Source organism: Corynebacterium sp. NPDC104732 (genome assembly GCF_055583565.1).
In genome coordinates this window covers 1-57671 of sequence record NZ_JBVJNS010000013.1, presented here as the reverse complement: position 1 = coordinate 57671, position 57671 = coordinate 1, and the positions used below count along the sequence as shown (strand labels likewise).

46 protein-coding genes and 1 riboswitch (1 of these 47 running past the window's edge) are annotated in these 57671 nt (G+C 59.3%); of the genes, 10 read left to right on the top strand and 36 right to left on the bottom strand.

Annotated features, from left to right (window positions below; translation table 11 throughout):
- Together ACZ6ZO_RS09825 and ACZ6ZO_RS09820 are read right to left on the bottom strand one after the other, a co-directional pair.
- On the bottom strand, positions 1 to 682 hold the 5' portion of the coding sequence (locus ACZ6ZO_RS09825; protein WP_465292283.1) for a hypothetical protein. The gene continues 104 nt to the left of window position 1, outside the view; 682 of the gene's 786 nt are visible here — the first part of the coding sequence; it begins with the start codon at positions 680 to 682; its stop codon lies off the left edge, out of view.
- 86 nt (positions 683 to 768) lie between these two features.
- Positions 769 to 1491 (bottom strand): (2Fe-2S)-binding protein, encoded by a 723-nt coding sequence (locus tag ACZ6ZO_RS09820; protein WP_208767707.1) that lies wholly within the window; start codon positions 1489 to 1491, stop codon positions 769 to 771.
- 43 nt (positions 1492 to 1534) lie between these two features.
- Here ACZ6ZO_RS09820 and ACZ6ZO_RS09815 point away from each other — a divergent pair, with 43 nt between their 5' ends.
- The 5 genes from ACZ6ZO_RS09815 to ACZ6ZO_RS09795 all read left to right on the top strand — a co-directional run bounded on the left by ACZ6ZO_RS09815 (position 1535) and on the right by ACZ6ZO_RS09795 (position 11611).
- Positions 1535 to 2347, top strand: a complete 813-nt coding sequence (locus ACZ6ZO_RS09815) for a shikimate 5-dehydrogenase (protein ID WP_465292280.1) — start codon at positions 1535 to 1537, stop codon at positions 2345 to 2347.
- Positions 2348 to 2403: 56 nt separating this feature from the next.
- Entirely contained in the window at positions 2404 to 3186 is a 783-nt protein-coding gene (locus ACZ6ZO_RS09810) for a hypothetical protein (protein WP_182385843.1), read from the top strand.
- Positions 3187 to 3189: 3 nt separating this feature from the next.
- Positions 3190 to 6936 (top strand): ABC transporter ATP-binding protein, encoded by a 3747-nt coding sequence (locus ACZ6ZO_RS09805; protein ID WP_465292278.1) that lies wholly within the window; start codon positions 3190 to 3192, stop codon positions 6934 to 6936.
- 197 nt (positions 6937 to 7133) lie between these two features.
- Positions 7134 to 10859: a multifunctional oxoglutarate decarboxylase/oxoglutarate dehydrogenase thiamine pyrophosphate-binding subunit/dihydrolipoyllysine-residue succinyltransferase subunit gene (locus tag ACZ6ZO_RS09800; RefSeq protein WP_182385842.1), complete on the top strand. Its 3726-nt coding sequence runs from the start codon at positions 7134 to 7136 to the stop codon at positions 10857 to 10859.
- A 161-nt stretch (positions 10860 to 11020) separates the two neighbouring features.
- Positions 11021 to 11611: a hypothetical protein gene (locus ACZ6ZO_RS09795; protein ID WP_465292275.1), complete on the top strand. Its 591-nt coding sequence runs from the start codon at positions 11021 to 11023 to the stop codon at positions 11609 to 11611.
- On the opposite strand, the gene ACZ6ZO_RS09790 is transcribed toward ACZ6ZO_RS09795, so the two are convergent.
- The 24 genes from ACZ6ZO_RS09790 to ACZ6ZO_RS09675 all read right to left on the bottom strand — a co-directional run bounded on the left by ACZ6ZO_RS09790 (position 11514) and on the right by ACZ6ZO_RS09675 (position 41108).
- Positions 11514 to 12365 (bottom strand): EamA family transporter, encoded by an 852-nt coding sequence (locus ACZ6ZO_RS09790; protein ID WP_465292273.1) that lies wholly within the window; start codon positions 12363 to 12365, stop codon positions 11514 to 11516. The two genes, ACZ6ZO_RS09795 and ACZ6ZO_RS09790, sit on opposite strands and share 98 nt — an antisense overlap.
- A gap of 1119 nt (positions 12366 to 13484) precedes the next feature.
- Positions 13485 to 16613 (bottom strand): isoleucine--tRNA ligase, encoded by a 3129-nt coding sequence (ileS, locus tag ACZ6ZO_RS09785; protein ID WP_465292271.1) that lies wholly within the window; start codon positions 16611 to 16613, stop codon positions 13485 to 13487.
- 257 nt (positions 16614 to 16870) lie between these two features.
- Complete coding sequence (locus tag ACZ6ZO_RS09780; RefSeq protein ID WP_182385837.1) at positions 16871 to 17023, bottom strand: hypothetical protein; 153 nt, start codon at positions 17021 to 17023, stop codon at positions 16871 to 16873.
- Between the two features lie 73 nt (positions 17024 to 17096).
- Complete coding sequence (locus ACZ6ZO_RS09775) at positions 17097 to 18107, bottom strand: DivIVA domain-containing protein (RefSeq protein ID WP_465292269.1); 1011 nt, start codon at positions 18105 to 18107, stop codon at positions 17097 to 17099.
- Positions 18108 to 18319: 212 nt separating this feature from the next.
- The gene (locus ACZ6ZO_RS09770) at positions 18320 to 18604 is read right to left on the bottom strand and encodes a YggT family protein (RefSeq protein WP_182385835.1); all 285 of its coding nucleotides are present in this window, start codon (positions 18602 to 18604) and stop codon (positions 18320 to 18322) included.
- Positions 18605 to 18614: 10 nt separating this feature from the next.
- A complete protein-coding gene (locus ACZ6ZO_RS09765) occupies positions 18615 to 20753 on the bottom strand; it encodes an alpha/beta fold hydrolase (protein WP_465292266.1) in 2139 nt (712 codons plus the stop codon).
- Positions 20754 to 21077: 324 nt separating this feature from the next.
- Positions 21078 to 21497 carry a cell division protein SepF gene (locus ACZ6ZO_RS09760; protein ID WP_182385833.1) on the bottom strand — a complete coding sequence of 140 codons (420 nt, stop codon included), beginning with the start codon at positions 21495 to 21497 and terminating at the stop codon, positions 21078 to 21080.
- Between the two features lie 50 nt (positions 21498 to 21547).
- Positions 21548 to 22252 (bottom strand): YggS family pyridoxal phosphate-dependent enzyme, encoded by a 705-nt coding sequence (locus ACZ6ZO_RS09755; protein ID WP_465292264.1) that lies wholly within the window; start codon positions 22250 to 22252, stop codon positions 21548 to 21550.
- A complete protein-coding gene (pgeF, locus tag ACZ6ZO_RS09750) occupies positions 22249 to 22971 on the bottom strand; it encodes a peptidoglycan editing factor PgeF (protein ID WP_465292262.1) in 723 nt (240 codons plus the stop codon). Before pgeF ends, ACZ6ZO_RS09755 begins: the two co-directional genes overlap by 4 nt.
- Positions 22972 to 22982: 11 nt before the next feature.
- Complete coding sequence (ftsZ, locus tag ACZ6ZO_RS09745; RefSeq protein WP_465292260.1) at positions 22983 to 24260, bottom strand: cell division protein FtsZ; 1278 nt, start codon at positions 24258 to 24260, stop codon at positions 22983 to 22985.
- Between the two features lie 209 nt (positions 24261 to 24469).
- A complete protein-coding gene (locus ACZ6ZO_RS09740) occupies positions 24470 to 25144 on the bottom strand; it encodes a cell division protein FtsQ/DivIB (protein WP_465292258.1) in 675 nt (224 codons plus the stop codon).
- On the bottom strand, positions 25145 to 26521 hold the full coding sequence (gene murC, locus ACZ6ZO_RS09735; protein WP_465292290.1) for a UDP-N-acetylmuramate--L-alanine ligase: 1377 nt from the start codon (positions 26519 to 26521) through the stop codon (positions 25145 to 25147).
- 79 nt (positions 26522 to 26600) lie between these two features.
- Entirely contained in the window at positions 26601 to 27677 is a 1077-nt protein-coding gene (gene murG, locus ACZ6ZO_RS09730; RefSeq protein WP_465292256.1) for an undecaprenyldiphospho-muramoylpentapeptide beta-N-acetylglucosaminyltransferase, read from the bottom strand.
- Between the two features lie 2 nt (positions 27678 to 27679).
- Positions 27680 to 29155, bottom strand: a complete 1476-nt coding sequence (locus ACZ6ZO_RS09725; protein WP_465292254.1) for an FtsW/RodA/SpoVE family cell cycle protein — start codon at positions 29153 to 29155, stop codon at positions 27680 to 27682.
- 23 nt (positions 29156 to 29178) lie between these two features.
- Entirely contained in the window at positions 29179 to 30591 is a 1413-nt protein-coding gene (murD, locus tag ACZ6ZO_RS09720; RefSeq protein WP_465292252.1) for a UDP-N-acetylmuramoyl-L-alanine--D-glutamate ligase, read from the bottom strand.
- Positions 30588 to 31688, bottom strand: coding sequence for a phospho-N-acetylmuramoyl-pentapeptide-transferase (gene mraY, locus ACZ6ZO_RS09715; protein WP_465292250.1), 1101 nt, complete (start codon positions 31686 to 31688; stop codon positions 30588 to 30590). The genes murD and mraY overlap by 4 nt, the downstream gene beginning before the upstream one ends.
- A gap of 66 nt (positions 31689 to 31754) precedes the next feature.
- Positions 31755 to 33236, bottom strand: a complete 1482-nt coding sequence (locus tag ACZ6ZO_RS09710; RefSeq protein ID WP_465292248.1) for a UDP-N-acetylmuramoyl-tripeptide--D-alanyl-D-alanine ligase — start codon at positions 33234 to 33236, stop codon at positions 31755 to 31757.
- Between the two features lie 3 nt (positions 33237 to 33239).
- Positions 33240 to 34751 (bottom strand): UDP-N-acetylmuramoyl-L-alanyl-D-glutamate--2,6-diaminopimelate ligase, encoded by a 1512-nt coding sequence (locus ACZ6ZO_RS09705; RefSeq protein WP_465292246.1) that lies wholly within the window; start codon positions 34749 to 34751, stop codon positions 33240 to 33242.
- A gap of 31 nt (positions 34752 to 34782) precedes the next feature.
- Positions 34783 to 36846: a peptidoglycan D,D-transpeptidase FtsI family protein gene (locus ACZ6ZO_RS09700; protein WP_465292244.1), complete on the bottom strand. Its 2064-nt coding sequence runs from the start codon at positions 36844 to 36846 to the stop codon at positions 34783 to 34785.
- Positions 36847 to 36867: 21 nt separating this feature from the next.
- Entirely contained in the window at positions 36868 to 37509 is a 642-nt protein-coding gene (gene ftsL / locus ACZ6ZO_RS09695) for a cell division protein FtsL (RefSeq protein WP_182385821.1), read from the bottom strand.
- The gene (gene rsmH / locus ACZ6ZO_RS09690; protein WP_465292241.1) at positions 37510 to 38523 is read right to left on the bottom strand and encodes a 16S rRNA (cytosine(1402)-N(4))-methyltransferase RsmH; all 1014 of its coding nucleotides are present in this window, start codon (positions 38521 to 38523) and stop codon (positions 37510 to 37512) included. It abuts the gene before it with no gap.
- A gap of 145 nt (positions 38524 to 38668) precedes the next feature.
- Positions 38669 to 39100, bottom strand: a complete 432-nt coding sequence (gene mraZ / locus ACZ6ZO_RS09685; RefSeq protein WP_465292239.1) for a division/cell wall cluster transcriptional repressor MraZ — start codon at positions 39098 to 39100, stop codon at positions 38669 to 38671.
- A 1071-nt stretch (positions 39101 to 40171) separates the two neighbouring features.
- Positions 40172 to 40564, bottom strand: coding sequence for a DUF3040 domain-containing protein (locus tag ACZ6ZO_RS09680; protein WP_182385818.1), 393 nt, complete (start codon positions 40562 to 40564; stop codon positions 40172 to 40174).
- 115 nt (positions 40565 to 40679) lie between these two features.
- On the bottom strand, positions 40680 to 41108 hold the full coding sequence (locus ACZ6ZO_RS09675) for an SAV_6107 family HEPN domain-containing protein (protein WP_208767733.1): 429 nt from the start codon (positions 41106 to 41108) through the stop codon (positions 40680 to 40682).
- 199 nt (positions 41109 to 41307) lie between these two features.
- On the opposite strand from ACZ6ZO_RS09675, the gene ACZ6ZO_RS09670 reads away from it, so the two are divergent.
- Positions 41308 to 41847: a GNAT family N-acetyltransferase gene (locus tag ACZ6ZO_RS09670; protein WP_465292236.1), complete on the top strand. Its 540-nt coding sequence runs from the start codon at positions 41308 to 41310 to the stop codon at positions 41845 to 41847.
- Here ACZ6ZO_RS09670 and ACZ6ZO_RS09665 read toward each other — a convergent pair.
- Positions 41844 to 42770 carry a methylenetetrahydrofolate reductase gene (locus tag ACZ6ZO_RS09665; protein WP_465292234.1) on the bottom strand — a complete coding sequence of 309 codons (927 nt, stop codon included), beginning with the start codon at positions 42768 to 42770 and terminating at the stop codon, positions 41844 to 41846. The two genes, ACZ6ZO_RS09670 and ACZ6ZO_RS09665, sit on opposite strands and share 4 nt — an antisense overlap.
- Before the next feature lie 90 nt (positions 42771 to 42860).
- Here ACZ6ZO_RS09665 and ACZ6ZO_RS09660 point away from each other — a divergent pair, with 90 nt between their 5' ends.
- Positions 42861 to 43955: a polyprenyl synthetase family protein gene (locus ACZ6ZO_RS09660; protein ID WP_465292232.1), complete on the top strand. Its 1095-nt coding sequence runs from the start codon at positions 42861 to 42863 to the stop codon at positions 43953 to 43955.
- A 1-nt stretch (position 43956) separates the two neighbouring features.
- Complete coding sequence (locus ACZ6ZO_RS09655; RefSeq protein WP_465292230.1) at positions 43957 to 45417, top strand: alpha-(1->6)-mannopyranosyltransferase A; 1461 nt, start codon at positions 43957 to 43959, stop codon at positions 45415 to 45417.
- Here the strand turns inward: ACZ6ZO_RS09655 and ACZ6ZO_RS09650 are convergent.
- Complete coding sequence (locus ACZ6ZO_RS09650) at positions 45414 to 45788, bottom strand: Rv2175c family DNA-binding protein (RefSeq protein ID WP_182385812.1); 375 nt, start codon at positions 45786 to 45788, stop codon at positions 45414 to 45416. The two genes, ACZ6ZO_RS09655 and ACZ6ZO_RS09650, sit on opposite strands and share 4 nt — an antisense overlap.
- Positions 45789 to 45844: 56 nt before the next feature.
- On the opposite strand from ACZ6ZO_RS09650, the gene pknB reads away from it, so the two are divergent.
- Entirely contained in the window at positions 45845 to 48061 is a 2217-nt protein-coding gene (pknB, locus tag ACZ6ZO_RS09645; protein ID WP_465292227.1) for a Stk1 family PASTA domain-containing Ser/Thr kinase, read from the top strand.
- Positions 48061 to 49131, top strand: coding sequence for a glycosyltransferase 87 family protein (locus ACZ6ZO_RS09640; RefSeq protein ID WP_465292225.1), 1071 nt, complete (start codon positions 48061 to 48063; stop codon positions 49129 to 49131). Before pknB ends, ACZ6ZO_RS09640 begins: the two co-directional genes overlap by 1 nt.
- On the opposite strand, the gene ACZ6ZO_RS09635 is transcribed toward ACZ6ZO_RS09640, so the two are convergent.
- From ACZ6ZO_RS09635 to ACZ6ZO_RS09600, 8 genes are all read right to left on the bottom strand, one after another.
- Positions 49064 to 50452: a class II 3-deoxy-7-phosphoheptulonate synthase gene (locus ACZ6ZO_RS09635; protein ID WP_465292223.1), complete on the bottom strand. Its 1389-nt coding sequence runs from the start codon at positions 50450 to 50452 to the stop codon at positions 49064 to 49066. The two genes, ACZ6ZO_RS09640 and ACZ6ZO_RS09635, sit on opposite strands and share 68 nt — an antisense overlap.
- Positions 50453 to 50478: 26 nt before the next feature.
- On the bottom strand, positions 50479 to 50985 hold the full coding sequence (locus ACZ6ZO_RS09630) for a polyadenylate-specific 3'-exoribonuclease AS (RefSeq protein WP_182385808.1): 507 nt from the start codon (positions 50983 to 50985) through the stop codon (positions 50479 to 50481).
- Positions 50986 to 51017: 32 nt separating this feature from the next.
- Positions 51018 to 52151, bottom strand: coding sequence for an acyltransferase family protein (locus ACZ6ZO_RS09625; protein ID WP_465292220.1), 1134 nt, complete (start codon positions 52149 to 52151; stop codon positions 51018 to 51020).
- Positions 52152 to 52261: 110 nt separating this feature from the next.
- Positions 52262 to 52996, bottom strand: coding sequence for a lysophospholipid acyltransferase family protein (locus tag ACZ6ZO_RS09620; RefSeq protein WP_465292218.1), 735 nt, complete (start codon positions 52994 to 52996; stop codon positions 52262 to 52264).
- 73 nt (positions 52997 to 53069) lie between these two features.
- On the bottom strand, positions 53070 to 54005 hold the full coding sequence (locus ACZ6ZO_RS09615; protein WP_465292216.1) for an ROK family protein: 936 nt from the start codon (positions 54003 to 54005) through the stop codon (positions 53070 to 53072).
- A 43-nt stretch (positions 54006 to 54048) separates the two neighbouring features.
- Positions 54049 to 55149 (bottom strand): glycosyltransferase family 4 protein, encoded by a 1101-nt coding sequence (locus ACZ6ZO_RS09610; RefSeq protein WP_465292214.1) that lies wholly within the window; start codon positions 55147 to 55149, stop codon positions 54049 to 54051.
- Positions 55150 to 55164: 15 nt separating this feature from the next.
- On the bottom strand, positions 55165 to 56220 hold the full coding sequence (locus ACZ6ZO_RS09605) for a C40 family peptidase (RefSeq protein ID WP_465292212.1): 1056 nt from the start codon (positions 56218 to 56220) through the stop codon (positions 55165 to 55167).
- Positions 56221 to 56390: 170 nt separating this feature from the next.
- The gene (locus ACZ6ZO_RS09600; RefSeq protein ID WP_465292210.1) at positions 56391 to 57017 is read right to left on the bottom strand and encodes a C40 family peptidase; all 627 of its coding nucleotides are present in this window, start codon (positions 57015 to 57017) and stop codon (positions 56391 to 56393) included.
- 11 nt (positions 57018 to 57028) lie between these two features.
- Positions 57029 to 57189, bottom strand: a riboswitch (cyclic di-AMP (ydaO/yuaA leader).
- Positions 57190 to 57671 lie beyond the last annotated feature (482 nt).

The following is a 57671-nucleotide window of genomic DNA, read 5'->3' as shown; positions in this document are numbered from 1 at the left end:
TGAGCTGGGATTCCCAATCTTCTGCTTGGTCTGCGGCAAGCGAGAGGACATCGAAAAGCCGGTCAAAGTCCGTGAAGCTTCCCAAATCAAGGATCTCACTCACCTGGCTTGCCACATCCTCTTGGATGTTTTCGAACAGGCGCGCACGGTCTTCGTCGCTCAGTTCCTCGGCATCCTCCGCGTCCCATACTTCCGCGATCGCCTCATCAACGAGGTCCTCATAGCCCGCATCCACCGAAACGAAAGCAACAAACGCCGTCGGCACGTCTTCGTGGACATCAACCAGGACGCGCAGCTCAGAAGTCTCAGCAACATCGGCGATCACCAGATTCGGATCATCGGTCGACTGGTAGAACTCCAGGTCTGCAATACGTTCATCGGTGCCGAGCAACAAGTCAGACAGCAAGGTCACAACCTGGTCGGTGGCCACGTGGCGTCCAACCGTAGTCAGCGCATCCTCCACAGAGAACACCACCGACACCAGGACCGCCTCGAAATCCTCGTCATCCTCCGTGACGTCAGCTGCCGCAACATAGACATTGGCAGCGGGCAGGATCGGGTCGATCTCGACGAACTGGATTTCCAGTTCCGACGTGATCGGTACGAACATGGTGTCGTCGTTAACCCTAGATTCGATACCTTCCGCATCAAGTGCGGCGGCAATGTCTTCGAAAAAGCTCATAACGTGACACGTTCCTTCCGGAAAACTACAGGAGAGACTCCGACTCGTCTCAGCCTAGTCGGAACTTCCCCACCGCGCCGTGAAAATCACCACGCAAACGAATCAGCCAGCGCAATCATATCCTGCACCCGCTTCTCAGCAGGGCGTTTCGGACACGACGTGCACAGTCCCGACCCCGGTGAACGGTACACCATGCAGCACGACTGGCGGGGCGCGAAAACAAACATATCATCTGTTGCTTCCGCATCTGCGAGGGACACCACCTCACCATCCAGCACACCGAAATACGATCCCGCAGGCCCAGCGAACCCCGCCACCAAGTCCCGAGCGACCGACACCCCCAATGCCGGAGAGAAATGCTCGTTCCCCGCCTCCAACGCGGACTGCCGCAATGCATCCACCATCAAAGACACTAACGGCGCCGGCCGCAATGAGAACTCACTGCACAAGACGTCGATAAGCGGTGCAGTCGACTCAGCAAGGCAGGCCCCGGCCTCCGCCACAGACGGCGCAGACACAGACGTGGAAAAGCCCGTCCAAAACCCAGAACAACGCAGTTCCCCCGCATCGAATGACAGCGAAGGAACCGCATCGAACCCCACCATCAGATGCACCGACGGTGCAACCACACCACCGCCGAAGCTGTACCACCACAACTGCGCCAACTGCTTAGGAGGCAACTGGAACTGCTCCGCGCCCGCAGCAACAGAGTCCGCGATCCAGTCGGTACCGGAAACCACCGCCCCGCCAGACACAAACTGCTCAAACCGGGGACTTTCAGCCACCAAGGACCCCCAAGGCAATGACACGATGTTTCTCCTCAGCATCGAAAAACGCATTACCCTTGTCATTATGGTTAATTTCGTCGACCGAGACACCACTTTGTGTATTTCTTTAGCTGCGCGCCCCTCCAATCACGGGGTACGGTTCCACAATTGGCTCTACGCCGAATTAGGGCTGAACTACCTGTATAAAGCAGTGGCCCCCACTGACATCGTGGCAGCTGTTGCAGGAATACGTGGCCTGGCTATCCGTGGTGCGGGCGTATCCATGCCCTACAAGGCTGACGTGATCCCACTGATCGACGAGCTCGACCCCAGCGCCGCACGCATCCAATCCGTCAACACTATCGTCAACACCGATGGCCACCTCAAGGGCTACAACACCGACTACATCGCGGTAGCGCACCTGCTCCAATCTCACCAAGTGCCACGAGAACTCCACGTCGCGGTGCGCGGATCAGGTGGCATGGCCAACGCGGTAGTCGCAGCACTGGCCGACTACGGCATGACCGGCACTGTCGTTGCCCGCAATCAGGCCACCGGCAACGCCCTTGCAGCGCGCTACGGGTGGGAGTTTTCCACTTTTGTCCCAGAAGATGCCGAATTGTTAGTTAACGTCACCCCACTGGGAATGTACGGGGATGCCGAAGGCGAACAAGCCTTCACCGACGAGCAGATCTCTCGGGCCACCATCGTCTTCGATGTCGTGGCATATCCAGTGGAAACACCACTCATCAAGGCCGCTACTCGGCTAGGCAAACCAACTATCAACGGCGGCGAAGTGGTGGCTCTCCAAGCCACCGAACAATTCATTCTTTACACCGGTATCCGCCCCACCGATGAACAAATCATGGCCGCTGAGGAATATTCGCAGCAGAATTGATGTTGGACTGATCCTGGCCACCAGCCAGGAATTCCACAACGAAAGGCAGAAAACAAATGACCAACCCAGTGATCACCGACGCCCTGAGCTCCGACGCAGCCACCCTCAAGGAAAACGCCGGTATCAGCGGGCGCATGCTTATCGACGGCCTCGATCACGCAGTCCGCATCCAGACCAGCGCCGTGGAAGGCTATGTCCGCTGGGTCCGTGGCAACAATCCTGACGCCACCCCGGCGCAGATCCAGCTGGAACTAGACAAGCACTTTAAGCGTCTCGCCACCGGCTCTGGCGGTGCCGCGGGACTTGCTTCCGCGCTACCAGGTGTCGGTTTCGTCACCGGTGCAGCAGCTGTCGGCGCTGAATCCCTCGTTTTCCTCGACGCAGCAGCCCTGTACACCGCGGCCTCCGCCCACCTGCGCGGTGTGGATATCCGCGATCCAGAACGCCGCCGCGCGCTCATCCTGGTGGTGATACTGGGCGCTCCTGGTACCGCGCTGGTTGATACGCTGCTCGGCGACATCGGCACAGGAAAAGACGCCAACGTAGCTGCCCGAATCAACCGGGCCACCATCCCAGGACTCAGCACTATCAATGCCCAATTGATGAAAATGGCCCGTGCCCGGCTCACCAAGCGTATCCGGAACATGTGGATCGGTAAGCTGCTACCACTGGGAGTCGGGCTGGTTGTCGGTACCGTGGCGAACCGCAAGCTCGCGGACCAGGTCATTAAAAATACTCGCGAATCCATGGGCCCTATCCCAGGGGATTTCCTCCAGCCCCTGCCACAGAAGGAGCCGAAGAAGCAGCGCGGCCTTTGGAAGCTGACTAAGAAGAAATAACCGTTGAATAGCACCAAGAAACTGTGGGGCGTCGTCGTCTCATCCCCGTTGGCCACGCTGCTCGCCATGCTGGCCACCGTCGGTGTCGTCTCCTTCGAGCTCACCATCCCGCTACTCACCAAAGATGCGGTCGATGTCGCTCTCGGCGAGGCAACCGGAGCCTGGGCCACTCGGCTGGTCCCCCAGTTCTCTCCGCTGCTCACCATCATCATCGTGCTCGTCGCCGTTGCGCTCGGGAGATTCATCTCCCAGTTCGGCCGTCGCTACACCGCTGGCCTGCTTTCCATCAACGTGCAACACCGCCTGCGTATCGCTATCCTCGACGCGCTGCAAAAACTCGATGGCCCCGGCCAAGACCGCATCCGCGTCGGACAAGTGGTGAGCAGATCCATTTCGGACATCACCATGATCCAAGGCCTCGTGGCGATGTTCCCCCTCGGCGTCGGCCATGTGTTGAAACTGATATTCACGGTGGTCGTGATGTTAGTGCTGTCCCCCTTGCTTGCACTCGTTGCGATAGCCTCACTGCCGCTGATCTTCTTCGGCGCCCTTGCTTCCCGAAAACCCATGTTCGCGGCCACCTGGGCAGCGCAACAATCCGCAGCAGACCTCGCCACTCACGTGGAGGAAACTGTTACCGGTATTCGCGTTGTCAAGGCGTTTGCGCAGGAGCAACGTGAAATCGACGCCATCGAAAAAGCTGGCCGGAAAGTGTATGCGGACCGGATGCGTAGCGCTCGCCTCACCGCACGCTTCCAACCAATGGTGGACCAACTCCCCCAGCTCGCATTAGTGGCAAATATTGCGCTTGGCGGTTGGCTTGCGCTCTCTGGGGCCATTACCATCGGTACGTTTGTTGCCTTCGCTGCCTATCTCTCCTCCCTCACCGCCGTGTCCCGCATGCTCTCCGGGCTCGCGCTTCGGATCAATATGTCCCGTTCGTCCGTGTCGCGTGTCTTCGACGTCCTCGAGCTCAAGCCAGAACACCAAGACCCAACTACGCCCACTCCCATTCCTGACGGTCCACTGGGGCTAGCGCTAAACGATGTCATCTTCCGTGACGGTGACCGCCGTATCCTAGATAAGCTGAGTTTCACCGTCAGCCCCGGGGAAACTCTCACTCTCGTCGGGCCTCCCGGCGCGGGAAAAACCATGGCGGTACAGCTCATGGGCGCGTTTTACCAGCCCGATAGCGGTTCGTTATCCCTGCTGAGCAGCAATAACGCAATTGATTTCGCTAAACTGCACCGCGCGGAGCTGCGTCGCAGCATCTGCGTGGTTTTTGATGAGCCATTTCTCTACAGCGACACCATTCGCATGAACCTCACCATGGGAGGGGCCTATACGCAAGAGGAGATCGAGCACGCGGCCCGCGCCGCCCAGGCACATGAGTTCATCACTGAATTAGCAGATGGCTACGACCAGGTCGTCGGCGAGCGGGGGCTCACTTTGTCGGGTGGTCAGCGCCAGCGGATCGCCCTCGCCCGCGCGCTACTGGCCCGCCCGAGGATCCTCATCCTCGACGATGCCACCTCAGCCATCGACGCCACCACCGAGGCCCGCATTTATGCGACGCTCCGACGCGACTTCCACGACGTCACCATCATTGCCGTCGCCCACCGCCAATCCACACTTGACTTAGCAGACCGAATCGCACTCATCGAGCGGGGCCAGGTCACTGCGATAGGCCCGCTGTCGACGATGCGTGGCAACGCGCGCTTCGCCCGCCTGATGGACCTGAACTTCCGGGAGGACACCGGCGAACACTTGCCCTTTGATGAGCAAGGATGCGCCGAACCCGAGTGGGACAAGCTCTGGCCCTGCCAAGAACCGAACCCACAAGGAATCACCGCTGTCACTACACAAGAAGCCGCCGGGGTGGTCGCCGGCCCTATGGGTCGGGGCGGTGGCCGTGGAGGCATGGGAATGGCTGCGGCGATCCCAGCTACCCCGGAGCTGTTAGAGCAGGTGGAAAAGCTGCCGCCGGCGTCGGAAAGCCCGCGACTAGATACCCGGCAGGCCCGCACTACCCGGGAGCCCTTCCGGCTGCTGCCATTATTTCGGCAGGTTCGGTGGCTCATCGTCGCGGTGATTGGCTGCCTGCTTATCGGTGTCGCCGCAGACCTTGCGTTCCCGACTCTCGTCCGCTTCGCCATCGATCGTGGAGTCTTAGCGCAGGATGCCTCTGCTCTGTGGCTCATCGCCGGAGTTGGTGCCGTCATTGTGCTCATCAGCTGGATCACCGCCATGGTTCAAACAGTGCTCACTGCCCGCACCGGCGAACGGCTCCTGTTCGGCCTGCGGCTACGCACCTACGCACACCTAATGAGGCTCAGCCTCGACTACTTCGAACGCACCATGTCCGGTCGCATCATGACGCGCATGACTACTGACATCGACGCGCTCTCCTCGTTCCTGCAAACCGGGGTGGCACAAGCAATTGTGTCGCTCGCTACCCTGCTGGGAATTTCCGGAATGCTACTGGCCACCGACACCCGCCTCGCGCTCGTCGCGCTCGCGTCGCTACCTATCCTGATCGTGGCCACCCACTTCTTCCGTAGAATCTCCGCACGCCTCTACGCCCAAGCCCGCGAGGAAATCAGCACGGTCAACGCCATGTTCCACGAAAACATCTCCGGGCTACGGATTTCCCAAATGCATGGCATGGAAGCACACTCGCTCCGCGAGTTCGAGGATGCGGCCGACACGTACCGTCGTACCCGAATCGCTTCGCAAACCGCGGTCGCCCTCTACTTCCCCGGCATCGGCGCCCTCAACGAACTCGCAGCCGCCGCTGTCCTCGGTTTCGGAGCCCACCACGTCCTCCAGGGCGACATTTCCGCCGGCGTGCTCGTTGCATTCGTGATGTACATGGGTCTCCTTTTTGGCCCCGTCCAACAGCTTTCGCAGCTTTTCGACGGCTACCAGCAGGCAGCCGTGGGGCTAACCCGAATCTCGGAACTGCTCGCCACCGCGCCGACTGTCGCCGATAACGGAACCGCGCCCGGCGCCGACACCGCCGCCCGAGGCACGCTGGCCATGGCCGATGTTTCCTTTGGATACGGTCCCGATCTTCCTGTGGTTACCGAACACTTGTCCCTCAGCATCGAACCGGGCTCCACGGTGGCTCTCGTGGGCGCAACCGGCTCCGGGAAGTCCACCTTGGTCAAACTGCTCGCCCGCTTCTACGACCCGGTCGCTGGAACAGTAACTGCGTCCGGCACAGATATCCAGCACTTCCCACTGCATGATTGGCGTCGTACCATCGGGCTCGTCCCCCAGGAGTCGCATCTGTTCAGTGGCACCGTAGCCGACAACATCGCCTACGGGCGTCCCACGGCGAACGAAGCAGAGATCACCGCTGCCGCGCGACGCGTCGGCGCACTCACCGCGATCGCAGCAATTCCCGGTGGTTTCAACCATCCCGTCGGCGAACGAGGTCGGGGACTGTCCTCCGGGCAACGTCAATTGATCGCCCTAGCGCGGGCAGAAATGTGCCAACCAGCGATCATGCTGCTCGACGAAGCCACCGCAACCCTCGACCCCGCAACCGAAGCCACGATCCTCAACGCTTCAGACCGCGTCACCTCAACCCGAACATCAATAATTGTGGCGCATAGGCTCGCCACCGCCGCCCGAGCAGATCGCATCCTCGTCGTATCCGCCGGTCAAGTAACCGAAGATGGCACCCATGACGAGCTACTCGCTACCAAAGGCGCGTATGCCACGATGTGGCACGCGCAGCCCTAACCAGCGAGTGGGGAACGGGCCGTCGATAAGCGTGCCCCTTCCCCCTAAAAACACCCCAATAGGGGTAGAGTTCTGTTACTAGATAAAACCCCGCTTAACTGCGTGACTTTATGGGCTAAAACACGTTAGCCTGTAGTGAACTACTACAGTTGAATCTGACGTAATCTTTTACAACGGAAATGAGGCGAGACCCTGCCGTGAGCAGCGCTAGTAACTTCGGCCAGAACCAGTGGCTAGTTGACGACATGTTCCAGCAATACCAAAAGGATCCGCAATCGGTAGATCCTGAGTGGCGCGAACTTTTTGAGAAGCAAGGCGCCCCCGCTACCCCCGAAAAACCAGCACAGGCATCGAAGCCAACCCCGGAGACCGCATCGGCCCCAGCTGCACCACAGCCAGCTGCCTCGAAGCCAGCCGCTGCGACGAAGAAGCCAACCAGCTCCGGCCCCGCATCCAACTCGTCTGCGGCTGCACTGCGCAAGGCCGAAGAGGCGAAGAAGGCAAAGTCCCCAATGGGGCGCGCTGGCGAACTTCCTGCCGCTGAAAAGGCTCCGCTGAAGGGTATTTACAAGGCAATTGCAAAGAACATGGATATTTCGTTGGAGATTCCAACCGCAACATCCGTGCGCGATATGCCTGCCCGCCTCATGTTTGAAAATCGCGCGATGGTCAATGACCACCTGAAGCGTACTAAGGGTGGCAAGATCTCCTTCACCCACATCATCGGCTACGCCCTGGTGAAGGCCATCATGGCTCACCCAGACATGAACAACTCGTATGATGTCGTCGACGGCAAGCCAACCCTCATCCGCAATGAGCATATTAACCTTGGCCTCGCTATCGACCTTCCACAAAAGGATGGCTCCCGCGCCCTCGTGGTAGCAGCTATCAAGGAATGTGAAAAGATGAGCTTTTCCGAGTTCATCGATGCTTACGAGGACATCGTCAAGCGTGGTCGCGAGAACAAGCTGACCATGGATGATTACCAGGGCATCACGGTGTCCCTGACCAACCCAGGTGGCATCGGTACCCGCCACTCTGTGCCACGTTTGACCAAGGGCCAGGGCCTCATCGTGGGCGTCGGCTCCATGGATTACCCAGCCGAGTTCCAGGGCGCTTCTGAGGATCGTCTGGCTGAGCTGGGCGTCGGCAAGCTGGTGACCATCACCTCCACCTACGACCACCGCGTCATTCAGGGCGCGGAGTCCGGCGAGTTCCTGCGTACCATGTCGCAGCTGCTTATCGACGACGTGTTTTGGGATCACGTGTTCGACACGATGCATGTCCCATACACCCCAATCCGTTGGGCCCAGGACGTGCCAAACACGGGTGTGGACAAGAACACCCGCGTGATGCAGCTCATCGAGGCGTACCGCTCTCGTGCACACCTGATCGCAGACACCAACCCACTGCAGTACAAGCAGGAGGGCATGCCGGTTCCGGACCTGCGGGATCTGGATATCGCTTCGCATGGTCTGACCCTTTGGGATTTGGACCGCACGTTCCATGTCGGTGGCTTCGCCGGCCGTGAGACCATGACGCTGCGTGAAGTCCTGAAGACGCTGCGCGCCGCCTACACCTTGAAGGTTGGTTCCGAGTACACCCACATCTTCGACCGCGACGAGCGCACCTGGCTGCAGGACCGCCTCGAGGCTGGTATGCCAAAGCCAACCCGCGCGGAGCAGAAGTACATCCTGCAGAAGCTCAACGCTGCAGAGGCATTTGAGAACTTCCTGCAGACCAAGTTCGTCGGCCAGAAGCGCTTCTCCTTGGAAGGCGCAGAGTCTCTCATCCCGCTGATGGATGCTGCCATTGACACCGCTGCTGGCCAGGGCCTGGACGAGGTCGTCATCGGTATGCCACACCGCGGCCGCCTGAATGTGCTCGCCAACATTGTGGGCAAGCCTTTCGGCCAGATTTTCAACGAGTTCGAGGGCAATATGTCCATCGACACCGCTGGTGCTTCCGGTGACGTGAAGTACCACCTGGGTGCTGAGGGCAAGCATATCCAGATGTTCGGCGATGGCGAAATCAAGGTCACCCTGACTGCGAACCCATCTCACCTGGAAGCTGTCAACCCAGTGATGGAAGGTATCGCACGTGCGAAGCAGGACATCCTGGACAAGGGCCCAGACGGCTACACTGTTGTCCCAATTCTGCTGCACGGTGACGCTGCTTTCGCTGGCCTGGGCATCGTCCCAGAGACCATCAACCTGTCCCAGCTGCGTGGCTACAACGTCGGTGGCACCATCCACATTGTGGTGAACAACCAGATTGGCTTCACCACTACCCCTGATTCCGGCCGTTCTAGCCACTACGCCACTGACTACGCCAAGGCTTTCGGTTGCCCTGTGTTCCACGTCAACGGCGATGACCCAGAGGCTGTTGTCTGGGTGGGCCAGCTGGCCACCGAGTACCGTCGTCGCTTTGGTAAGGACGTCTTCATCGACCTCATCTGCTACCGCCGTCGTGGCCACAATGAGGCCGATGACCCATCGATGACCCAGCCAAAGATGTACGACGTCATCGACGATAAGCCAGGCGTGCGCGCACAGTACGCAGACAACCTCCTGGGCCGCGGTGATCTCTCCGACGCCGAGGCGGAGGCAGTTGCTCGTGACTTCCACGACCAGATGGAATCCGTCTTCAACGAAGTCAAGTCTGCCGAGAAGGATCCGCTGCGCCAGCAAGAGGGCATCACCGGTTCCCAGAAACTGCCTCACGGCCTGGAGACCGCTATCACCGAAGCTGACCTGGCTGAAATCGGTGGCGCATGGCACAACATCCCCGAAGGTTTTAAGGCCCACACGCGTGTCGCTCCGATCGCGGAGAAGCGTGCCAAGGCTGCCGTCGAGGGTGGCATCGACTGGGGTTGGGCTGAGCTCATCGCTTTCTCCTCTCTCGCTAACGCCGGTAAGGTTGTTCGCCTCGCGGGTGAGGATGTCCGTCGTGGTACCTTCACCCAGCGTCACGCGGTGATGATCGATCCAGAGACCGCTGCTGAGTACAACCCAGTTCACGAGCTGGCCCAGGCCAAGGGCAACGGCGGTAAGTTCATGATCTACAACTCGGCACTGACGGAGTACGCAGCCATGGGCTTCGAGTACGGCTACTCTGTGGGTAACCCGGACGCTGTTGTCGCCTGGGAAGCACAGTTCGGTGACTTCGCTAACGGCGCCCAGACCATCATCGACGAGTACATCTCTTCCGGTGAGGCTAAGTGGGGCCAGGAGTCTGGTGTGATCCTGCTGCTGCCACACGGCTACGAGGGCCAGGGCCCAGACCACTCCTCCGCTCGCATCGAGCGTTACCTGCAGCTGTGTGCTGAGGGTTCCATGACGGTGGCTCAGCCTACCTCCCCAGCGAACTACTTCCACCTGCTGCGTCGTCACGCCCTCGGCGAGCTGAAGCGCCCACTGGTCGTGTTCACCCCGAAGTCGATGCTGCGTATGAAGGCTGCAACCTCCTCAATTGAGGAGTTCACCAAGGTGAAGAAGTTCCGCTCCGTCATCAACGACCCACGCATCCAGGACGCTTTCGGCAATGTCGTCGGCGATCCGTCCAAGATCAAGACGGTGCTGTTGGTGTCCGGCAAGCTGTACTACGACTTGGAGAAGCGTCGCAAGAAGGACGGCCGCGAGGATGTCGCGATTGTTCGCCTTGAGCAGCTGCACCCAATCCCCCACAACCGTCTCCGTGAAATCTTCGAGATGTTCACCAACCTGGAAGAGGTTCGCTTCTGCCAGGACGAGCCAGCCAACCAAGGCCCATGGCCGTTCTACGCACTGAACCTGCCAGAGGTGCTGCCTGAGCTACCGAAGATGAAGCGCGTATCTCGCCGTGCACAGTCCTCCACCTCGACGGGCATCAACAAGGTGCACCAGCTCGAGCAGGCTGCGCTTATCGACGAAGCATTTGCCTAATGCCTTAGTGGCACGAGCGTGAAACCGGTTATCCCAACTCACGGGATAGCCGGTTTTTCTGTTACACTTATCCGCATCTCAGATTATTCCTATATAGCAGAATTGGTAAGACGATCAATACGCTCGGCACACCTCACGAGGTTCAAGATCAGGGCTATGCCATGCAGTTAGCGGCACTTGGATGGCTCAGCTTTATGCCCTTAGTGTGGCTTGCGGACTTCACGCCAATAGACTCAGTGTTCTCAGGAATCGGGCGTTTTGGTGCGTTTTTCATGATTCTGATGGCTGTAATTGCCTTGAATTTCGCGCTTCCGAAGTCACTGAATTTGCCAAAGAACCTGAGCATCGTCATCGCTCTCTTAGCTTTGGCGCTGCAGTTCCTCTGCGCACGGGAGCAACTGGCAGTGTTCCCGCAGATAGATCAGGTACTGACCGCTTTAGTCATATCACACGCCCTCATGATCGCCGCGGCGGTACCGTTGGCGTACTGTTTTTACCGACATCCGCTGTTCCCAAACTGGATTGCTGTCGGAATTGTGCTGGACTGCATTTTCTGGACAGGCTATTACTGGATTGCCACCGAGGGGCTTCTCATCGGTTCCCCCACTGAGTATGCGGTGATCCCGTTCATTCTTTTTGAAGTTTCCCTGGGAATCATCGGCTTTCGCGCTGGGGCACAGATGCAGAGCTACGCGTTCGAACAAACACTGCAACGACGATCATCACAATCCCTATCATCTCGACTGCGCTGAGCTGCTGGCGTAGTACCACGAAGCCAACTACGGTAGCCACAAGCGGAAGCAGCGCTGTGAGTAATGCAAAATAGCTCGATCCGGCGAGAGCAAGAGATCTCATATCTAGGGTGTATGGAATGAGCGCAGACAAAATCCCCAGAACGAAGGCAAGTCCTATGAACTGGGGCCAGCCAGCTGCCACCTGATGCGGCGCCATCATCAGCGCCACGGGCAGGGTCAGCAGTGAACCATAGACGAAGCCCACAGTGAGGCCCTGCACCGGTTTATCCAGGGACACTCGATGTCCCAGCACTATGTACAGCGCCCACAGCAGCGCCGAGAGCAAAGCGAACGCTACCCCGCGCGCACTGCCCGACCATTGCACGCCCGACAGCAGTATCACGCCACTTCCCGCGAGAAGCAAAGCGCCCCAGTCTCTCCAACCACGCGTTCCAAGTGCGGCCACAACCACAGGTCCAAAGAATTCAATCGCCACCGCTGTGCCCAGTGGCAACTCAGCAATGGCCCCGTAAAACGACATGTTCATCCCGATCGTAGCCAGGCCATAAAGGGCCGCAGCTCCGCCAGCTGCACCGCTAAACGACGCCCACGATGGCCGAACCGCAATGAGCAACAGCACAGTGGCCGTCGTTACGCGCAGCCATGCCACGAACAGCGGGTTAGCTTGCGCAAACAGACTGACTGCCACCGCGGCGCCACAGTAAAGCGAGACCCCGGAGACGAGCGTCAGGATGATTGGAACAGTTCTCACCTAGCTAACAATAGCGGTGTGTGATGATAGAAGGTTCTTAAAGCTGGTAAGATTCTGCGACGGTAATATCCCCGGAAATGTAAGTGGAGAAAAAGTGAATGAGCGTAGTCTAGGCACCGCCTACGACTGTCTGGATCAAGGCCGGGCTATGCTTTTTTGCGCAGGCGGATGGGTAGTTTATTTAATTCTGGTGTCTGTCGCTGACATCATTAACCCCGGCTCGATCTTCTCTGCACTAACCAGGTTTGGCAGCACGACTGTGTTCATTTGTGCTGTCCTCGCATTCCCAAGCAGCATGCCGGCTTTCTTGAAAGTCCCAACGCGAATCACTGTTGGCTTCGCTCTCATAGGCAGTGCAGTGCTGCTGTCAGGTGTTTTCAATCTAATGGAGCATATCCCGAATATCGGGCAGTTCACCGCCTCTTTTTTGTTCGCACAGCTTCTCTATGCTGGGGCCTCTTCGCTTTATCGTATTGTTTTCTACAGCACCCATTGTTCCCATCCTGGATTGCGATTGCGTTGGCGATAGACGCGACGTTCTGGGTTGCCTATTACATCATCACTTCCCAGACTGGGTGGAACTTATTTCTGGAAGTTTTGGCCTGGGGACCAAGCATGGTGGTGGAGAGCTGCATCGCGTTCTACTTAGCCAAAGTGGGACTCCAGCTGCAAAAAGCGCCCAAAACAATCCTTTAGGGTTGGGTAGCAAAAGTGTGTCGGGTCGACATCGCTTCTATCCGATGGTGTTTTTGTATTCCGACGTTGCGTTGCTCGTGGATTGAGATAACGTCCACGTGTTCCATCTCAGGGTGAAAGAGGGCACTACATCGCATAGGGCCGCTTGGTAGACAATGGTTATAGATGACGCTCGCCTTAAGGGTTAAAGAGCAAGAATTCTGTCCCCGTCGGCCGGGCATTGTTGCGTCTAGTAAATGATATGGTTCCGGGTCACCGGAGACACGAAACCGCACCTGCTAGCACAGGTGCGGTATCAATCACAGTATTGATCAAGGGTTGTGCGTCTATACGACCCGAAGCAATATACACCAGTAATTTACATGTCCTGACCTTGCTCCATCACGGAAGCTAGACACACTTTTTGCCCCTTTTTAACAGTGGCTAGGCCTTAGCCACCTGAGCCACTACGCCCTTGAGCACCTCAGTGCCCTCCACCGGAGAAGTGGCGACCTCAAAGGAGGTGGCTAGCACTTCCGCCGCGATGTGATCAGCGTGGCGACGTGCCCACTCTTCCTTCTCAGCAGGAACAGACAGCACCACCTGAATGCGGTCCGTGACATCAAAGTCAGCTGCCTTGCGCGCATCCTGCAGGCCACGGATCACGTCGGCTGCCCAGCCTTCGGCTTCCAGTTCCTCGGTGACGGTCATGTCCAAGGACACCAGGCCGCCGAAGCCCACCACCTGTGCGGTGGAATCGGGGTTAGCGGCGACGAGGCGTTCGGTGAATTCGCCGTCGTGAAGCTCAATGCCATCGGCGAGCACGGTGTCACCGTTGCGGGTGTAGTTCCCCGCCTTCACTGCCTTGATGGCGTGCTGGACGTCGCGTCCCAGGCGAGGGCCTGCGACCTTAGCATTCACCACGACCTCGAAGCGTCCGACCGCATCTACATCGTCGGAGAGCACAACGTTCTTGACGTTGACCTCGTCGCGGATGATCGGGGCGAACTCGGCCAAGCGCTCGGAACCAGGCAGCGCCACGGTGAGCTGAGGCAGCGGCAGGCGGTTGCGCAGCTTGTTTGCCTTACGCACCGAGGACGCCGCCGAGCACACTCCGCGGACGCCATCCATTGCCTCGACAAGGGCATCGTCCGCTGGGTAGTCCGCAGCCACCGGGAAGTCCGCCAGGTGGACAGAGCGTTCCCCTGTCAGGCCCTTGTAGATCACCTCGGTTGCCATCGGCAGCAATGGAGCAGCCACGCGGGTCAGGGTATGCAGCACGGTGTACAGCGTGTTGAAGGCCTCCGGGTACTGCTCGTCGCCCGCCCAGAACCGGTCACGGGAACGGCGCACGTACCAGTTGGTCAGCACGTCGCAGAACGTGCGCACCAGGTCACAGGCACTCGCGATGTCGGTGTTGTCCAGCGCTTTTTGCACGTCGGCAACCAAATTGTGGGTCTTGGCCAGGATGTAGCGGTCCAGCACATCCGTGGCGTCAGTGGAGAACTCGGCAGGCTTGGAAGCATACAGCTGCAGGAAGCTGTATGCGTTCCACATTGGCAGCAGAGCCTGGCGTACGCCCTCGCGAATGCCCTGTTCTGTGACGATCAGATTGCCACCACGCAGGATTGGGGAGGACATCAGGAACCAACGCATGGCATCGGAACCGTCGCGGTCGAACACCTCGTTGACGTTCGGGTAGTTGCCCTTGGACTTGGACATCTTAAGGCCGTCATCGCCGAGAACGATGCCGTGAGCCACAACCTTTTTAAACGCCGGGCGGTCAAACAGCGCCGTAGCCAGCACGTGGAGGGTGTAGAACCAACCGCGGGTCTGGCCGGAATACTCCACGATGAAGTCCGCGGGCGAGTGCGTATCAAACCAGTCCTTGTTCTCGAACGGGTAGTGCTTCTGGGCGAACGGCATGGAGCCGGATTCGAACCAGCAGTCGAGGACCTCTGGCACGCGGCGCATCATGGACTTGCCGGTCGGATCATCCGGATTCGGGCGGGTCAGTTCGTCGATGTACGGACGGTGCAGGGAGGTTGGGCGCACGCCGAAGTCGCGCTCCAGCTCATCCAAGGATCCGTAGACATCCACACGTGGATACTTCTCATCGTCAGAAATCCAGACCGGAATTGGGGAGCCCCAGTAGCGGTTACGGGAGATGTTCCAGTCGCGGGCGCCTTCCAGCCACTTACCGAACTGGCCGTCGCGGATGTGAGCAGGCATCCAGTCGATGCCTTCCTTGTTCAGCTCGACCATGCGGTCGCGGAACTTAGTCACAGCCACGAACCACGATGGCAGTGCCATGTAGATCAGTGGCTCGCCGGAGCGCCAGGAGTGCGGGTAAGAGTGCTCGATCGTCTGCTGGCGCACGACACGACCGGTGGCTTTCAGGTCCTTGATGATCTGCTTGTTCGCATCAAAGACCAGCTGACCTTCGTAAGGGGCCACCAGTGAGGTGAACTTGCCGTCCATGCCGACTGGGATAACGGGATCGATGCCGTATTCGGCACACGCAAACATATCGTCTTCACCGAAGGCAGGTGCCTGGTGGACGATACCTGTGCCGTCCTCGGTGGTGACGTAGTCCGCCACGATGACCTGGAACGCGTTCGGGGCGTCCTTGAAGAAGTCGAACAGCGGGGTGTACTCCAGGCCTTCCAGTTCCGCGCCCTTCACAGTGTGAACGGTAGCGTAATCGCCCAGTTCCTTCGCGTACGTACCAACGAGAGCCTCCGCGAGCAGATACTTCTCTCCGTCCTCGGCCTGCACCACCACGTACTCGACCTCAGGGTGGACAGCGAGCGCCAAGTTGGAAGGCAGGGTCCATGGCGTGGTGGTCCAGGCCAAGATCTTCACGCCCTGGAGTTCTGCGGGTACGTCACCGCCGCGCTTACCGACGACCGGGAACGTCACCGTCAGCGTCGGATCCTGCCGCATTTTGTACGAGTCATCCAAGCGGGTTTCCTGGTTGGACAGTGGCGTCTGCTCTGCCCAAGAGTACGGCAGCACCCGGAAGCCCTGGTAGATCAAGCCTTTATCGTAGAGTTCCTTGAACGCCCACATGACGGACTCCATGAAGTCCAGGTCCATGGTCTTGTAGCCGTTGTCGAAGTCCACCCACCGGGCTTGGCGAGTAACGTACTCTTTCCACTCCTCGGTGTACTTGAGCACGGAGGTGGCGCAGTAATCGTTGAACTTGGCCAGGCCCATGCCTTCGATTTCACCAGTCTTGATGCCGAGCTGCTTTTCCGCCTCGAGCTCCGCTGGCAGGCCGTGACAGTCCCAGCCGAACACGCGGGCAACCTTCTTGCCACGCATCGTCTGGTAACGAGGGATGATGTCCTTCACGTAACCGGTCAGCAGGTGGCCGTAGTGTGGCAAACCATTGGCGAACGGAGGGCCGTCGTAAAAGACGTATTCTTGGTTGTGCTCGCGGTTATCCAGCGATGCCTGAAAAGTCTTGTCCTTTGACCAGAATTCAAGGACGTTGCGTTCCATCTCTGGGAACTTGGACGACCCACCCGAGAGGTCCTCCCGTGGGTACACACGGCCCGTGTTGTTCATAGGTACTCCTAGCAGCTACATCGTTTTTCGTTGCTGCCGGGACGCCCGATGAGGACGCGGTACCACCCCGCTTGGGCCGTTTCTCACGGCCCCGCTTCATTGGTCTAGAAGGTGTGTCACGGTCCCACCCGTCCGGGTCTAATAGGCCTTTTCCAGGCTGTTCTTCCGGAAAGCTCCCCGGTGATAGCCGGATCAGTGCTTACGTTGCGTATCAGTATAGCTTACGCACGCTATGGGTGCGCAGTCGCTCCCCTCCGCTACTTCTTGGAGCGCAAATCCATTACCCACACGATGAGCCCGGTAATCGCAAAAATGACCACAAGCATGTACCACATCACGTCGCCTGTGGCTGCGCCGGCGACGAAAGCTGCAAACGCGGCCAGCGCCAAGATTAGGGTTAAGACGGTCATCGGGACCCTTTCCAAGTGAAACGCAAAAACTCCCCCTTGCCAAGTGTAAGACAAGAGGGAGTTGACGCTTCAATTACTGGTTCTCTGGGGTACCAGATGGTGCAGCCGGACCGCGGGAGACGAGTTCTTCGAGCTGGGTCTCGAGCAGGGTCTTCATGCGGGTACGGTACTCGCGTTCGAAGGTACGCAGTTCAGAGATGCGGCCTTCCAGCACAGACTGCTGCTGCTTGACGGTAGCCATGATCTCGGTGTGCTTGCGCTCTGCGTCTGCCTGCAGGGCGTTCGCCTTATCCTCAGCCTGCTTGATTTGAGTTTCGGACTTGGTGGTTGCCTCAGCGAGCATTGCCTCGGAGCGCTGGGTGGCGTCGGCGATCATTGCCTTTGCCTGCTCATCAGCTTCGGAGGTGAGCTTGTCTGCCTTGGCGCGCGCCTCGGAGAGAGTTGCGGCGGATGCGGAGTTTGCATCGTTGATGGTCTTTTCGGCGGCGGCGCGTGCCTCGTCGAGCATCGCCTTGGACTCTGCACGAGCTTCGCCGGTGAGACGGTCGGACATTTCCTGGGCTAGGCCGAGGACACGGGCTGCCTGCATGTGGGTGTCTGCAGTTGCGTCGCCGGATGCTGCCACAGCAGCTGGGGCCGCGACGGCGGCGGCTGCAGCAGGGGCAGCGGAAGCTGGCTTGGAAGCTGCTGCCTTCTTTGCTTCTTCCTTCGCGGCTGCGGCTTCTTCGCGAGCCTTGCGGGCGTCGTCCTGAGCCTTCTTCAGCTCTTCCTGAGCCTTGCGGGAAACGGCCTCTGCGTCAGCCAGCTTCTTGTCGTACTCAGCACGGACCTTAGCTTCAGCGTCAGCTGCTGCCTTCTTCTCGATAGCCGCAACGTCAACGTTGTTGGCTGGCGCTGCTACTGGAGCCACGCCAGAAGAGTTTTCTACCTGGTTGCGGAGCTCTTCGTTCTCCTCCTGGAGCTGTGCCAGCGTGTCCTCGACGAGGTCGAGGAACTGATCCACCTCATCCTCGTTGTAGCCACGCTTACCAATTGGAGGCTTGCTAAAAGCAACATTGTGCACGTCAGCTGGAGTCAGCGGCATTGACGGTTCCCTTCGCGATACTTTTGCAGCCCCCAAGGTTTTGGAGGCACGCTGTGGGCATTCCCCACAGCAAATTTCTTTACAGTGTAGTTAATTCTCTCAAACAATGGGTAGCAAACGCTCGGTTTCCCGGCTTTTTTCTTTCCCGCTTGAATAGAAATCAACTCTTAAGTTTACATTTAGTCGGAGCTGGGCACGACTCTTGTGCTGCACTATATCGATAAGACAATGAACAGCAACACCTGAATGATCAAAAACAGCAGCAGAATCGATACATCCATGGCCACTCCCCCCATTTGGATTGGGGGTACCAGCTTCCGGACGGCTTTCACCGGCGGATCCGTGACCATAAAGATTGGTTCTGCGATCAGTGCGAACCAGCGCGGAGGACGGAACTGGCGCGAAAACGATTGGATCATCTCAATCACGATGCGGACGATGAGCAGATCCAAATAGATTTTCAGCAGGAGCGCCAAGATGTAGGTAATGCTAGTCACCCCCATGACACTACGGCATACGGATGAGCTCGGATACTTCGGCTGGCCGTTCCCGTTGCAAAATGTGTCCGGCACCTTCAAAAATCCTGATGTCTGCCCCTGGCAGGATCGTCCGCGCGGTCTCCGCGTGTCCAACGGGCAAAATGGTGTCTGCTGTTCCCCATCCGATGCGAGTCGGTAGGCCAAGGCGGGCATATGCCTTAACGACGTCCAGTCGCTCACTTTCCTGCACCCCTACAAGTTCTCGGGACAAGGCCACAAAAGTCCGTACATAATCGCGGTTCCGGACCGTGCGCTGGGCGACACGTAATGTGTCCTCGGTAACCAATGCCGGATCGGCAACCACGGCGTGCTCTATCTTGGTCAGCAACGGACCTGTGGCGAGCCGGAGGAAGCCCTTACCCAGCGGGGAGGCGGCTATTTTTACCGAGGACGTGATGTCAGTACTAAACCCGCTTGGTGCGAGCAGCACGACCTTTGAAACGCGTTCCGGGTGCGCGAGCGCCATGCGCATAGCCAATGCCCCACCCAAAGAGTTTCCAACCAACGTGACGTTGTCTTCGCCATCGAGTGCGCGCCAGAGGGCGTCGGTAAGCCCGGCCATGGTGGGGCGGGTGAGGCCGGGGGTGGTTCCGAAACCCGGGATGTCTAGCGCGATGGTTCGCACGCCGGGGATGGACAGGGCGTCGTAGTCTTCGAGCCCGCGCCCAATGCCGTGCAGCAACACGACTGTTTCGCCCGTGCCACGCACGCGTGCTCGGATGCCTGCCAGGGTGGTGTCACCAAAGTCAAGACCGGTGTAGTCGCAGGTACGGAAGCTACGGGCCTCAGTGAAGTGCCTGTTGTGCAGCGCCCACGGCTCGGTATCCGTGACGTATGGGAACTGGTGGATACCGCGATTCACGTAGCCAGCATTCAGGTCAATGATGCGCCCCTTTGTGCCCCTCACCTCTCCCGTCGGGGTAACCACCTGAGCGCCGCTGGCGCGCATCCGTTCCAGCACACCCCACACAAACTGGGCAACCAGCTCGGCGCGGAGCGTGAAGGATTCGTTGACGTACCCGATGGTGAAGCTGAAATTTGGCACGCCTTTCAGCATCGCACCCCGATACGCGGCGGTCTCCCCCACTGCTACTGCGGCGCCGTCGACAATGATCTCTACGCCACCCATCGCCTGCAGTTCCAAACCTGTGGCAGCGACGATGATGTCCGCGTTAAGCTCCCTTCCACTTTCCAGCGCGATGCCCGTGGGGGTTAGCCGCGCGATCCGATCGGTAATCACGCGCACCGCGCCGTCGGCAATGGCATGGAACAAATCCCCGTCCGGGATGCGACACACGCGCTGGTCCCACACAGGGTAGTTAGGACGGAAATGTGCGCGCTGCTCCGGCGGCAGGATCCGACTGCGCCGCACGTCCAGCGCCTTGTTCAGCAGCTTCGGCATGTGGCGCGCCATCGCGATGATGAGCTGGTTTGTGGCTACTGCGCGCAACCGATTGAGGTTATCCGGCAACTTCATCGTGTGGTTGGGCATGGGGGCCATATGACTCGGCGATCGTTGCAGCATGGTCACCTGCGCGGTTTTCGCCAGTTCAGGGACCAGCGTCGCGGCCGTCGCCCCCGACCCCACGACCACGATGTTTTTCCCCTGGTAATCGAGGTTCTCCGGCCAGTGGTGCGGAGTGATCAGCTCACCGCCGAATTCCCCCTCCCACGTGGGTAGGTGGCCGTGTTCATGGTTGTAGTACCCGCCGGCGATATGCAGGTAGCGTGCCTGATATTCCCCGCTGTTCGTGGTGACGCACCATACCTGCTGCTCACTGTTCCAGTTCGCAGCGGTGACAGCTACGCCAAAGTCAATGTGCTGAGCCACGCCATGTTTGGTGGCCACATTCTCAAGGTAATCCCTGATTTCCGCACCTTTACCCAGTGGCGTAGTGCCCCGCCACGGCTCGAACGAAAACCGGTACGACTCCATTTCACTGTCACTGCGCACCCCAGGGTAGGTAAAGATGTCCCAGGTACCGCCCACGCGCGCCCGCTTCTCGACGACCCGAAACGTTAATCCTGGAACCTTCGCAAGTTCCACCCCCAACGCAATCCCAGACAGGCCTGCTCCCACGATGAGGACATCGTATGGTTCGCTCATTGCTGCTCGATTCTCTATTTCTTAAACAGTGTTCAAGAAAAAAGGTAGCACAGGTGCTGGAGGCTAAGGCAACGCAAATACAGCGTACGGATCCCGGGGCTGCTAGAGCGCACTCCTCTCTAATCCCCGGGAAGCATTCCCCGGATCTCTGCGCAAATTTAAGCTTCACAGTTGCTATTTGGCCGTTTTCCTTCCGAACCCGGGTTTCTGCGTCTGCCCCACCCCTAAACCCCAAAAATCCCATAAGCAAAGACCCGACCGGGCAATGCCGATCGGGTCTTGGTACCTCTCAAAGAACAGTACTGCACCGCACCTGGAGCCTGCTTAGCCCAGGCGCGCTGCTCGCTTCAGCTCGTAGCTAGAGATGTGTGCGTTTTCTGGAATAACAGCAAAGACGCGGGATTCCACCTTTTCCATGCGGCCTCGCAGCGCGAAGCAGAGGCCTGCGGCGAAGTCGACGATGCGTCGAGCGTCGTCGGTAGGCATGTCCGCGATATCGAAGACGACTGCGTCACCATCGCGGAATGGTTCGCCAATGAGGGTGGCTTCGGAGTATTCGGAAATTACTACTGGGACGATGGTGGGTTCGTAGGCGCGAGGCGCTGGTTCATAGGCGCGGGCGGTTGCTTCGCTGGAATATGCGGGAGCTGCGCCGTAACGACGCTCATCTGCGTAGTACGCTTCGTCTTCGCCTTCGAATGGTGCGAGGCCGAAGAATTCCTTGAACTTCTGAACACCTGACATGTGTTAATCCTTTGCTGGCTATTAGGGTGCTGTGCAGCGTGATGTGCTTTTTACGCTAGTGGTCGCGCACCGAGTATTGCTGTTCCGACACGCACGACTGTGGAACCACACTTAATTGCTGCTGCCATGTCACCAGACATCCCCGCGGAGAACCCGAGCGGCCGCCCTACCTGGGAGCTCAGGTGTGCCAGCACCTCGGCGGCTTCCGTGAACGCGGCGGTGGGATCCATGTCCCGAGGGGGGACGCACATGATTCCGGCAAGGTCGAGGTTCGACTCGTTCGAGATGGCGTCGGCAAGTGCTGGCACGTCGGTGTGCACTGCCCCGCCACGGCTGGTGTCGCCGTCGATGCTGAGTTGGATGTAGCACGGCAGCGTGCCGGCGGGGCGCTGCCCGCGGTCAATAGCGAGGTCCACGCCGTGCGATAGCGCGGTGGCCAGGCGGATGGAGTCCACGGAGTGTACGCACGAGGCCCACCGGGCGACGGCGTTGGCCTTCTTCGTCTGGATCTGGCCAATCATGTGAAAGTCCACGTCGGGCAGCTCGGCCGCTTTCGCGCGTGCTTCCTGCTCCCGGTTTTCCGCTACGGCCGTGACCCCCAGCGAAGCCAAGAGTTCAATATCTGAGGCCGGATGAAACTTCGTGACGGGCAGCAGCGTCACGGAACCTGGTGGGCGTCCCGCTGCTGCTTCGTACTGGGCGATGTCAGCTCGGACCGCTGCGAGCCTGCTGGAGAGTTCGTCGAGACGGCTCATGGCAACCACACCACACCTGCCTGGCGACCGGTCGTTCCTTCTCTGCGATAGGAAAAGAAGCTGGTATCCGCGACGGTGCAGCGCGGATCGGAATCGATGGCAGTCACGCCGAGGCTGAGCAGCTGCCTGATGAGACCAGCGCGAATGTCCAGCCCCCACGTGCCCTGTGGGGTGCACACAAGGGCCCCAGGCAGGCGGGATTCCACATCCTCCGCCATGGCGCGGGGTACCTCATAGTTTTCGCCAGAGGCAGCAGCCCCCATGAGTGCATGGATCCGCGCCGGGGCCGCGCCCAGGGCCACCATCTTTTCCACCGTCTTGGCGACGATGCCATTGCGCGCCCCCATCCGACCAGCATGGACAGCGGCAATGACGCCGGCTTCGTGATCGGAAAGCAGCACCGGAACGCAGTCCGCCGTCAGAACAACCAGTGCCAGGCCCCGCTGCGTTGTCACTAGTGCGTCCGTCGCTTCCACAGGTTCAGCCACCGGCCCGCTGACCACAGTGACGTTCGGTGAATGGATCTGCTCCATCCACACCAAGCGTTCAGGTGCCAAACCAATGACGGACGCCAGGCGGTCGCGGTTGGCGGCTACCGCTGCGGGGTCATCCCCAACATGGTCGCCCAGGTTAAAGGAGTCGTAAGGGGCATGCGAAACCCCGCCCGCGCGGTTAGTAAACACCTTGCGGACGGGGCGAGAATCATCGTTGAGGGCCATAGCCCTTAAGTTTAGAAGAAGTTCGGCACGTCGAGGTCGTCACCGAAGTCATCGCGACGGCCACGGCGGTCGTCTCGGTGGTCACGGCGCTCTTCACGACGCCCATACCCACGGTCACGAGAGTCCGTGTAGAGGCCACGGCGGTCGGAGTCCAGGCGGTGACGTGCCGCATCGGAACGACGCTCGTAGTCGGACACTGGCTCCTCCACCGGCTGCTCTGGCTCCTCGTCAAGTGCCGGAGCGCTGTCCTGGAACAGGGCACCGGACGCGGCAGGCGCTGGGGTGGCGGTTGGCTGGGCCGGCGCTGCTGCGCCAGCAGCTGCGCTCTGAGCGGTGTTGTTGGCGACGCCATCGAAACCAGCGGCGACGACGGTGACGCGAACCTCGTCCCCCAGGTTGTCGTCAATGATGGTGCCGAAGATCAGGTTGACGTCTGGGTCTGCCTGCTGCTGGACCATCTCGGCTGCCTGGTTCACTTCGAGCAGGCCAAGGTCAGAACCACCGGCGAAGGAGAGCAGCACGCCCTTTGCGCCTTCCATGGTGGATTCGAGCAGAGGCGAGTTGATGGCCTGCTCAGCCGCGGTAATAGCACGGTTTTCGCCACGTGCGGAACCGATGCCCATCAGAGCGGAACCAGCATTGGCCATGACGGAGCGCACGTCGGCGAAGTCGACGTTGATCATGCCTGGGGTGGTGATGAGGGAGGTAATGCCCTGAACACCGTTGTAGAGTACTTCGTCGGCGGAACGGAACGCATCCATCATGGACAGGGAGGCGTCGCCAAGCTGCAGCAGACGGTCATTTGGAATAACGATGAGGGTGTCGCACACCTCGCGCAGCGCATCGATGCCTTCCACCGCCTGCTTCGTGCGACGCTGACCCTCGAACTTGAATGGGCGGGTAACGACGCCAACGGTCAAGGCGCCCTGCTTCTTAGCGATGTTCGCAACGACCGGCGCAGCACCCGTACCAGTGCCACCGCCTTCGCCAGCGGTAACGAAGACCATGTCCGCACCCTTGAGGGTCTCTTCAATCTCGGACTTGTGGTCCTCAGCGGAGGCGCGACCGACCTCTGGGTTGGCGCCGGCACCCAGGCCACGGGTGGCTTCACGGCCAATGTCCAGTTTCACGTCCGCATCAGAGAACATGAGCGCCTGGGAGTCCGTGTTGATGGCGATAAACTCAACGCCCTTAAGACCTTCTTCAATCATGCGATTGACAGCGTTAACGCCACCGCCGCCGACGCCGACGACCTTAATTACGGCCAAGTAGTTGTTCGGAGAGGTCATGTGTTTCGTCTCGCCTTTCGAGTGTGAGGATCTCGCCTGGAATGGAAAGTGGATAGGCTAAATTTTCGCCAACGCTGCGGGTAGCGTTCGTGGTTTCCATCTTCACGCATATTAGGCGAAAAGATGGGGACATTTTCCCCGCGTGTCGAGACCCTAAACTAAAGGTTTAAGGTTTTGACGTGCTCTTTCCCGCGCGCCCACACGCCAGTTTAAGGGATGAGCGTAACCAAGCCAGGCGCACTGACGTTCCACCGCTGTCCCTCGCGCTGCAACACCGTGGATGTGGCTTTCGCTTTATCATGAGCGTGCTCAGTGGAACCCCAATAGACTTCCTTGCCACCGGCAAAAAACAGCTTCAGCTCAAACTTGCTCGGAGCATCCACACGCTCCAACTGGCCCCGCGCCCCGGGATCCAGGGCGGTCACCGCGGTGACCACATCAGCAAACAAGGCCGGGTCATCTTCCTTGGTCCCGGTCACCTCAACACACCCTGAAGGGGGCGTTTGGATCACGAATGGGCGGCCAGTGGCGTCGACAAGGTGCTCGCCGTCGTTACGCCGTGCAAACAGCACCGCCTGCCGCTCCTCGACAACAATCCGCGCCGTACTCGGAAAATCACGCTCAACGTTCACCTTCGCCACCCACGGCAGCTGCGCAACCCCCTCCGCGGCCTGCTGCAGGTTCAGCCGCACCAACGGCACACCCAACGCAATACCGGATGCGGACTCCACTTCTTCCGCGGCGGTTTCACTATTGCCGGTCACGTCGATGCGGGAAACCTGGAAGGTAGGCACGAACAGCAGCACGGCTGCTGCCACGACGGCCAGAAGCACGGCCGCCCCTACCCCACCGAAGATGACCTTGCGACTCAGCGCTACTTTCACTTACGCCAACTCTTTCAGGATCTCACCAGCTGCCATCGTGACGCTGCCAGCCCCTATCGTCAAGATGATGTCATCCGGGCGGGCCACCTCACGAAGCTGCGTGGCCACCTTGTCAAAGTCTGGCACGTACCGCACCGGCTTGGTCACCTTCTCCGCGATGATCTGCCCGGTTACCCCAGGAACCGGCTGTTCACGGGCACCGTAAATCTCTAGCACCAGCACCTCGTCCGCCAAGGAGAGAGCCTGGGCAAATTCCGCGGCAAACTCGATAGTGCGGGAATACAGATGGGGCTGGAACGCAACCACCACGCGCCCCTTACCTTCCGCGTCCACCTTCTGCTGCGCCGCCGTGAGCACCGCCTCAACTTCAGTCGGGTGGTGGGCATAGTCATCGTAGACGCGGACTCCCGCGAACTCACCGGCAGTGATCGTGCCACGGTGCTCAAAACGACGTCGCACACCCGTGAACTCGCTCAGGCCAGCAGCCAGTTTGGCCGGTTCCCCGCCAACGAGCACGCCAGCTAGCAACGCCGCCGACGCATTCAACGCCATATGGGCGCCAGGGATATGCAGATCAACCGGGAGGTCGTCACCACCAAGCCGCAGCACAGCTTCGGAACCAAAATCTGTCGCCCGCAGTGACGTCAGCTCCACCCCCACCGGGATGTCCGGATAACGAGACACTGCCTCCGACGTGCCATAACCAAGCACATTCACTCCCCGCGCCAAGGACCGCTCGCCCAGCGCCGCCGCATGCTCGTCATCCAGGCACACCACGAGGGTGCCGTCATCGCTGAGCCGGTCTGCAAAATCATCAAAGACCTGGAAATAAGCCTCGTGAGTTTTAAAGAAATCCAGGTGATCGGGCTCAATGTTCGTCACCACCGCCACGGTTGGCCGGTAGCGCAGCAACGACGCGTCAGACTCGTCGGCCTCTGCGACGAAAGCAGTTCCCGTGCCATGGTGAGCATTCGTCCCCGACTTACTCAGCTGACCGCCGATTGCGAAACTAGGATCCAGACCAGCCGCCTGCATCGCCACCACAGACATCGACGTTGTCGAGGTCTTGCCGTGGGTTCCCGCCAACAGCACCTGCTGGTAGCCTTCCATCAGCTCCGCCAGCAGATCCGAACGACGAATCACCGGAATGCCAGCTTCTCGTGCGGCAACCAGCTCCGGGTTATCCTGCGGAATAGCTGCAAAAGAGGTGACCACCACGGTTGGTAGCTCCCCCGCCAACCGGAGGTTGTCGGCCGCATGGCCAATGGCCACCTTGGCCCCCGCGGACGTCAGGGCAAAGATAATACGAGAATCCTTCGCATCGGAACCAGTGACTACCTTCCCGCGGTCCAGCAGGATGCGAGCCAGCCCAGACATTCCGGCGCCGCCGATACCGATGAGGTGAACCCGAGACAGATCTATTGCATCGTTCACGTGATTGTCAGCTTTCTACTCGTTACTTCTTCGCCACATCGGCCACAATTTGCGCGATGGCTGTGGCAGCCTCACCGAAACCGGTGGCCTGTGCTGCCCGTACCATGTGTGACCGCAAGTCATCGTCCCGGAGCAACGCAATGACGGTGTCTTTTAGCAGTTCTCCGGTCAACTCAGTGTCATTGATGAGCTGCGCACCACCTGCATCAACCACGGGAGTGGCGTTCAGAGCCTGTTCACCGTTGCCGTGAGGCAACGGCACGTACAGTGCCGGGATCCCGGCAGCTGTTACCTCCGCTACCGTCATGGCACCGGCTCGGCTGACGACCAAGTCCGCAATGGAATAGGCGAGCCCCATCGTCTCGATGTACGGCACGGCCACATATCCGGGGAAGGTCTCGGGTGCGGCATTCTTCTTGCCATAGGCGTGGAGGACTTGGAATCCGGCATCGACAATGTCACGAACGCAGGCACTGAGTGCGGTATTGATCGACCGCGCCCCCTGTGACCCACCCGTGACCAGCAAGGTTTTCTTTTCCGGATCCAGCCCCCATTTGGCGTAGGCCGCATTGCGTTTTTCCCAGCTCGGTGGTTCGGTCAGCGCGGCATGGATCGGCACGCCCACCACTTCACCTTTCATCCCGGAATCTTCCACAGCGTTGAGGCCAATGCCACCAAGCCGAACCCCGAGTCTGTTGGCCATACCAGCCCGGGCGTTGGCTTCATGAATGACGAATGGAATCTTGTTCAGCTTCGCCGCGATATATGCCGGAGCAGACACGTAGCCGCCGAAACCTACCACTACATCGGCATCAACTTTCTTCAAGATCGCACGTGTTTGCTGCACGGCTTTGATCACACGAAATGGGAGTTTCGCCAGCGCAAGACTAGGTTTGCGTGGTACCGGAACTGGGGGAATCATCTCCAGGTCAAACCCGCGCGCCGGAACCAGTTCCCGTTCCAGGCCCTTGGGGGTCCCCAGGGCAACCACTCGCGCGCCGTGTTCTGCCACCAAGGCATCAGCAACCGCAAGCGCAGGTTCGATATGGCCGGCAGTACCGCCACCGGCAACAACTACGGAAAGTTCGGAATGCGTCATGATCAGCTACTCCTCCTGCGCTCTGGGCGCGCGCCACGAGGCGACTGATATTGCCGTGTGCGCGCTTGTTGCCGGCGATCCTGCCGACGCTTCTCGCTTCTGTGATCGACGCTACCACCGGTTGAGTTACGGGCCTCGTTTCGCGTAGTGGGACGCCCCACCACTGGTTCCCGGCGCGGCGCGGATTTCGCCTTCGAACGTACGCCGGTTGTGCCTTCCACCGCGGCCAAGTCTGGTTCCTTCAAAAGCAGTAACCGGTCCAGGAGCGGACGGCCGTAGTTCTGCATCGCGGAAATCGCTTCGGGTTCGTGACGGGCGCAGCTAGCCAGCAGCCCCATGGAAGCCAGGGTGATGATCGCCGAGGTACCACCGGCCGAGAGCATAGGCAGCTGAATACCGGTCACGGGCAGCAGCCCAATGACGTACCCGATGTTGATAAAGGCCTGCGCCACCACACCCGCACTAATGGACGCAGCGAGCAGCGACATGAATTTGTTTTGTGATTTCATGGCTACCTTCATCCCGAAGTACGCCAGGCACAGGAACGCGAGGATCACCATCGCGCCGCCCCACAGCCCGAGTTCTTCGCCGATGATGGCGAAGATGAAGTCGTTTTTCGCTTCTGGCAGGTAGAACCACTTGGCGCGGGACTGGCCCACCCCGACTCCTGTGGTGGAGCCATCAGCGAGAGACAGGAACCCTTGGTAGGACTGGAACGACGTCGCGCGGGTATCTTCAAAGCGACCAAATAGGGCATCGAAGTAGACCACGAAGCGTTGCGATCGGAAACCACCGCGCATCACCAATCCAACGAGCCCCACGATCACGAGGGCGGCCGCCCCCACTACGTACTGGATGCTCACACCAGCAAAGAGCAGGACAAAGCCCACGGTCCCGAGGAAGGTGAGGGCCATGCCGATATCGCCTTCCGCGATGATAAGCAGCGTCATAAGCGCGGAGACAAAGGTGAACACGCCAAAGCGTTTGTTCGCTGCGATCAGTTCGTCGGACACTCCCAGGAAGGCCGCGCCCCAGATCGCGATCGCCACCTTGGCGAACTCCGAAGGCTGCAATCGAATCGGCCCGACTACGATCCACGATTGTGATCCCACTTCTGCTCGGCCGGTACCAATTCCTGGGATGAGCACCGCGATCAAGAGCAGCACCGCCAGCAGCATGATCCAAGGGGCGAATCTCCGAACGGTGACCGGCCGGATTCGCATCGCCATCCACATCGCCACGATGCCGGCTACCACCATGGTGGCCTGGCGGGTCGCGGTGGCCCACACGGAGTTACCGTCGATGACGGACCAGGTCATGGAGGAGCTGAACACCATTGTCACGCCCAGCACGGTGAGGAAACCCACGGCGAGCATGATCATGGTGTAGCTCGCTAGGGGGCGCGCACTGAGATCGCTCCACACGCCAGTCACTCTGTGCCACACGCCTTGACGTGGGGCTTGTTCGGGCGCTGTCATCGTCTCACTCCTTTGATGGACCGTTAGGAAGCTATCGCGCGGGCGGCGGCAGCGAACATGTCGCCTCGCTGTCCCATCCCGGTGTACATGTCCAGCGATGCAGCAGCTGGTGCCAGTAACACTACGTCGCCAGCGGCCATGGTGTCGGCTGCGGCACGCACTGCGTCCGTCATTGCTTCCTCAGGGTCGGACGATTGAATCAGGGTGATCGGTAGGTCGGGGCGAACGTCGCGGAGGGCGTCGGCAAGCAGCTGCTTATCGACGCCCAGCAGCACCGCATGCTTAATCTGCGCAGCATGGGTGCGCACGAGTTCGCTGACGTCGGCGTCTTTGAGCTGCCCGCCGGCGATCCAAATGATGCTGTCCAGACCGCGCATCGCGGCATCGGCCGCATGCGGGTTCGTGGCTTTGGAGTTGTCTACAAAGGTGACGCCACCGTGCTCATGAACGATCTGGCCCCGGTGACCGGCCACCTCGAAATTGGCGAGTGCTGTGGCAATCGCCTCGCCGGACACGCCCAAAGCACGGGCGATCGCGGCAGCTGCCAGCGCATCGAGTTGTCCCGCCGGGCCCGCAGGGGAAATTCCGGTGGCCGAGGCTAGCACCTCATCTGCTGCGAAGGCATTGTCCACGAGCTGCTTATCGACGATCCCCAGCTGGTCCGCACCCGGCTTCCCGAGCGTGAACCCCACTTTCCGGGTATCGGAGAGCTGGCGTGAAGCCTCCAGCTGCTGAACTTGCGCCACAACCGCGGGATCATCAGCTCCAAAGACCGCTACTTCTGCCAGCAACGCCTTCGCTTTGGCCCCAGCATATTCCAGGAAGGAGCCGTGCCAATCAATGTGGTCGTCGGCAATATTGAGCACGCAGCCGACCGCCGGCCGCAGCGAATGTGACCAGTGCAGCTGAAAGCTTGATAGTTCTGCCACCAACACGTCGATACGCTCCGGGGCCTGAAGTGCGTCGCCGATGGCCACCCCGATATTGCCTACCGAAGCCGCTGCTAGGCCACCTGCCTGTAGCATGGCCGTGGTCATGGCGGTGGTGGTGGTTTTCCCGTTGGTACCGGTGATAGCAACCCAGGTGTGCGGCTCGCCGAAGACTCCAGCCTGGTCCAAGCGCCAAGCTAGCTCGACATCGCCAATAACGGGGATCCCGGCAGCGTGGGCATCGGCAAGCACAGCGGTACGCGGGTTCCATCCCGGCGACGTCACCACCAACTGAAAGTCTCGCAGGCGCGCCCTTGCTTGCGCCACGCACAGGTGTTTGACGCTCACGGCCTCCGCCAGCCGCAGCCGGGCGGTTTCGTCACCATCAGCAACGGTGACGGAAACCCCCAGTTCCGCGAGCATCCGTGCACATCCCGCTCCGGAAACACCGGCGCCGGTGATCAGCACCTCACCTTGTATTTCCTGTGGCAAAACGGTCATGGTCATACCCTCGCGTTCGCAAGCCAGTCGCCATAGAACAATGCCAAGCCCGCCATGCAGGCCATGGCCGTCAGCAACCAGAATCGGATCACCACTGTGGTTTCAGCCCAACCGCCGTTTTCGAAGTGGTGGTGGAACGGAGCCATCCGGAAGAAACGAGTGCCACGAGTACGGAACACGGCCACCTGAATGACCACGGACGCAGCCTCGATCACAAACAGCGCGCCAATGACCACCATGAGCAGCTCGGTTCGGGACGCCACCGACAGGCCAGCGACCAAACCACCCAGCGCCAAGGAACCGGTGTCGCCCATGAAGATCTTTGCCGGGGCGGCATTCCACCACAGGAAGCCTGTACACGCCCCCAGGCCGGCCGCTGCCAGGATCGCAAGGTCGAGCGGGTCACGAACCGCGAAACAACCTGGTTCCACCGTCACATCGCAGGAGTTACGGAACTGCCAGAACGTGATGACGGTGTAGGCGCCCATCACCATCGCGGTCGTACCAGCTGCTAGGCCATCCAGCCCATCGGTCAGGTTCACCGCATTAGACCACGCCGAAATCAGAATATAGATGAACACCAAGAAGATGACCGTGCCGATAATGGGGCCACCGACGGCGATGTCAAACGTGTCGATATCACGAAGGAAGGACAAATGAGTGGACCCAGGAGTTAAGCCGTTGTCATCCGGGAACTGCAACACAGCAAACCCAAAAGCAAGCGCGATGACGAGCTGGCCCACCAACTTCGCAGTCTTGTTCAGCCCCAAGTTCCGGCCCTTAGCCAGTTTGATGTAGTCATCGGCGAAACCGAGCCCGCCCAGTGCAACAGTGAGCAACAGCACGATGAGGCCGGACGCAGTAAATGCCTGTGTGCCGGTGTAAAAAGCATAAAGGTTCGCCAACAGATAGGCGACCACGATGCCAGTCAAAATTGCGATGCCACCCATCGTTGGGGTACCGCGCTTGCGCATGTGCGAACGGGGTCCGTCCTCACGGATCTCTTGGCCTAGGCCCTCGGCGCTGAAGTATCGGATCAACAACGGAGTCATGAAGATAGCAACGAGAAAGCTCACTGCTCCGCTAATAATGATCTGAGTCACGATTGTTCTACTTGTCCTTGGATCGTGCCCCCACAAACGTGGTGGCTGCAAATTGAGTGTTCCTACTTAGTGAGCGTTAGGCGTGCCAAGCAGACCTTCCGCGACGCGCCACAACCGAGCCGAATTTGATGCCTTGACCAGGACAACATCCCCTGGCCGCAGCTCACGGTCGACCACATTCACTGCAGCGTCCGCGGAATCAACAGTTATGGTAGTTATACCCCGTTGTTCCGCAGAAGTGGCTAAGGCATGACTGTTGACATCTACCCCAACCACAACGAGCCGGTCAATTCGCATCTTCTCCAATACCTCTGCCACAGCTTCGTGCTCCGCCACCGCGTCCTCACCGAGCTCACCCATCTGGCCGAGTACCGCCCAGCTGGTGCACTCTACGCGACCGTGTGCTGTGTACGCGAGAGCAGCGATCCCGGCGCGCATGGAATCTGGGTTGGCGTTGTACGAATCGTTAATGATCGTGACCCCGTCTTCCCTGGTACGCACATCCATGCGGTTTGCTGAGGCATTGCGGTGAGAGGACAGCGCATCCGCAACCTCTGCCGTGCTGAGCCCCGCTGCCACTCCGACGGCTGCTGCTGCGAGGGCATTGGAGACTTGGTGTTCCCCAAAAACCTGCAGTTTGACCGGGTATGACTGCGTCTCGCCCTTGTGGTGAAGGCGGAAGCTGGCGCGAGCAACCTCATCCAGGCGAATATCCGTGGCATAAAAGTCTGCAGGCCCGCTTACCGACGTGGACACTACCCGTGCTGCGGTACGCGACGCCATGGCCGAGACGAACTCGTCATCAGCGTTGAGCACCGCGAGGCCTTGTTTCGGCAGTGCTTCAACCAGCTCGCCTTTCGCCCGGGCGATGTTCTCCCGGCTGCCGAATTCGCCGAGGTGTGCTGAGCCGACATTCAACACCACGCCGATGGATGGCGGTGCGATCTCTGCCAGATGCGCAATGTGCCCGATCCCCCGCGCTGACATTTCAGACACCAAGAACTTAGTCTGCTCGTCTACCCGGAGTGCGGTGTAGGGGTGCCCGATTTCGTTGTTAAAGGAGCCGGGAGGTGCGACAGTCTTCCCCGCCCGTGCTAGCACGGTAGCCAACAAATCCTTGGTAGACGTTTTACCTGCCGAACCGGTCACCCCGACCACGGTCAGCTGCTGCTCGGCTACGCACGTATCTATCACCAGGCGAGCCAGTTTACCCATGGCTGCCAGCACTGATGCCATTTCTTGGGCCTTGTCACCCGCCATGGCAAAGGCATCGGCGTTTGACGCCGGTACTTCGGTCGCTGGCACGATAATCGCTGGAACACCCACGTCGTGTGCCGCGAGTACGGCCACCGCGCCCGCCTCAACGGCGGCGCCGGCGAAGTCATGGCCGTCCACCCGCTGTCCCGGAAGTGCGACGAACAAGGACCCCGGTGAGATCTTGCGGGAATCAAATTCCACGCTGGATGTCACCATCGCTGCTGGATCCACGCCACCGGCGAGGGTGCCCCCAACCGCCTGTGCTATCTCTGTCACGTTGAGCTGAATCATGAGCTAAGCTCCGCTTCGTTCCGCCCGGGCACGCAGCGCGTCCCGGACATGTTCCCGATCATCAAACGGGTGGTTGACACCCGCAACCAATTGACCATTTTCATGGCCTTTACCTGCCACAATAATGGCGTCGCCCGGCTGTGCCCATTCCACGGCCGCGATGATGGCTTGGCCACGATCGCCGATCTCCTCCACTACCGGGTTGTGGGTGACGGAAACGAGGGCGTTCTTCGCGCCTTCCATCACGGCGGATCTAATGAGGGCAGGATCTTCAGAGCGAGGGTTGTCGTCAGTTACGACCACGTAGTCAGCGATGTTCACGGCAGCCGCACCCATCAGTGGGCGCTTGGTGGCGTCTCGATCACCGCCGGCGCCCAGAACAACGCCCACCCGTCCCTTCGTTTGGGCTTTCACGCTCTCCAGCACCGCTGCTACGGCAGCGGGCTTGTGCGCGTAGTCCACCACGGCGAGGAAGTCTTGGCCCTCATCAATGCGCTCCATGCGCCCTGGAACACCCACCTCGGAGATCCCGGCGCTGAATTTTTCCACATCGCTGCCGGCGGTAGCCGCGATCGCCACGGCCAACGCGGCGTTAGCCACGTTGAACTGCCCCGGTAGGGCGAGCTGGACACGGTGGGACTGGCCGTCGATAAGCAGGGCAAATTCCTGGAACCCCGCTGCATTCGTCTGCACCTCGCCGACGCTCACCTCCGCGTCACCTGTCGCAGACACCGTCACCGTTCCTGCGCCCGCGATCTCGGCGATCTTGCGACCCCACTCGTCATCGACCATGACCACCGCCCGCTCAGCCCGCAGTGGCGAACCGACGCGGAAGAAACCAGCCTTTGCCTCGAAGTACTCCGCCATCGTGTTGTGGAAGTCCAGGTGATCTTGCGACAGGTTAGTAAAGCCACCGACCGCGAACCGGGTGCCGGCGATGCGCCCCAGGGAAATCGCGTGGCTGGATACCTCCATGACCACGTGCGTGCATCCCTCGTCCACCATCATGCGGAACAGCTCCTGCAGCTTCGGGGCCTCCGGCGTCGTGAGTTTAGTGGGCACTGCCACCCCATTGATCCGTGTTCCGGTGGTTCCGATCAACCCCACCTTGTGGCCCTCCGCGATGAGTCCCGCCTCAAGCAGGTACGTCGTGGTGGTTTTCCCTGACGTGCCCGTCACGCCCAACACCTGCAGTTCATGGGACGGGTGGCCGAACACCGCTGCGCTGATTTCACCCAGCACCGCACGAATATCGGGGGCCACAATCACCGGACGAGTCTCGCCCTTATCCTGGAGAATTTGGTAGCCGTCCTCATCCGTCAGGATCGCAGCAGCAGGAGTTCCTTCCGCATGCTGTGCACCATGCACATGCAGGCCCGGTAGCGCGGCAAACAGGGATCCATCGTTAAGCTCCGTGGAGTTCAACGTGATGTGGCTGAAGCTAAGATTCGGGGTGCTGTCGCCACACAGGCGGCCCTGGCTGAGAGTGACCAACTCGTTCACTGTGATGGACATGATCGGATTCTCCTTTTAAGAGTGAAGCTTTTTAATTTGCCTGTAAAATTAGTGAACCTTCGACTGGCCGGGATAGTGGCACGTTGTCGCGATTCAGAAGCCAAGAGCCAATGTCGTGGAATAGCGGGGCGGAGCTCTGGCCGCCTTCTCCGTGGACGCCCCGCTCTGGCTCGTCCAGCATGATGCCAATGACAAACCGCGGGTCATCCGCAGGAGCCAGACCGGCGAATGTGATCCAATACTTGCTGTTGGAATACGCCTGCGTCACGGGGTCAACCTTCTGCGCAGTACCGGTCTTGCCGGACACCTGGTATCCCTCGATGGCAGCGCCAGTACCAGTACCCTGCTGCACACCCGTCGGGTCGCTTTGCGTCACCGAGCGGAACATGTCGGTCACCACCCGCGCAGTCTGTTCACTGACCACACGTGTGCGCGCTGGCGCCGGCTGCTCCTGCACCGAGCCATCCGGGTTCGTCACTTGCTTAACGATGCGCGGTTCAATCCGCTCACCACCATTTGCCATGGTCTGGTAAATGCTGGTCATCTGCAGCAATGTCATCGACATGCCCTGCCCGATCGGCAGGTTCGCAAAAGTACCGCCCGACCACTGCGAACGCGCTGGCACCAGGCCTTCCGATTCGCTCGGCAGCTCCACACCGGTTGTGCGACCGAGCCCGAACTTTTCCAGGTACTCCGCAAACGCGTCCTCCCCAACGCGGTCTGCCAACATGAGCGTTCCGACGTTAGAGGACTTACCAAACACACCTGTGGTGGTGTAATTAACATCGCCGTGATCCCACGCGTCACGCACCGTCACGCCGGACATGTGGATCGATCCGGGGACCGTAAGTACCTCATCCGGTGTAGTCAGGCCCATCTCAATTGCCGCCGCTGCCGTGATGATCTTGGCTACCGAACCAGGCTCGAAGGGGTGCGTTACCGCAGGATTGTCGAAGCTCTTGCCTTTCTCAATCTGCTTCGCAATATCCCCCATCGGGTCAATCGTGTCCGTGTTCGCCATCGCGAGGATCTCACCGGTTTTGGCATCGAGCACCACCGCGGAGGCTTCCTTCGCCTTCGAATTCGCCTTGGCCTGCTCCAGCTGCTGCTGCACATACGTTTGTAGATCAAGGTCCAGGGTGAGCTGGATCTTCGACCCGTCGGTAGCCGGAATCTGATCCCGGTTCGTGCCCGGAATAGCCTGGCCGTCCGCTGAGTAATCCTGGGTTCGACGCCCATCAACCCCGGCTAGTAAAGCGTCAGAGCTTGCTTCCAGCCCAAACTGTCCTTCACCATCCATGGAAATCTTGCCCACGATGTTTTCCGCGATGGCACCGTTTGGATATTGCCGAATGTCCTGGTGGTCCGCTGCTACACCGTGGAACGTCGACGCGATCTGCGCCGCCACGTCCGGGTCTACATTACGGACCAGCACTTCATAATGGGTGTCCGCTGTGAGCTTGTCTTTGATCTCGTCGGGATTAACCTTGGATGCCGACGCCCCAGACTCGCTGATGATCTTCGGGATCTCGGTCGCCATCTGGTCGAACTTCTTCGACAGCTTGTCGTTCAGCACCCCGTCTAACTGCTCTTTCGAGATCTTCGACAGCTCCCCGTCGATGGCGAGTTGCTGTCGCGCCTGCTCCCGGAGCTCCTGGCGCAGTCGAATCGGCGATACCGTCAGCGAACGTGCCTGCATCGTGTAGGCCAGCAGATCGCCTTCATGATCAGTAATTGCGCCACGTCGTGCGGGATCGACGAAGACACGCGTGCGTTGCGCTTCCGCCTTCGCTTGGAACTCAGGGCCCCACACGATCTGTACCCAGCCCAAACGTGCGATTAGCACCGCGGCGATCACTACGGCCGTGCCTCGTGCGATGCTGAGGCGGTGCCGGGTGCGGGACTCCGGGGCGTCGTGAAGATGCGGGCGAAAGCTTGCGCCGAAGGAGATGTTTCGCCGTGCATTGGATTTTTCCGCAGCTTCACGACGCGCATCCGCAGCTACCCGGTCTGCAGACAGATCACGAGACGAATACCCTCTGCCGGAGGGTGAGGTAGCACGTTCATGTGACCGACCGTTTCGAGGCGGGGTCATCGAGCTCCTTGCCCCATCCCTTTAGTTCTGAGCTCCCCGCGCGCGAGGTGCGTAAGGCGCTACCGCTGGTACGGAAGAGTTCTGCGGGATGGCTTCAATAGTATCGGTTACGGCCTTGGTTTCATTCGGGTTGCTTGACGCCTGTTCTGGGCGAATTTGAGCACCGTTAACATCAATAATAGGCCGAACAGCTTCCGGATTACTGGGACGCTGCTCCGAAACTGATCCATCTTTTTCTACAGCCAAAATGCCCGGCTGCTCTGCGACCACCATCCGGTTATCAGCAGCCACACGAGCTACCTCAGCTGCAGCTTTTGCCTGCTCGACATCACGGTTGAGCGTTTCTAGCTGGTTATCGAGCTGCTGCTCCTGCGCCACCAACTTCTGCAACTGGAACGACTGTTCCGTCGACTTACCCGACAGCACCATCGCGGCAGCAACCGTGAGGAACATGAAGACAATCACGGCAATTCCCATGTTCACCCGGTGCGGGTTCGCCTTTTCTACAGCTACCCGACGCCCTCGAACAGAAACGACCTGTTGGGAGCCCAGTTTGCGCTGGAATTTGCGGGGAGCTGGCTGCGTCAGCGGGCGGCTCGGGCGATCCAGCAGTGCCGTGGACTGCGCGCGATTAGGGATGCGTGGCGGGGTGATGACACTCATTTAGAATTCTCCTCCGTCAGGTCGCTGGATTCGTTCGGCGGCCCGCACTCGAACCGGTGCGGAACGTGGGTTTTCGGCAATTTCGGATTCAGTCGCGGTTTCCGCCCCGCGGGTCACTAGAGTGAACTGAGGTGCAGTACCTGGCAGGTCCATCGGCAGCCCAGGAGGCGTCTTTGAGGTGGTAAGTTCGGCAAGCGCCTTCTTCACAATCTTGTCCTCCAGGGACTGGTAGCTCATGAACACCACCCGACCGCCTACCGCTAACCGGTCACACACCTGCGGAATCACGTTCCGCAGTGCATCGAGTTCGCCGTTGACCTCCACGCGAAGCGCCTGGAAGGTGCGCTTGGCGGGGTGCCCGCCGGTCCGTCGGGTGGCCGCTGGAATCGTGGCGTACAGTAGCTCCACGAGTCGAGCCGAATTGGTAAATGGTTCCTTTTCGCGCTCTCGTAGGACCGCCGAGGCGATCTTCCCGGCGAATCGCTCGTCGCCGTATGCCTTCAATACATGGGCCAGCTGGCCGTGGTCATATGTGTTGAGGACATCCGCCGCGGTGATCCCCTTCGTCGGATCCATGCGCATGTCCAATGGCGCATCTACTTTGTAGGCAAAACCGCGTTCAGCCTGGTCTAACTGCATCGAGGAAACGCCGAGGTCAAACAACGCGCCCGCGATTCCATACTCACGAGCGCGCTCAAAAATCTCACCCTCACCGTTATCGACAGCCTGTGCCAGGCCATCAAACCGCGTTTGCACTCCCACAAACCGGTCTTTAAATGGGCTGAGTCGCTCTGTTGCATCGGCTAGGGCCTGGGGATCACGATCAATCCCGATGACGCTGACCTGCGGTAAAGTCTTAAGAAAATGCTCGGTGTGGCCTCCGGCACCTAATGTGCCGTCGATAAGCACGGCGTGAGCAGCAAGCTTTTCGACGCCCGGGCGCAACAATTCGGCCATCCTATCGCGCATCACTGGCACATGGCCGTGATTGTCTTTGATCTCAAAGCTTTCCATGAATTGTTACACCTCCTACTGCTTCTCGTTATCGACCGTCCGCTGGTACGTATAGGGCCCTACCTGGAGGGATCGCTCTGATGTCGGGGAAGTACACCAGAGCAGATCAACCCCCAAGCAGAGTCCTTACACGCACCCGCGAGTTCTACAGCAGTCCCCCCAAGATGTCGCCCTCTGCGGAAGAGAACGAATCTTCAGTTTCCGCCTGGTAATCAGCCCACGCTTGGGCATCCCAGATCTCAAGAAAGTCAACCGACCCAATCACCACACACTCCTTGGTGAGCCCCGCATACGTCCGATGCGCCGCCGAGAGCGTGATACGCCCCTGACCATCAGGACGTTGCTCGTCAGCACTAGCAGCCAAGTTACGAATAAACGCGCGAGCCTCAGGATTAGTTCGCGAAACCCGCGCCGCTTTGCGAGCACGTTCCTCAAACTCCGCCTTGGGGTAGATCGCCAAACTGTGATCCTGCCCTTTGGTCACCATGAGACCACCAGCCAGCTCCTCGCGGAACTTCGCCGGAAGCGTCAATCGCCCCTTGTCATCCAACTTCGGTGTGTAGGTACCAAGGAACATTCCCGGACCTACCTTCCTTAGTTGGCGATTGGGAGATGCAACTTTCTCGAGGTCTTTGGGGTTTTGCTCCCCTCCGCGAACGAAAAGTCACCAATCCCAACTACCGACACCCACAATACCCCACTTTCCCCCACTAACAACCCCCAACACCCCACTTACGCCCCACACTTAGCAATAAATGCAGGTAGAGGCTTTTTATTTCTCAGAAACAAATTTTACAACTTGTTGGGACAATTTTCACTTTAATCCCTCTAGCAACATTTGCCTCAATAATTTCAGTGTTGCTGTGGGGAAAGTATCAGCGAAACCCCAAGAGAAGCACCGAAAATCTGCCACAATGAGGTTGAGTGGGGCAAAGTGGGGAACTTTTCTCACCACCTCCCCAAAAACCAGGACGAGTCACTCAAATTACGAGCTAACCGCGGTTTCAACAGCCTTAGACATTGGCTTCCAGGATTCCCAGGCCCCACGGGTTCCACGCCCCCAAAGTTCCCAGGCTCGGTGTTTTGACGATGTTAGATTGACGATGATTCCCCGATACCACCCATTTTCACTACCGCGACCTGCGAACATCGTCAATTCAATATCAGCACAAGCACAAAACCGCGATAACCCGTAGGCGCCCCCACCCCCAGACAACTTTCAAGATCTACACGTACTGTCGCCGCCGGGCGCCAATGATAGGAAGACCACTTCCCACGAGACAGTGGAGCCTTTCACGCAAACCATACTGGCACGCCCCCAAGGCTCCCAGGCTCGGTGTTTTGACGGTGTTAGATTGACAATAATTCCCCAATACCACCCATTTTCAGCACTGTGACCTGCGATCATCGTCAATCCACTATCAGCACAAGCACAAAACCGCGACAATTCACTGAAGATATCACTGCATAAACGCAGCCACGCCCCCCTCACGACAGTGTTACGAACGCAAGCACTGGCTGGATCCTAGGCACGCCCAAGAAGCTTCCCCACGCGCGTATACGTCAACACCAACCAAGAGGGGCAACCCTGGTAAGAAAAACCCCTTCCGACCATTACCGGAAGGGGTTTGTGGAGGTTATAGGAGGGTTAGCGCCCGTCGTCGAAGCGGGAACGGAAGCGCTCGTCCATCCGGCCGGTAAATCCCGAGCCAGATCCGGAGCCCTTCGCCTTCTTGGGGCGCGATGGGGAGGACAGCGAAATGCCGGAGTCGTTGGAGCGGAGCATCCAGATGCCCGAGCCGAGCATGAGCAGGAATCCGACCACACTCAGGGCGACGAACCAGAGCGTTTCCTGACTGAGAGCTACACCGCCAATGAGGAGCACAAGCCCCAGTACAAAGAGCGCCACTCCTTGTAGGGAAAAGGAGAATCGGCCGTCCACACCGGCGCCCGAAACCGAGGCGCTAAATTTTGGATCGTCAGCCATCAAGGACTGTTCGATCTCACGCAGTGCACGCAGTTCCTGTTCAGAGAGCGACACCGTTTCCTCCTTTGATAGTGCAGGCTACCCATCGGGCCTTTTGCCGATACATAGACTTTAACGTCCAGAATATCGGGAAAGTTCCCGGCGGGCGAAAAAGTAGCTACAAACTGCGCTACGCTGCGAGGGCCCCTCCCTGATCAGCACTTTCGACGACGTCCAAAAACTCTTCAACCTGCATCAAAAGCTCCTTCACCACGGTAGCGGACACCTCACTATCCAGCCCCGTCATAACGCGCGAGCGCATCCGTGAATAGGTAGAGAAAACATCTGCCCACTGCTTGCCAGTGGAGTCCACAAGCGCCAGCTGTTTCCATGCGCCAGTGGGGCGACGCCTACGGGTTGCTACTGGCGAGCTTGCAATGTACGCACCTGCAGCTCGGAGGGCAGCCTGGTAGGCGCACTCCAACGCGTCAGCATAGTTTGCGTCGCGGTAGTGCTGCATTGCCTCCCGAAGCAGGACAGATGAGCGACCAATGAACTTCGCTCGCTTACCTTGACCGCGCCCGATGGACCTTGTTGTTGCTGAAACGATGGTTGACATTTGCCGCTCCTCCTCACATTTCCTTGCTGTAACCACACCTTAAAAGTCGACCCGGACAACCTATCCATATTTTAGCACATATTTTCTAATTTTGGGATGTTTTTGCTGGTTAAAACATCTTTATCAGGGGTAAGGATTTGTTTTTCACACACCACAACCACAGACATGCTTCGATAGAAGGGTGTCCATTACTATCCGAATGCTCAGTCGCATTGAGTTCGTCCGCCACGTCCCCGAGCTGGTGGATCTCTACATGGCAGCGATGGATTATGCGCCGGATCTACGTGACCAGTGGATCAATTCATGGCGTCGATTGAGCGCTAGCGCAGGGTTTCGCGCTGTCGTCGCCTACGATGACAGCGGGATCCTAGGCATCGCCCATGGGCATGCAGGAATGCCCATGAACTGGTGGCATCTGCAAGTTCAGAAGGGGCTCATCAGTGTTGGCCGGTATGACGAGTTCCGCCATCAACTTTCTCATTATTTTGAGCTGTCGGAAATCCATGTTCGCCCTGGCCAGCAGGGCCGCGGCATTGGCGAGGCGCTGCTAAATGCTCTCGTGGAGGGCGTGCCCCAGCCATGGGTCATGCTCTCCACGCCGGAGGTAGATAGTGAATCCAATGGCGCGTTTGGGCTGTATCGCAAATGTGGGTTCCGTGATGTGTTACGCGGTTTCCATTTCAGTGGAGATCAGCGCCCCTTCGCCATTTTGATCGCTGATCTCCCGCTTACCAACTAGGACTTTTCCCAGGCAGGAGCCATTCCTACGTTGTGCAGCACTTCGTGCGTTGCTTTGGCGAAGTTCATAGTCATGAAGTGCACGTCCGGTACACCTTCGTCGATCAAGCGTTGGGTCATCTCGCTGGAGATTTGGATTCCTTCCGCACGCACTGCGGCGTCACCGCTGAGCGCAGCCTTTTCCAGGCGCGCCCCCACCTCGGGCGCCATGGTTGCACCGGACAGTTCGATCTGTCGGTGGACGGAACGCAGCGAGGTAATAGGCATGATGCCGGGAATGATGGGCTTGGCACCGTGCTCAGGATCGGCTGCCACCAGACGATCACGCAGCCGGAGGAAGTGCTCCACATCAAAAAAGACCTGCGTAATGGCATATTCTGCCCCGTCACGCAGCTTTGTAAGCGTGACTTCGGTGTCAATGTCCAAGGTGTCAGCTCGGTGATGTCCTTCAGGGAAGGCCGCGATACCGATGTCGAAGTGCCGGGACGCCTCAGTTGTTTGAACCAGTTCGATCAGCTCGCTGGTGAATTCAAGGCCGTCTGTTGCCTTGATCCACTCCCCCAACGGGTCGCCTGGTGGGTCGCCGCGCAGGGCGAGGAGGTTGGTGAGGCCAGCCTGCGCATAGGCCTCCAGGATTTCCAGCAGTTCGGCGCGTGAGTGCTCCACCAGAGTCAGGTGGACGAGCGTCGTTAAGGGCAGTGCTGCCAGACGCTCGGCGATGCGGAAGGTACGGTCTCGCGTGGATCCGCCCGCGCCGTAGGTCACTGAGACGAAGGCGGCTCCGAGGTCTTTGAATGCGCCAGCGGCCTTCCAGAGTCGAGCTTCGGCGGCATCGTCCCGCGGTGGCATGAATTCGACAGAAAACATGACTTTGTTGGATTCAGCTAGCAGGGATGAGATTGGTTTCTGTCGTGTTATTGCCATGGCTAGGTATCTTATTCTTAGAGAGGTTCCTTTTACGGCAACTTCACCGAAAAATATTCACAAATTTTACAGATCTTAAAGGGATGCGCTGTGACTACTTTCGACGCTCGAACTCTCACCTTGGCAGATTTTCCCGACGCCGTCGGGGAATGCCTGAATGAGTTTTTCGACTCCCAGCGCCCCCTTATCAACACCATCGATCCTGTCATTACACAGGCAGTTTCCTACTTAGAGGACATGGTTCTCGGTGGCGGAAAGCGCATGCGCCCCATGTTCGCATGGGCCGGATATTTGGGAGCGGGCGGCACGGAGATAGAAGATCCCGCTGCCGTTTTGCGCGCCGTTTCCGCATTGGAATTTATTCAAGCTTGTGCACTTATCCACGATGACATCATCGATGAGTCAGACACTCGACGTGGCTCCCCGACGGTACACCGCCGGGTCGAAGCGCTTCACAAAAACAACACCTGGAACGGCGATGCCGCAGATTTCGGCGTAGGAGTCGCGATTTTGATCGGCGATCTGGCGCTGTCGTGGGCAGAGGAAATGCTACAGAGCTCGGGTCTCAGCCCGGCTGCCCTCGCACGTGTCCGCGGTCCGTGGAGCGCGATGAAGACGGAGGTGATCTCCGGCCAGATTCTTGACATCACGGTGGAAAGCTCAGGGAACGAAAGCGCCGAAATAGCGGAGAAGGTCAACCGGTTCAAAACCGCCGCCTACACCATCGAACGCCCGCTGCACATCGGCGCGGCCATCGCCGACGCCGACGACAATCTCGTGCAGGCTTTCCGCGGCTTCGGTCAGGACATTGGCATCGCGTTCCAGCTCCAAGACGACATCCTCGGGGTCTTTGGCGATCCAGCGATCACTGGTAAGCCCGCTGGCGACGATCTGCGTGAAGGCAAACGGACGGTGCTGCTGGCCCAAGCCCTAAGGCAGGCAGATCTCACTGCGCCGGAGAAAGCCAAGCAGCTTCGGCAGGGAATTGGCAAGACGGCTGATCCGCAGGAACTTGCTGCATTAGCTGCGATTATTGATGAGATGGGCGCGCAACAGGTCGTCGAAAAGCGCATTGCTGAGTTGACTGCCTCCGGTCTCGCCCACCTGGACGATGCCCCGCTCCCCGACCACATCCGGGCCGCGCTCCATGAGCTGGCGATCCGGGCGACGAAACGTGCGGTCTAACGTGAAGCTCCTTCAACGCGCACAGTGGCTGGGTATCCTCGCCACGGTTTTCATGACGCTCGCTTCCTTCGGCGCAGGCGCGATCCGCAACCGCGGTGGGGTCCTCGAAGCGCTGGGCCTCTCCTTCCTGTCCTACGGTCACGGCGCCGGCATCAGCAACGCAACGCTGTGGACGGCGATGTTCTGTTTCATCGTGGCATGGGCGCTGGTGGGGCGCTCGCTGCGCTTGTCGCCTGGGCTGCACAGCGTGCGCAGCCTCAACCGGACGTTGCTGTGGTGGGTGCTGCCACTGGTATTCGCCGCCCCGATACTGTCGCGCGACGTGTATTCGTACCTCATGCAGGGCGCCATGCTTCGCGACGGCTTCGATCCCTACACTCAAGGCGCTGCCGTCAACCCTGGCCCGATGTTGCTCGAAGTCAGCCATGACTGGCGCAACACGACCACCCCGTACGGCCCGCTTCACCTGTGGTTGGGCGAGATCATCACCAGCATCGTGGGCGACAACGTCACTGCAGGCGTAGTGCTGTACAAGCTGGTCTCCCTCATCGGTTTCCTCATGATCGCCTGGTCAGTGCCACAGATCGCGCGCGAGCTGGGCGCGGACCCATGCTGGGCTGTGTGGCTCGGCGTGATGAACCCGGTGATGGTCTTTCACCTAGTTGGTGGAATGCACAACGAGTCGCTGATGGTAGGGCTGGTCAGCGTCGGCATTTATGCAGCTTTACGACGCCGGTTCGCCCTCGCCGTAGTCTGCGTCGCCATATCGGTCTCGTTGAAAGCCACCGCGGTGTTCGCACTGCCGTTCCTCGTGTGGATGGCAACGCGCCGACTTTTGGAAGTTAAGGGCGGCACGTCGCGGTGGCACCACTTCGTGTCCTTCGTGGTGTCTGGAACGTGGATGACGGCGTTGACTCTCGCCGTGGTCAGCGCTGTGACCTGGGCGTCGGGCGCTTCGTGGGGGTGGGTCTCCCAGATTTCGGGCAACTCCAAGGTGATCAATCCACTCGCGATCCCGTCGCTGCTGGCTAGCCTCATGACCCCTGTGGGGCAGCTGATCAATGAGAACTTGGACTACAACAACTTCCTAGTAGTCACCAGACCGCTATCGCAGGTGACGATGCTGGCCGGGCTCGTTGTGGTGTGGTGGTTGTTCCGCCAGGACCGCGTGCGGGCGGTGATGGGAATCGCGGCAGCCTACACCGTTGCGGTGCTGTTCAACGCCGTCACCCTGCCCTGGTACTACACCAGTTTGCTGAATGTGGTGGGGACGTTCCCCGCGCAGGAAAAACTCCGACGCATCACTGCGCTGCTATCCATGGTGATCGCGGCATCATTTGCTGGCAGCGGCAACCACATGCTGTACAACTTCGTCTGGATGACCTCGGTTGCGGTGCTGGCGTGGCTGCTCACCAGTTATGTGTTTGGGGCGGCGCGTCCCGCCCCAAACAAGGGCGATTAGAAGCCCATCGACTGCGCGCGTCGCATCACTTCACGAGCCAAATGGCCATGGAGGGCGTCAACTGGCCTTCCGGGCAGGGAGTCGTCCTCGGTAAAGAGGTAGCGGAGGATTTCATCGTCGGTGAACCCGCCGTCGGAAAGCAGGGCGATGACGCCTGGGACAAACTTGACGAGCTGGCCGTCGTCGGAAAGGAAACGAGCCGGAATGTACTTCACGCCGTCGCGCTTGACGGCGATCAACTGGTGATCGCGGAGCAGGTGCATGACGCGGGTGACAACCACGCCCATTTTTTCGGCAAAATCCGGGACGGACAGTACTGGCTCATCTGCAGGGAGCACATCATGTGCGGATGGAATAGAACTCACATCCATGCAGTCTACCCAGGGTATCTGGCAAGTACCGAGTCCGGTACGCCATACTTATTGGCATGAGCAATGTACAGGTTGGGGAGATCATCGACGGTCGCTACCGGGTTGAAGCGGTGATCGCTAAAGGCGGTATGTCCACAGTGTTCCGCTGTGAAGACGTGCGCCTGGGCCGTCGCGTGGCTGTGAAAGTGATGGATGACCGCTACCTGGATGACGCAATCTTCCGCTCTCGTTTCGTGCGAGAAGCTAAGTCAATGGCGCAACTGGGCCACCCCAACATCGTCGACGTGTATGACTTCAACTCCACCGGAGACCACGCCTACCTGGTGATGGAACTGATTAGCGGAGGCACGCTGCGGGAACTCCTCGCGGAGCGTGGCCCCATGCCTCCCCACGCCGCTACCCAGGTGATGCGTGGCCTCCTCACCGGCCTGTCGGTGGCGCACAAGCAAGGGCTCGTACACCGAGACATTAAGCCGGACAACGTGCTGATCAATAAGGATCATCGGGTGAAGCTCACGGACTTCGGCCTGGTGCGTGCCGTGGCCCAATCCGAACACACGTCGGACAAGATCATCGGTACCGTGTCCTACCTGTCTCCAGAGCAGGTTGATGGTGGCCACATTGGGCCAGAGTCGGACGTCTACTCGGCGGGTGTGCTCCTCTTCGAGTTGCTCACCGGCACCACCCCCTTCGACGGCGACACTCAATTCGCGCACGCCATGCAGCGCCTCTCCCATGATGTTCCCGCGCCCAGCTCCCGGATCGACGGCGTTCCGCAGCTTTTCGACGAACTCGTGGCCGCCGCGACGCAACGCGACCCGGCGGAGCGCTTCCCTACCGCAGCAGAGTTTCTCGCAGCGCTCGAAGATGTCGCTACTGAATTGGAGCTGCCGTCCTTCAAAGTGCCAGTGCCGACGAATACTGCCGTGGCGCGCGCTACGGAAGTGGTCGCGGGAGCCACTGAGGTGGTTGCTCCCCTTCCGCCACTGGCCCCGCCTGTGGAGAACCAATCGACCAGTATCTTGCCACCGCTAGAACCGACGCCAGCCCCAGCTCCGATCGCTGAGCCTCCTACCGAGGCGTTCCCGGTGGCACCACAGGTCACGCCCCCCATCATGCCACCCATCGCCCCGGAGCCAGAGACCAGGGACGTTCCCGCTGTCCGTGAGGACCAATCGGTGGCGTTCGAGGCCCCCACGCCGGTAAGCAACCGCTCGACCGCGAAGCTCATTGCTTGGTTCCTTGTTGTCGCATTGCTCATTGCATCCGTGGCGGTAGGTGGCTGGTGGTTCGGCTCCGGCAGGTATGGGGAAATCCCGCAGATCCTTGGCGAGGATCGTCCTACCGCAATACAGCTGGTGAGCGACGCGGGTTTTGACCCGGTGGTCACCGAGGTCTTTTCCGACGACGTGACCGTGGGCAAGGCGGTGGGAACCGCGCCCCCTTTTGGGAGTCGAGTACCTCGCTCTGACCAGGTTGAGGTACTCATCTCCAAAGGGCTTCCTACTGTTCCGGTGCTGCCGGCCAGTGGCGACATAGCGGAGTACCGGCGCGCCGTGGAGGAACGTACCTTGATCCTGGAAATTGGGGGTGATGTTTTCTCCAATGACGTCCCTAAAGGTCAGATTGTGAGTGTTTCGCCCTCACCGGGCGTGACGGTGAAGACGGAATCGGTGGTGACGGCGTCGATAAGCAAAGGCGCCGCCCCCGTGGACGTTCCGGACGTCGCAGGGATGTCGCAGGAGGACGCGACCCGTACGCTAACGGATGCGGGGCTCACAGTTGGCAGCGTGCAGCAGGAGTTCTCCCAGCGGCACAAGCCAGGACATGTAATTTCCACGAGCCCGGGTTCACACGCAAAGCTCGCCCGCGGGTCGGAGGTGAATCTGAAGGTCTCCAACGCGTTGGAGATGCCGAGTGTGATCGGGAAAACCTCCACTGAGGCTGTCGCCCAGCTAGAAGGCCTTGGTTTTGTGGTGACGCTCGAAGATACCTCAGATGCCGGTACGGTGCCGTACGAGATCGTGGGTACCTCAGCGCGCGCCGGCGCGCTCATTGATCCCGCCTCCCCAGAGGTCACCCTGCAGGTGGCCAATCGGGTGCGAGTTCCGTCCGTTGTGGGGCGCACGATGGAGGATGCGACACAAATCCTGACCAACATGGGATTGTCAGTGAACACACGTCGTGATGGCAGTAGGGTGCTGACGCAGTCGCCACGCGCGGGAGCGAAGGTGGATATCGGAAGTACCGTCGAGCTCACTGCGCTGCGCTAATGCCAGTGTTCGTGTGGGTGGCGGTGGGCGCAGTCCTCGCGGCAGCGCGCTTTTCGTGGCAGGGGTTCCGCGCGCCGATCGACGTGGAAGTGTACGTCCAAGGTGGTCGGTTGCTGTTGTCGGGACAGAATTTGTATGCAGCTGACGTCCCCGTCACCGGTACCGAGCTTCCGTTTACCTACCCGCCATTTGCTGCGATGGGCTTCGCCGTGGTGGCATGGTTGCCGATGCCACTGGTGATCGTGCTGCACCATGCGGGGATGGTGGCGTGCGCATGGTTGGTAGTTCGGTGGCTGCGACTGTCACCCTATTGGCTGGTGCTGATGTTGCTCTTGCAGCCGAGTTTCGATTCTTTGACCTTTGGCCAGATCAATTTCTTCCTCATGACGCTCGTCCTCGCCGACGCCTACGGCCACCGACCCCGCTGGTTGCCCCGTGGCGCACTGACCGGTATCGCGGCCGCCATCAAAATCACCCCGGCGATTTTCCTGCTGTGGTTCTTGCTGCGCCGCGATACGCGAGGCCTCGTCGGCATGGTGGGAGCAGCAGGCTTAACGACGTCCCTCGCCGCCGTTCTTAAGCCCCACGATTCCTGGTATTACTTCACCGAGGCGCTGTGGACGCCGGCCCGGGTCGGAGATGTCGCCTACCTTCAGAACGCTTCCCTGCAGGGCGTGTTGGTGCGCATGGGTGGAGGCGATCTAGTTCCGGTCGTGCTGGCTGTGGTGTTGATCGGTGCAGGAGTGGTGATCTGGCGCTGCACGGACGCGGTGTGGTCCTTGGTTCTTACCGCGGGGCTCGGGTTGTTGCTGAGTCCAATTAGTTGGACGCACCACTTCACGTGGTTGATCGTGCTAATTGCACTCCCCCAGTGCCCTTCGTGGCTGCGGTGGTGGGGACTGGTGGCCATGTCAGCGGGAATGCTACTGACAAGCAATCAGGGGATACTGGGCGCTTTCGCGGTGGCCCAATATCCCCTGATCGTGGTGGTGTCTTTTGTTATTACCGGTGCTGGTTGCGGAGCATCTCCGCAACGAGGAACGACAGCTCCAGAGACTGCTGGGTGTTGAGACGCGGATCGCACGCAGACTCGTAACGGCCTGGCAGGTCAACGTCGGTGATGTCCTCTGCACCACCGAGGCATTCGGTGACGTTTTCGCCAGTGAGCTCGATGTGGATGCCACCCGGGTGGGTGCCCAGTGCGCGGTGTACCTCGAAGAAGCCCTGAACTTCATCGATGACCTTGTCAAAGTGGCGCGTCTTGTAACCGTTTGAGGAGGTGTAGGTGTTGCCGTGCATCGGGTCAGACTGCCAGATGACCTTATGACCTCTGTCCTCTACTGCTTGGACAATGCCGGGCAGGACCTCGCGGATCTTGTCGTGGCCCATACGTGCCACGATGGTGACCCGGCCTGGCTCGTTGTTCGGGTCGAGTCGTTCGACGTAAGCCACAGCTTCTTCAGGAGTGATCGTTGGTCCGATCTTGATTCCAACCGGGTTAGCGATCAGGGCAGCGAAGTTCACGTGGAAATCATCAAGGCCACGCGTGCGCTCGCCGATCCACAGCTGGTGTGCGGACAAGTCCCAGAGTTCTTCGTTGTTGTCGTCCAGGCGCAACATCGCACGTTCGTAGTCCACGAGAAGTGCCTCGTGGGAAGCGAAAATATTCGCTGAGCGCAGGCCCGGATCGTCCACGCCACAGGCGTCCATGAAACGCAGTCCGGCTTCAATTTCCCGAGCCAGCGCCTCGTAGCGGGCACCAGCTGGGGAGCTTTGCACAAACTCGCGGTTCCACTCGTGGAGGCTACGCAGGTCCGCTGTGCCAGAGCTGGTCAATGCTCGCACCAGATTCATGGCAGCCGAAGAGTTCGCGTAGGCACGAATCATTCGTGCTGGGTCGTGCCTACGGGCCTCTGGGGTTGCTTCCACGCCGTTGACAATGTCACCACGGTAATTAGGCAAACCGTTGGCATCCAGATCGGAAGAACGTGGCTTTGCGTACTGCCCGGCGATACGGGCCATCTTCACCACTGGGGTGGAGGCACCGTAGGTCAGCACAACAGCCATCTGGAGCAACGTCTTGATGTTTGCTTTGATGTGCTGTTCGGTATTGCTTTCGAAGGTTTCCGCACAGTCGCCACCTTGCAGCAAAAATGCCTTGCCCAGTGCGACGTCTGCCAGGAGGGTCTTCAGTTCGCGGATCTCCTGCGGAACGACGATCGGTGGCACCGTCTCGAGGATGCGGCGCACTGCTACCGCTTGCTTTTCATCCCAGGATGGCTGTTGTTTAGCGTCCCGGGAAATGACATCGCGGAATCGCTCCTCCAATCCTGGTGGCAGGGGCGGGAGGCTCGGAAGCTCATGTACGGGGATATCAACAGTCCAACTCACATCCCAAAAGCTACCACAGTCGCAGGTTAACGCACTCTATTGTTGGGTTGTAGGGGCAACGCTTCCATGCACGCGCGGAACTTGGCGAGGTTGTGTCGGGCGTCAATGAGTGCGTCGTGGTTGCCTTGCGGCGTAGGAGGCAGCTTGGGGCGTCCTGCCATTTCCCAATATTGTTTCAGTTCCCTGGTGTATCGTGGCAACGCCTTGGGCAGCCCTGCCATGTCGCCCCACAGTTGCGCCAGCACGACATGATCGTAGGCACCAACCCATGCCCACAGCTGCACCTGTGTGCCGCTCGCCATAAGAAACTCGTACACGCCTTGTCTAATATCAGCGAGGGATTTCCAGGCCGGGTCGCTCGGGTTTGGAAGCTGCGACAGCACGTGCGCCTGTACCCATGGGTTCGCCTTTGCCGGATCAAACTCAGTAGACACCGCATAAAATTCCCGACCGTCCTCGGCGACGATCGCGATCGAGACAAGCTCGATGGTCTCACCGTCTTCAATGAATTCGGTGTCGTAGAAAAAACGCACAGGTAACTTCTTCCTAGCTCGTTACACGCAAGTTACTTCAACAGTAGCCGGTGCGCGGAACGAGCTTGCGCTGGGGCCTTGGTGCTCACCAACTGGTGGTAGACCGCTGGTGGCTTGACGGTCCAACCCAGAACCGGAATGCGAGAAATCCCGTGGAAAGCGGCACCACCAATCAAGCTGAAGGCGACGCAGGCCCACACCCACACCGTCGTGTTATGCAGCGGGTTAGTTGCGCCCAGTTCAAATGGCAGTCCGCTGAACAGGAACTGGTAGTTAAACAGCAAGGTCAGGCCGAATCCGTGCCCAATGTACAGCACCAAGGTGTTGCGTCCGAAGAACCGTAGGAGCGGGAACACGCCAGGAATCTTGGTGAGCAGCACCGCTAGCGTCAGTGCGGCCGGAAGCGCGAGGATCCGCAGTACCAGGCGTACAACGAGTTCCGAGTCATCAAAGCTAAGGACCACGTGCCCAGGCAGCAACCACCCCTGGAAATCGACGCTCCACTTCGTCAGCCAGATGTTGTGCAGTTCCAAGTACATCCACCAGGTCACGGCTGTGGCTGCCAGGCTCAGTGGGTGGAAGATGTGTTCGGTGAAGCTAATGATGAGCGACTTCAGCCGCACACCAACCATGAAGATCGGCAGGTACAACATCACGTGGTTAACAATGATGGGGCGCTCTGGGATCAGGAGAAACACCAGCGGCACAAAGCTGACGGCTAGGGCCCACGGTGTGGAGAGTCTCCGGGTGATCCAAGCGAACGCGGTCACGATGACCAAGCAGTACAGGAACCACAGCAGATTCGCGCCTTCCTTGGTGGCATCCAGCACCATCTCAAGGGTGGGGGCTTTGTCATCGAGGAAGTGGTGCCATTCGCGGTATTTGAGCCATAGTTCCACGGGAGCCCACATGAAGTAAGGCAGACCGATGAACCACAGACGCTTGAACAGTAGCTCCCGAAGCGAAAAGTGGAGGACCTTGGCAGCTAGAAAGCCACTGACCACAAAAAACAGTGGCATGCGCATGGGGTCCAAAAACTCGTTGATCCGAGCGGGGAGGCTGAATTCGCCGTTTGGCACAGCCAGGGTGGCGTGTAGGAAAAGAACTCCCAAGATTGAAAGCCCTCGGGCAGCATCCGGCCATTCCAAATACTGCTTCTTTTCCACAGCTACCTTCATTCACTTCCGTTAGTCGCGTGCCCTCGTGGCAACTTGCACGTGCCATGCACGAAAGGACAGCTTACCCAACGAAGCAACAGGTAAGCAAAAGTTAGGTGTTATTCGGGCAGTGCGTTGGGTGGGTACCCGAGCCCAGCCTCGAGTGATTTCTTCACCTCTGCAGCGTACACATCAACGTAAGGCTTCCCTGCTAGATCAGCGAGCGTGTGCATTACATGGTCAGTGAATGCCCGTAGAGTTTCGTAGCTTTCCGGGTCGATGCCACGGTCACGCGCGAACTTGAGGGGATCGATCGGCGCCCCCACATTAATCCGCACTTTCGCGGGGCGAGGCACCCACGATCCGATTGGGTTGGCGTTACGCGATCCGATCATTGCCACCGGCACCACAGGGGCACCGGTCGCAAACGCAATTCGAGCAACTCCGGTCTTGCCACGGTAAATGCGGCCATCAGGGGAACGCGTTCCTTCTGGGTAGATTCCGAACACGTCGCCATTTTCGACAACCTTTTTCCCGGCTTCCATCGCAGCTTTTGCCGTGTCGCCCGAGCTGCGGTCGATCGGAATTTGCCCCACGCTAGTAAAGAACCACTTCTGCAGCTTTCCGACGACACCCTCCCCAGTAAAGTATTCCTGCTTCGCCGGGAACTGGATCTGACGTGGACACAGCAACGGAAGATAGAAGGAATCCATCACGGCTTGATGGTTGGAGGCAAGGATCACGCCGCCGGAGGCTGGGATGTTGTCCAGCCCGGTGATGCTCGGCCTGTTGTAGACGCGCAGTAGAGGGCCAAAAAGAATGTTCTTGAACGTCCAGTACCACTTATTCTGCATCGTCGCTTCGGCCTTCCGATCTGTTGTTGTAACCCGTTCCACTTTACATGGCGCCACATGGAGGTGGAGGTAGTTAGGGTGCCGTGTCTGTACGAGATTCCGTCAGCGCGAGGTGCGCGGCACCGATCATTCCGGCATCGGCCCCGAGCGCTGCTGGTACCACCTGTGGGAACGGCCGGTGCCCTGCCCCGACGACCAGGCCACGGGCCTTCTCGACGCCGTCAGCCAGGAACAAGTCGTGATTTTGGGCGACTCCGCCCCCGATTACGATGAGCTCCGGATCAAACATATCGCTCATGATGGACAGCGCCACGCCGAGCCAGGAGGAAAACTCCACGATTGCTCGCTTTCCGATGCTGTTTCCTGCCCGTGCCGCCGCGATCACGCTTTCGCCTGTCCACAGCTGTTCTGGAGCCCCTTCAGCTACGGCGATCTCTTGCGCGGTCGCCGCGAGTGCAGTCCCGGAGCAGTATCGCTCAAGGCAGCCGCGTTTCCCACACGGGCAGGGCCTGCCACCAGGCACTACTGGGAGATGCCCAATCTCCGGGGCAGTGCCAAACGCGCCGCGATAAATCTCACCGCCCGTCATCACTGCACCACCGATACCGGTCCCGATAGAAATAAAAGCCCAGGTATCTGCCTGCTGAGCAGCGCCGAACGCTGCTTCAGCTCGTGCAGCGGAATTGGCGTCGTGTTCCAGCGAGACGGGAATGCCAAGGCGCTGCGACAAGCGCTGTTGCAAGGGGGCGTCCCGCCAGGGCAGGTGTGGCGCGAAGCGTACATTCTGGCGATGTTCATCGAGGAACCCGGCGACAGCAATCCCCACTGCAGCAACCTTGTGCCGAGAGGAAAGCGTTTGGGTCATCGCGACGATAGCATCCTCCATGCTGGCGGCGTCGCCGTGAGACTGCTTGTGCTCACGGTCAATGATTGTGCCGGTTGCGGTAATTGCAGCGGCACGCACATTTGTACCGCCGATATCGAAACCGATGGCTACCGGGGTATTCAAGCCAGCTCCTTTTCCGCAGGGTAAAAACTTAGTATATCTTCCGTCACGTCATCCCTAGGACTTGGGCGAAGTCTGCGCCCTTGTGCTCCCATGTCCAGTGTTGCAGCACATGAGCACGGCCGGCAGCGCCCATGCGGGTGCGGAGTTGGGCGTCGGAAAGCAGCGCGTCCAAGGCATTTTCAAGAGCCTGCCTGTCCCGGCCAGGCACTACGATGCCTGACTCTGCAGTGACGGTCTCGGGCGCTCCCCCGGAATCGCCCGCGATCACTGGGATTCCCGCCGCTTGTGCCTCGAGGTACACAATGCCCAGCCCTTCGACATCAAGGCCCCCGCCGCGGGTGCGCGCCGGCATGGCGAAAATATCCGATGCGTGCAGCCACCGCAAGCGCTCAGCATCGCTCACCCGCCCCGTAAAGCACACATTGTTCAGACCCTCCGCCTGCTTCTGTAGCTTTGATTCGTAGGGCCCCTCCCCCACGATCACCAGACGCGCAGTAGGATGCTTCGCTTGGAGCTGCGGCCACACGGCGAGGAGGGAGTCCTGGCCTTTGCGGGGAACCAGTCTGGATATACAAGTCACCGTCAGCTCAGCGGGGTCGAGGGTGGCGGGGACGGGGCGTCGGAAAGCTGCAGCGTCTACGCCCGACGGCAGATACACAAAATTCGTGTGGCGACCGAAAGCCCGTCGGAATCGGCGCAGCGTGTATTCGGAAATGTAGGTCACGGCGTCGCACTGGGAGCCAATGAGGCGCAATACCTGGCGCGCGCCCGGCAACATCGACCACCCCACCTCGTGCCCATGCGTCGACGCCACCACCCGCGTCGCCCCGGCTCGTTTCGCAGCGGAAGCCAGAACTGCGAGGGGCGCAGCAGCGGCGAACCACACCACTTCAATCTGCTCGTGCCGGATGAGCCGCCGCATTTCAGCTGCCACCCCGGGGGTCGGCAGCATTATTCGATGAGGCCACCGGATTACACGGTACGGCGCTTGCCTATCCCACGCCGCAGCAGCAGGTGAATCCTGCGTGGAAGCAAAGACAACAACCTCTTCGGGAGGAAGCGTCGCGAGGAAATCCCTCACATACGACTGAATCCCGCCAACAGTGGGCGGGAAGTCATTCGTCACGACTAAGACTCGGGGCATGAGTCAAAAGCTTAGCTAGTAACGGCGCGCCCCGTAGAACGGCATAGAATCCATGCCCACCACCTGCAGCGGGATGCCGTAGTCAGACGCGTGCACCACCTTGCCGTTGCCAGCATAAATGCCCACGTGGGTAGCACCTGGGTAGAAACCGACCACGTCACCGGGCTGGAGATCCTCCCGGCTCACCGGCATACCGCCAGCCATCTGCGCCTGAGACGTGCGAGGCACCGTCTTGCCCTGCTGTGCGTAGGACCAGACGACTAGACCAGAGCAGTCGAAAACATCCGGGCCGGTTGCTCCCCAACCGTACGGCGCACCAAGCTTGGTCATCGCCGCTTCCAAGGCCTTCATTCCATCTGCATTGGTGGACGTCACGCCGACCAGGTCGTATGCGACAGGACCGTTCTTGTTTTCCCACGCCTGGCGGTCGGCTGGGCTCAGCGCATCGATACGCGCCTTGATGTCCCGAATCCGGTCCTGCAGCTCCTTATCCTGCTTTTCCAGTTGGACCTTACGGGCAGCAAGCTCATTGATCTTGTACTGCGATTCTGCTTGCAGCCGAGCGGCCTCACTGAGTAAACGACCAGCCTCTGCAGACTTCTCCCGCTGCGTTGCGAGAGCCTCCTGCGCCTTACGAACATAGCCCGACATGTACGCCGAACGATCAATCGCGTTCTGAGGCCCCTCAGCATTGATGATGGTGGTCAGCGGGTCACGCATGGAACCACGGTATTTGGAGGCAGCAAGCTTATCGACGACAACCTTTGCCGCCTTTTCTTCCTCCCGAGCGCGCTCCCCGGCCTCAGTAGCGGACTGGGCGCGCTGCTTGATTCCCTCCAACTCGGATTCCTTGGCCTTGATATCTTCCTGCAGCTGCTTGAATTCTTCATTCTGCGCTGACACCTTTTCAGAAGACTCCCCCAGTTCCTTCATGAGGTCATCCATCGATGCGGGCGCAGCAGCAGGTGCCACGGGATCAGCGAATGCGTTTGGGGAGACCGCGAGGGTCACGGTTGAGGTGGTAGCAATGATTGCCGCTAGGACAGCACGACGAAGGTGCGAAGAAAACACTGGTTGGAGCCCTTTTCATCTCTGCTCCGGCCAAGGTACGCCGGACAACTAATCGCTTAGCCTACATTAATATCCTGTAAAAATCCAGCCATAAAACTAAGAAAACAATAAGCAAAAAGGGCTGGCTGGAAACAAGGTTCCAACCAACCCTAATAGCTAAGCAGCGAGCATTAGAAGCGCACTGCGGAGTGGTATGGCATGTAGTCGATAGGAGACTCGGAAAGCGGAGTTCCCTCGTTGATGGCATGAATGACAGTGCCATTGCCAGTGTAGATGCCCACGTGGGAAGCTCCACCGTAGAAGGCGATGATATCGCCTGGCTGGAGTTGGTCGCGGGAGACCTGGGTACCCTCAGCTGCCTGAGCGTAGGAAGTGCGCGGGATGGACTTGCCAACCTGGGAGTAAGCCCAGGAGGTCAAACCAGAGCAGTCAAAAGCGTTCGGTCCGGTAGCGCCATACACATATGGGGAACCGATCTTGCTGCGAGCAGCATCCACGATTGCCTGACCGGAAGGAGCCTGGGAGGAGGTCGCCAGAGCCGCAGCAGCATCGACGGCACCGTAGTTAGCGTCACCTGCCTGACCAGCCAGACCAGGAACGAAGTCCTGAGCACCCGGGATGGCCGCAATGTTCGGAACGTTCTCCAGGCCTGGAATCTCAACAGTCAGTCCAGTGTTAGGAATGACCACTGGCGCAGCCTCGGCTGGCTGAGCGAGAGAAACAGCTGCACCCATTGCGACAGCAGAAGCAGTGGCCTTGGTAGCGATGTTAACGTTCCGGCGGGTGTGCTTACCCATGAATATTCTCCAAATCTTCCCTTGCGCCGACCGGGTTAGCTGACGGATTAGGAAACGGAAGCTTCCTCCACTTGCTCCACCTGAGCGGCTCTCGCAGTGGTTCACCCCAGACGATGATGGTTCCCCGGTTCGATTCAGCTAGTACGCTTCCTCGATTAGGCATTATTTCGGTTTGTATTCCAGGTAACAGCCAAATAACAATTGGCATTGCCCGTAATGTCTCGAACAGATTACGAAATGGACACACCCCATGTCCAACGGGCGCGCCCACCAACCACCGTTATCCGACCGTTATCAAACTTGCGTCACACCTGCGTCCCGAATTTCCCGCAAAGCTGCGGATTGCACACCTGTCAGCAATACCGTACTCTACCTGGCGATTTAACGACGAGGCCGAAAAAATGTTGCACTACCCTAGCCCGCAAATTGCCCGCGAATTCTTTTTGTGATTTGGGTCACTCTATATGATTGGTGGTCACATACTTCCCATGACTCACAGCAATAACACCACAGACCGAGTCATTCGGCAGTAGTTCAGTTCCAGTGAATTTGTCAGGGCCGGTGGTTGTCAACCTGTTGTGAGTCACTAACTGATTCCCTTTTTATGCGGTTTTTAACACCGTCAGATTGATTCCCTCAACGGCCTTAGGCATC

Bases quoted from the DNA above. Each gene is read 5' to 3' on its own strand.
- ACZ6ZO_RS09815 (WP_465292280.1), top strand. From the start codon at position 1,535: ATGGTTAATTTCGTCGACCGAGACACCACTTTGTGTATTTCTTTAGCT.
- ACZ6ZO_RS09810 (WP_182385843.1), top strand. From the start codon at position 2,404: ATGACCAACCCAGTGATCACCGACGCCCTGAGCTCCGACGCAGCCACC.
- ACZ6ZO_RS09795 (WP_465292275.1), top strand. From the start codon at position 11,021: ATGCAGTTAGCGGCACTTGGATGGCTCAGCTTTATGCCCTTAGTGTGG.
- ileS (WP_465292271.1), bottom strand. From the start codon at position 16,613: ATGAACAACACGGGCCGTGTGTACCCACGGGAGGACCTCTCGGGTGGG.
- ACZ6ZO_RS09780 (WP_182385837.1), bottom strand. From the start codon at position 17,023: ATGACCGTCTTAACCCTAATCTTGGCGCTGGCCGCGTTTGCAGCTTTC.
- ACZ6ZO_RS09775 (WP_465292269.1), bottom strand. From the start codon at position 18,107: ATGCCGCTGACTCCAGCTGACGTGCACAATGTTGCTTTTAGCAAGCCT.
- ACZ6ZO_RS09765 (WP_465292266.1), bottom strand. From the start codon at position 20,753: ATGAGCGAACCATACGATGTCCTCATCGTGGGAGCAGGCCTGTCTGGG.
- ACZ6ZO_RS09760 (WP_182385833.1), bottom strand. From the start codon at position 21,497: ATGTCAGGTGTTCAGAAGTTCAAGGAATTCTTCGGCCTCGCACCATTC.
- ACZ6ZO_RS09755 (WP_465292264.1), bottom strand. From the start codon at position 22,252: ATGAGCCGTCTCGACGAACTCTCCAGCAGGCTCGCAGCGGTCCGAGCT.
- pgeF (WP_465292262.1), bottom strand. From the start codon at position 22,971: ATGGCCCTCAACGATGATTCTCGCCCCGTCCGCAAGGTGTTTACTAAC.
- ftsZ (WP_465292260.1), bottom strand. From the start codon at position 24,260: ATGACCTCTCCGAACAACTACTTGGCCGTAATTAAGGTCGTCGGCGTC.
- murC (WP_465292290.1), bottom strand. From the start codon at position 26,521: ATGTCTGGGCTGGCTCGCATCCTGCTGGACCGCGGGAAGGTAGTCACT.
- murG (WP_465292256.1), bottom strand. From the start codon at position 27,677: ATGACGCATTCCGAACTTTCCGTAGTTGTTGCCGGTGGCGGTACTGCC.
- ACZ6ZO_RS09725 (WP_465292254.1), bottom strand. From the start codon at position 29,155: ATGACAGCGCCCGAACAAGCCCCACGTCAAGGCGTGTGGCACAGAGTG.
- murD (WP_465292252.1), bottom strand. From the start codon at position 30,591: ATGACCATGACCGTTTTGCCACAGGAAATACAAGGTGAGGTGCTGATC.
- ACZ6ZO_RS09710 (WP_465292248.1), bottom strand. From the start codon at position 33,236: ATGATTCAGCTCAACGTGACAGAGATAGCACAGGCGGTTGGGGGCACC.
- ACZ6ZO_RS09705 (WP_465292246.1), bottom strand. From the start codon at position 34,751: ATGTCCATCACAGTGAACGAGTTGGTCACTCTCAGCCAGGGCCGCCTG.
- ACZ6ZO_RS09700 (WP_465292244.1), bottom strand. From the start codon at position 36,846: ATGACCCCGCCTCGAAACGGTCGGTCACATGAACGTGCTACCTCACCC.
- ftsL (WP_182385821.1), bottom strand. From the start codon at position 37,509: ATGAGTGTCATCACCCCGCCACGCATCCCTAATCGCGCGCAGTCCACG.
- rsmH (WP_465292241.1), bottom strand. From the start codon at position 38,523: ATGGAAAGCTTTGAGATCAAAGACAATCACGGCCATGTGCCAGTGATG.
- mraZ (WP_465292239.1), bottom strand. From the start codon at position 39,100: ATGTTCCTTGGTACCTACACACCGAAGTTGGATGACAAGGGGCGATTG.
- ACZ6ZO_RS09675 (WP_208767733.1), bottom strand. From the start codon at position 41,108: ATGTCAACCATCGTTTCAGCAACAACAAGGTCCATCGGGCGCGGTCAA.
- ACZ6ZO_RS09670 (WP_465292236.1), top strand. From the start codon at position 41,308: ATGCTCAGTCGCATTGAGTTCGTCCGCCACGTCCCCGAGCTGGTGGAT.
- ACZ6ZO_RS09665 (WP_465292234.1), bottom strand. From the start codon at position 42,770: ATGGCAATAACACGACAGAAACCAATCTCATCCCTGCTAGCTGAATCC.
- ACZ6ZO_RS09650 (WP_182385812.1), bottom strand. From the start codon at position 45,788: ATGGATGTGAGTTCTATTCCATCCGCACATGATGTGCTCCCTGCAGAT.
- pknB (WP_465292227.1), top strand. From the start codon at position 45,845: ATGAGCAATGTACAGGTTGGGGAGATCATCGACGGTCGCTACCGGGTT.
- ACZ6ZO_RS09640 (WP_465292225.1), top strand. From the start codon at position 48,061: ATGCCAGTGTTCGTGTGGGTGGCGGTGGGCGCAGTCCTCGCGGCAGCG.
- ACZ6ZO_RS09620 (WP_465292218.1), bottom strand. From the start codon at position 52,996: ATGCAGAATAAGTGGTACTGGACGTTCAAGAACATTCTTTTTGGCCCT.
- ACZ6ZO_RS09610 (WP_465292214.1), bottom strand. From the start codon at position 55,149: ATGCCCCGAGTCTTAGTCGTGACGAATGACTTCCCGCCCACTGTTGGC.
- ACZ6ZO_RS09600 (WP_465292210.1), bottom strand. From the start codon at position 57,017: ATGGGTAAGCACACCCGCCGGAACGTTAACATCGCTACCAAGGCCACT.